This is a genomic window from Streptomyces avicenniae (assembly GCF_000719135.1).
In the GTDB taxonomy this organism is placed as follows: Bacteria; Actinomycetota; Actinomycetes; order Streptomycetales; family Streptomycetaceae; genus Streptomyces; species Streptomyces avicenniae.
The window spans coordinates 112,943-170,613 of the sequence record NZ_JOEK01000014.1 but is presented as its reverse complement, the minus strand read 5'-3'; the positions used below and the strand labels follow the sequence as shown (position 1 = coordinate 170,613).

45 protein-coding genes, 1 tRNA gene, 1 pseudogene and 2 CRISPR repeat arrays (1 of these 49 cut by a window edge) are annotated in these 57,671 nt (G+C 72.2%); of the genes and pseudogenes, 29 read left to right on the top strand and 18 right to left on the bottom strand.

What is annotated here, in order from left to right:
• Positions 1-139: 139 nt before the first annotated feature.
• Positions 140-4,696, top strand: a complete 4,557-nt coding sequence (gltB, locus tag IF27_RS23705) for a glutamate synthase large subunit (protein WP_110946190.1) — start codon at positions 140-142, stop codon at positions 4,694-4,696.
• Positions 4,689-6,149, top strand: a complete 1,461-nt coding sequence (locus IF27_RS23700) for a glutamate synthase subunit beta (RefSeq protein ID WP_052851766.1) — start codon at positions 4,689-4,691, stop codon at positions 6,147-6,149. The genes gltB and IF27_RS23700 overlap by 8 nt, the downstream gene beginning before the upstream one ends.
• Positions 6,150-6,284: 135 nt before the next feature.
• On the opposite strand, the gene IF27_RS23695 is transcribed toward IF27_RS23700, so the two are convergent.
• A complete protein-coding gene (locus IF27_RS23695) occupies positions 6,285-7,085 on the bottom strand; it encodes an AraC family transcriptional regulator (protein WP_052851765.1) in 801 nt (266 codons plus the stop codon).
• 162 nt (positions 7,086-7,247) lie between these two features.
• Here IF27_RS23695 and IF27_RS23690 point away from each other — a divergent pair, with 162 nt between their 5' ends.
• A complete protein-coding gene (locus tag IF27_RS23690; RefSeq protein WP_052851764.1) occupies positions 7,248-8,723 on the top strand; it encodes a DHA2 family efflux MFS transporter permease subunit in 1,476 nt (491 codons plus the stop codon).
• Positions 8,724-8,919: 196 nt separating this feature from the next.
• The gene (locus IF27_RS23685; protein ID WP_052851763.1) at positions 8,920-9,258 is read left to right on the top strand and encodes a chorismate mutase; all 339 of its coding nucleotides are present in this window, start codon (positions 8,920-8,922) and stop codon (positions 9,256-9,258) included.
• 28 nt (positions 9,259-9,286) lie between these two features.
• Here IF27_RS23685 and IF27_RS23680 read toward each other — a convergent pair whose 3' ends face one another.
• The 5 genes and pseudogenes from IF27_RS23680 to IF27_RS31655 form a co-directional block, all read right to left on the bottom strand.
• Complete coding sequence (locus IF27_RS23680; protein ID WP_223291187.1) at positions 9,287-9,559, bottom strand: hypothetical protein; 273 nt, start codon at positions 9,557-9,559, stop codon at positions 9,287-9,289.
• Between the two features lie 100 nt (positions 9,560-9,659).
• Complete coding sequence (locus IF27_RS23675; RefSeq protein WP_052851761.1) at positions 9,660-10,136, bottom strand: hypothetical protein; 477 nt, start codon at positions 10,134-10,136, stop codon at positions 9,660-9,662.
• A 310-nt stretch (positions 10,137-10,446) separates the two neighbouring features.
• Positions 10,447-10,808: direct repeats of the CRISPR family, unit length 30 nt; unit sequence GTTGCGAACCCACCGTGGGGTGATGAGGAC.
• A 139-nt stretch (positions 10,809-10,947) separates the two neighbouring features.
• A complete protein-coding gene (locus IF27_RS23670) occupies positions 10,948-11,436 on the bottom strand; it encodes a hypothetical protein (protein ID WP_052851760.1) in 489 nt (162 codons plus the stop codon).
• Positions 11,437-11,627: 191 nt separating this feature from the next.
• Positions 11,628-12,818 carry a helix-turn-helix domain-containing protein gene (locus IF27_RS23665; RefSeq protein WP_110946189.1) on the bottom strand — a complete coding sequence of 397 codons (1,191 nt, stop codon included), beginning with the start codon at positions 12,816-12,818 and terminating at the stop codon, positions 11,628-11,630.
• A 278-nt stretch (positions 12,819-13,096) separates the two neighbouring features.
• Positions 13,097-13,394: direct repeats of the CRISPR family, unit length 31 nt; unit sequence CGTTGAGAACCCACCTTGGGGTGATGAGGAC.
• A gap of 289 nt (positions 13,395-13,683) precedes the next feature.
• Positions 13,684-13,946, bottom strand: a pseudogene (locus tag IF27_RS31655) (NUDIX hydrolase); the annotation flags it as partial.
• Between the two features lie 421 nt (positions 13,947-14,367).
• Between IF27_RS31655 and IF27_RS23660 the strand changes: the two are divergent.
• Complete coding sequence (locus tag IF27_RS23660) at positions 14,368-14,754, top strand: hypothetical protein (RefSeq protein WP_052851758.1); 387 nt, start codon at positions 14,368-14,370, stop codon at positions 14,752-14,754.
• Positions 14,755-14,857: 103 nt separating this feature from the next.
• Here the strand turns inward: IF27_RS23660 and IF27_RS23655 are convergent, their stop codons facing one another.
• Together IF27_RS23655 and IF27_RS23650 are read right to left on the bottom strand one after the other, a co-directional pair.
• Positions 14,858-17,080 (bottom strand): RICIN domain-containing protein, encoded by a 2,223-nt coding sequence (locus IF27_RS23655; RefSeq protein ID WP_223291186.1) that lies wholly within the window; start codon positions 17,078-17,080, stop codon positions 14,858-14,860.
• 18 nt (positions 17,081-17,098) lie between these two features.
• The gene (locus IF27_RS23650; RefSeq protein ID WP_052851757.1) at positions 17,099-18,484 is read right to left on the bottom strand and encodes a chitinase; all 1,386 of its coding nucleotides are present in this window, start codon (positions 18,482-18,484) and stop codon (positions 17,099-17,101) included.
• A gap of 336 nt (positions 18,485-18,820) precedes the next feature.
• Here IF27_RS23650 and pepN point away from each other — a divergent pair, with 336 nt between their 5' ends.
• A complete protein-coding gene (gene pepN, locus IF27_RS23645; RefSeq protein ID WP_052851867.1) occupies positions 18,821-21,325 on the top strand; it encodes an aminopeptidase N in 2,505 nt (834 codons plus the stop codon).
• On the opposite strand, the gene IF27_RS23640 is transcribed toward pepN, so the two are convergent.
• Positions 21,315-21,989: an NAD(P)-dependent oxidoreductase gene (locus IF27_RS23640; protein WP_052851756.1), complete on the bottom strand. Its 675-nt coding sequence runs from the start codon at positions 21,987-21,989 to the stop codon at positions 21,315-21,317. The genes pepN and IF27_RS23640 overlap by 11 nt on opposite strands.
• Positions 21,990-22,080: 91 nt before the next feature.
• Between IF27_RS23640 and IF27_RS23635 the strand changes: the two genes are divergently transcribed.
• The 4 genes from IF27_RS23635 to pyk all read left to right on the top strand — a co-directional run bounded on the left by IF27_RS23635 (position 22,081) and on the right by pyk (position 27,242).
• Positions 22,081-22,464: a winged helix-turn-helix transcriptional regulator gene (locus IF27_RS23635; RefSeq protein WP_052851755.1), complete on the top strand. Its 384-nt coding sequence runs from the start codon at positions 22,081-22,083 to the stop codon at positions 22,462-22,464.
• A gap of 243 nt (positions 22,465-22,707) precedes the next feature.
• Positions 22,708-24,255: a pyridoxal phosphate-dependent decarboxylase family protein gene (locus IF27_RS23630; RefSeq protein WP_052851754.1), complete on the top strand. Its 1,548-nt coding sequence runs from the start codon at positions 22,708-22,710 to the stop codon at positions 24,253-24,255.
• A complete protein-coding gene (locus IF27_RS23625; RefSeq protein WP_110946188.1) occupies positions 24,252-25,718 on the top strand; it encodes a lysine N(6)-hydroxylase/L-ornithine N(5)-oxygenase family protein in 1,467 nt (488 codons plus the stop codon). The genes IF27_RS23630 and IF27_RS23625 overlap by 4 nt, the downstream gene beginning before the upstream one ends.
• A 90-nt stretch (positions 25,719-25,808) precedes the next feature.
• Positions 25,809-27,242 (top strand): pyruvate kinase, encoded by a 1,434-nt coding sequence (pyk, locus tag IF27_RS23620; protein ID WP_052851753.1) that lies wholly within the window; start codon positions 25,809-25,811, stop codon positions 27,240-27,242.
• A 266-nt stretch (positions 27,243-27,508) separates the two neighbouring features.
• Here pyk and IF27_RS23615 read toward each other — a convergent pair whose 3' ends face one another.
• On the bottom strand, positions 27,509-28,033 hold the full coding sequence (locus tag IF27_RS23615) for a P-loop nucleotide/nucleoside kinase family protein (RefSeq protein WP_052851866.1): 525 nt from the start codon (positions 28,031-28,033) through the stop codon (positions 27,509-27,511).
• A 732-nt stretch (positions 28,034-28,765) separates the two neighbouring features.
• Positions 28,766-28,848 (bottom strand) — tRNA-Leu (locus tag IF27_RS23610).
• Between the two features lie 95 nt (positions 28,849-28,943).
• On the opposite strand from IF27_RS23610, the gene IF27_RS23605 reads away from it, so the two are divergent.
• The 6 genes from IF27_RS23605 to IF27_RS23580 all read left to right on the top strand — a co-directional run bounded on the left by IF27_RS23605 (position 28,944) and on the right by IF27_RS23580 (position 35,514).
• The gene (locus tag IF27_RS23605) at positions 28,944-29,648 is read left to right on the top strand and encodes an ANTAR domain-containing response regulator (protein WP_052851752.1); all 705 of its coding nucleotides are present in this window, start codon (positions 28,944-28,946) and stop codon (positions 29,646-29,648) included.
• A 420-nt stretch (positions 29,649-30,068) separates the two neighbouring features.
• Positions 30,069-31,289, top strand: a complete 1,221-nt coding sequence (locus IF27_RS23600) for a branched-chain amino acid ABC transporter substrate-binding protein (RefSeq protein ID WP_338058222.1) — start codon at positions 30,069-30,071, stop codon at positions 31,287-31,289.
• Positions 31,290-31,392: 103 nt separating this feature from the next.
• Entirely contained in the window at positions 31,393-32,316 is a 924-nt protein-coding gene (locus IF27_RS23595; protein WP_052851750.1) for a branched-chain amino acid ABC transporter permease, read from the top strand.
• A complete protein-coding gene (locus IF27_RS23590) occupies positions 32,313-33,770 on the top strand; it encodes a branched-chain amino acid ABC transporter permease (protein ID WP_052851749.1) in 1,458 nt (485 codons plus the stop codon). Before IF27_RS23595 ends, IF27_RS23590 begins: the two co-directional genes overlap by 4 nt.
• Entirely contained in the window at positions 33,767-34,750 is a 984-nt protein-coding gene (locus IF27_RS23585) for an ABC transporter ATP-binding protein (RefSeq protein ID WP_052851748.1), read from the top strand. Before IF27_RS23590 ends, IF27_RS23585 begins: the two co-directional genes overlap by 4 nt.
• Positions 34,747-35,514, top strand: coding sequence for an ABC transporter ATP-binding protein (locus tag IF27_RS23580; protein WP_052851747.1), 768 nt, complete (start codon positions 34,747-34,749; stop codon positions 35,512-35,514). Before IF27_RS23585 ends, IF27_RS23580 begins: the two co-directional genes overlap by 4 nt.
• 17 nt (positions 35,515-35,531) lie before the next feature.
• On the opposite strand, the gene IF27_RS23575 is transcribed toward IF27_RS23580, so the two are convergent.
• Together IF27_RS23575 and IF27_RS23570 are read right to left on the bottom strand one after the other, a co-directional pair.
• On the bottom strand, positions 35,532-36,038 hold the full coding sequence (locus tag IF27_RS23575) for a PaaI family thioesterase (RefSeq protein WP_052851746.1): 507 nt from the start codon (positions 36,036-36,038) through the stop codon (positions 35,532-35,534).
• 22 nt (positions 36,039-36,060) lie between these two features.
• Positions 36,061-38,343: an FdhF/YdeP family oxidoreductase gene (locus tag IF27_RS23570; protein ID WP_052851745.1), complete on the bottom strand. Its 2,283-nt coding sequence runs from the start codon at positions 38,341-38,343 to the stop codon at positions 36,061-36,063.
• Between the two features lie 99 nt (positions 38,344-38,442).
• On the opposite strand from IF27_RS23570, the gene polA reads away from it, so the two are divergent.
• The 6 genes from polA to IF27_RS23540 all read left to right on the top strand — a co-directional run bounded on the left by polA (position 38,443) and on the right by IF27_RS23540 (position 46,961).
• On the top strand, positions 38,443-41,145 hold the full coding sequence (polA, locus tag IF27_RS23565) for a DNA polymerase I (protein WP_052851744.1): 2,703 nt from the start codon (positions 38,443-38,445) through the stop codon (positions 41,143-41,145).
• A gap of 203 nt (positions 41,146-41,348) precedes the next feature.
• Positions 41,349-42,884, top strand: coding sequence for a lytic transglycosylase domain-containing protein (locus IF27_RS31650; RefSeq protein ID WP_223291185.1), 1,536 nt, complete (start codon positions 41,349-41,351; stop codon positions 42,882-42,884).
• Between the two features lie 407 nt (positions 42,885-43,291).
• Positions 43,292-44,797 carry a 30S ribosomal protein S1 gene (gene rpsA / locus IF27_RS23555; RefSeq protein WP_052851743.1) on the top strand — a complete coding sequence of 502 codons (1,506 nt, stop codon included), beginning with the start codon at positions 43,292-43,294 and terminating at the stop codon, positions 44,795-44,797.
• Between the two features lie 156 nt (positions 44,798-44,953).
• Positions 44,954-45,904, top strand: a complete 951-nt coding sequence (locus tag IF27_RS23550; protein WP_052851865.1) for a proteasome assembly chaperone family protein — start codon at positions 44,954-44,956, stop codon at positions 45,902-45,904.
• A gap of 9 nt (positions 45,905-45,913) precedes the next feature.
• Positions 45,914-46,534, top strand: a complete 621-nt coding sequence (gene coaE, locus IF27_RS23545) for a dephospho-CoA kinase (protein ID WP_052851742.1) — start codon at positions 45,914-45,916, stop codon at positions 46,532-46,534.
• Positions 46,535-46,580: 46 nt separating this feature from the next.
• Positions 46,581-46,961, top strand: a complete 381-nt coding sequence (locus IF27_RS23540; RefSeq protein ID WP_052851741.1) for a hypothetical protein — start codon at positions 46,581-46,583, stop codon at positions 46,959-46,961.
• Here the strand turns inward: IF27_RS23540 and IF27_RS23535 are convergent.
• Together IF27_RS23535 and IF27_RS23530 are read right to left on the bottom strand one after the other, a co-directional pair.
• Positions 46,939-48,138 (bottom strand): aromatic acid exporter family protein, encoded by a 1,200-nt coding sequence (locus IF27_RS23535; protein ID WP_052851864.1) that lies wholly within the window; start codon positions 48,136-48,138, stop codon positions 46,939-46,941. The genes IF27_RS23540 and IF27_RS23535 overlap by 23 nt on opposite strands.
• A 98-nt stretch (positions 48,139-48,236) precedes the next feature.
• Positions 48,237-48,521, bottom strand: a complete 285-nt coding sequence (locus tag IF27_RS23530) for a hypothetical protein (RefSeq protein WP_052851740.1) — start codon at positions 48,519-48,521, stop codon at positions 48,237-48,239.
• An 89-nt stretch (positions 48,522-48,610) separates the two neighbouring features.
• Here IF27_RS23530 and IF27_RS23525 point away from each other — a divergent pair, with 89 nt between their 5' ends.
• Together IF27_RS23525 and IF27_RS23520 are read left to right on the top strand one after the other, a co-directional pair.
• Positions 48,611-49,267, top strand: coding sequence for a nucleoside/nucleotide kinase family protein (locus IF27_RS23525; protein ID WP_052851739.1), 657 nt, complete (start codon positions 48,611-48,613; stop codon positions 49,265-49,267).
• 123 nt (positions 49,268-49,390) lie between these two features.
• On the top strand, positions 49,391-49,819 hold the full coding sequence (locus IF27_RS23520) for a DUF6224 family protein (RefSeq protein ID WP_190233082.1): 429 nt from the start codon (positions 49,391-49,393) through the stop codon (positions 49,817-49,819).
• A gap of 7 nt (positions 49,820-49,826) precedes the next feature.
• On the opposite strand, the gene IF27_RS23515 is transcribed toward IF27_RS23520, so the two are convergent.
• On the bottom strand, positions 49,827-50,825 hold the full coding sequence (locus IF27_RS23515) for a zinc-dependent alcohol dehydrogenase family protein (RefSeq protein ID WP_052851863.1): 999 nt from the start codon (positions 50,823-50,825) through the stop codon (positions 49,827-49,829).
• Positions 50,826-50,938: 113 nt separating this feature from the next.
• On the opposite strand from IF27_RS23515, the gene IF27_RS23510 reads away from it, so the two are divergent.
• Together IF27_RS23510 and IF27_RS23505 are read left to right on the top strand one after the other, a co-directional pair.
• Positions 50,939-52,243 (top strand): VWA domain-containing protein, encoded by a 1,305-nt coding sequence (locus IF27_RS23510; protein ID WP_052851737.1) that lies wholly within the window; start codon positions 50,939-50,941, stop codon positions 52,241-52,243.
• The gene (locus IF27_RS23505) at positions 52,240-53,100 is read left to right on the top strand and encodes a hypothetical protein (protein ID WP_052851736.1); all 861 of its coding nucleotides are present in this window, start codon (positions 52,240-52,242) and stop codon (positions 53,098-53,100) included. The genes IF27_RS23510 and IF27_RS23505 overlap by 4 nt, the downstream gene beginning before the upstream one ends.
• A 20-nt stretch (positions 53,101-53,120) precedes the next feature.
• Here IF27_RS23505 and IF27_RS23500 read toward each other — a convergent pair whose 3' ends face one another.
• Entirely contained in the window at positions 53,121-54,569 is a 1,449-nt protein-coding gene (locus IF27_RS23500; protein WP_052851735.1) for a WGR domain-containing protein, read from the bottom strand.
• Between the two features lie 121 nt (positions 54,570-54,690).
• Here IF27_RS23500 and IF27_RS23495 point away from each other — a divergent pair, with 121 nt between their 5' ends.
• From IF27_RS23495 to IF27_RS23485, 3 genes are all read left to right on the top strand, one after another.
• Positions 54,691-55,149: a type II toxin-antitoxin system PemK/MazF family toxin gene (locus IF27_RS23495; RefSeq protein ID WP_052851734.1), complete on the top strand. Its 459-nt coding sequence runs from the start codon at positions 54,691-54,693 to the stop codon at positions 55,147-55,149.
• A 48-nt stretch (positions 55,150-55,197) separates the two neighbouring features.
• On the top strand, positions 55,198-55,941 hold the full coding sequence (locus tag IF27_RS23490; RefSeq protein WP_052851733.1) for a PIG-L deacetylase family protein: 744 nt from the start codon (positions 55,198-55,200) through the stop codon (positions 55,939-55,941).
• A gap of 375 nt (positions 55,942-56,316) precedes the next feature.
• Positions 56,317-56,976 carry a M23 family metallopeptidase gene (locus tag IF27_RS23485; protein ID WP_052851732.1) on the top strand — a complete coding sequence of 220 codons (660 nt, stop codon included), beginning with the start codon at positions 56,317-56,319 and terminating at the stop codon, positions 56,974-56,976.
• Positions 56,977-57,049: 73 nt separating this feature from the next.
• On the opposite strand, the gene IF27_RS23480 is transcribed toward IF27_RS23485, so the two are convergent.
• Positions 57,050-57,671, bottom strand: the 3' portion of a protein-coding gene (locus tag IF27_RS23480) for a glycerophosphodiester phosphodiesterase (RefSeq protein WP_052851731.1). 353 nt of this gene lie beyond the right edge of the window; only the last 622 of its 975 coding nucleotides appear in the window; its start codon lies beyond the right edge, outside the window; it ends in the stop codon at positions 57,050-57,052.

Below are 57,671 nucleotides of genomic sequence, written 5' to 3'. Positions count from 1 at the left end.
AAGTCCGCATCGTGGACCTCTGTATCCGCTTCCCGGGAACCGGGTCATCGTGTAACCTGCACGAAAATTTAACGAACGCCAGGGCCAACGTCGTCCCTCGGAAGCCAGCACCAGCCACAAGACGACGACGGGAGAGCCGATGCGTTCCGCGTCCCACCCGGTTCGACAGGGCCTGTACGACCCGCGCGACGAGCACGACGCGTGCGGCGTCGGCTTTGTCGCCACGCTCACCGGTGAGGCCAGCCACGAACTGGTCGATCAGGCGCTGACCGTGCTGCGGAATCTCGAACACCGCGGTGCCACCGGTTCCGACCCGGACACCGGCGACGGAGCCGGCATCCTGCTCCAGATCCCCGACGCCTTCCTCCGCGAGGCCGTCCCCTTCACCCTTCCGGCCGCCGGCGCGTACGCGGTCGGCACCGCGTTCCTCCCGGCCGACCCCGCCGAGGCCGACGCCGCCGCCGCCCGGATCGACGCCCTCGCCGCCGAGCAGGCCCTCACCGTCCTCGGCTGGCGCGAGGTACCCGTCGCCCCCCAGCTCCTCGGCGCCGCCGCGCGGGCGACCATGCCGTCGTTCCGCCAGCTGTTCGTCGCCGACACCGAGGGCGGACGCACCGGCCTGGAGCTCGACCGGCTCGCCTTCGTGCTGCGCAAGCGCGCCGAGCGCGAGGCCGGTGTCTACCTACCGTCGTTCTCCGCGCGCACGCTCGTCTACAAGGGCATGCTCACCACGGGGCAGCTGGAGCCGTTCTTCCCCGACCTGTCGGACAGGCGGCTGACCAGCGCCATCGCGCTCGTGCACTCCCGCTTCTCGACCAACACGTTCCCCAGCTGGCCGCTGGCACACCCCTACCGTTTCGTCGCCCACAACGGCGAGATCAACACGGTCCGCGGCAACCGCAACTGGATGCGCGCCCGCGAGTCCCAGCTCGCCAGCGGCCTCTTCGGCGGCCAGGAGCAGCTGGAGAAGGTCTTCCCCGTCTGCACCCCGGACGCGTCCGACTCGGCGAGCTTCGACGAGGTCCTGGAGCTGCTGCACCTCGGTGGGCGCTCGCTGCCGCACGCCGTGCTGATGATGGTCCCGGAGGCGTGGGAGAACCACGAGTCCATGGACCCGGCCCGCCGCGCCTTCTACCGGTACCACTCCACGATCATGGAGCCCTGGGACGGCCCGGCCTGCGTCACGTTCACCGACGGCGTCCAGGTCGGCGCGGTCCTCGACCGCAACGGTCTGCGCCCCGGCCGCTACTGGGTCACCGACGACGGCTTCGTCGTGCTGTCCTCCGAGGTCGGCGTCCTCGACATCGACCCGGCGCGCGTCGTGCGCAAGGGGCGGCTCCAGCCCGGCCGCATGTTCCTGGTGGACACCGCCGAGCACCGCATCATCGAGGACGACGAGATCAAGGAGCGGCTGGCCGCCGAGCACCCGTACGCCGAGTGGCTGGACGCGGGCGTCATCGAGCTGGCCGACCTGCCCGAGCGCGAGCACGTCGTCCACACCCACGCCTCCGTCACCCGCCGCCAGCAGACCTTCGGCTACACCGAGGAGGAGCTACGCGTCCTGCTGACGCCGATGGCGAGGACCGGCGCCGAGCCGATCGGCTCGATGGGCACCGACAGCCCCATCGCGGCGCTCTCCGAGCGCCCCCGGCTGATCTTCGACTACTTCACGCAGCTGTTCGCGCAGGTCACGAACCCGCCGCTGGACGCCATCCGCGAGGAGCTGGTCACCTCGCTCAACTCGGCGCTCGGCCCGCAGGGCAACCTGCTGGAGGCCACCCCGGCGTCCTGTCGCACCGTGACGCTGCCCTTCCCGGTGATCGACAACGACGAGCTGGCCAAGCTCATCCACATCAACGCCGACGGCGACCTGCCCGGCTTCGGCGCCGCCACGATCTCCGGCCTCTACCGCGTCGGCGGCGGCGGCACGGCGCTCGCCGAGCGGCTGACCGCCATCGAGGGCGAGGTGGACGCGGCCCTCGCCGACGGCGCCCGCATCATCGTGCTCTCCGACCGCCACTCGGACGCCGAGCACGCCCCCATCCCGTCGCTGCTGCTCACCTCGGCCGTGCACCACCACCTCATCCGCACGAAGCAGCGCACCCAGGTGGGCCTGCTCGTCGAGGCGGGCGACGTCCGCGAGGTGCACCACGTCGCGCTGCTCATCGGCTACGGCGCCGCCGCCGTCAACCCCTACCTGGCCATGGAGTCGGTCGAGGACCTGGTGGCCCGCGGCACGTACCTGCCGGGTGTCGAGGCGGACGAGGCCCTCCGCAACCTCATCAAGGCGCTCGGCAAGGGCGTCCTGAAGGTCATGTCCAAGATGGGCATCTCCACCGTCGCCTCCTACCGGGGCGCGCAGGTCTTCGAGGCCGTCGGCCTGGACGAGGGCTTCGTGGACACCTACTTCCACGGCACCACGACCAAGATCGGCGGCGCCGGGCTCGACGTGGTCGCCCGCGAGGTCGCGGCCCGTCACGCCAAGGCGTACCCCGCCTCCGGTGTCGCCCCCGCGCACCGTGACCTGGAGATCGGCGGCGAGTACCAGTGGCGCCGCGAGGGCGAGCCGCACCTGTTCGACCCGGACACGGTCTTCCGGCTCCAGCACTCGACGCGTGAGCGTCGCTACGACATCTTCCGCCAGTACACCTCGCGCGTGAACGAGCAGTCCGAGCGGCTGATGACGCTGCGCGGCCTGTTCCGGCTGCGCGAGGGCGAGCGCGCCCCCCTGCCGCTGGACGAGGTCGAGCCGGTCGCCGAGATCGTCAAGCGCTTCTCCACCGGCGCGATGAGCTACGGCTCCATCTCGCAGGAGGCGCACGAGACGCTGGCCGTCGCCATGAACCGCCTCGGCGCCAAGTCGAACACCGGCGAGGGCGGCGAGGACTCCGACCGCCTCCACGACCCGCTGCGCCGCAGCGCGATCAAGCAGGTCGCGTCCGGCCGGTTCGGCGTCACCAGCGAGTACCTGGTCAACGCCGACGACATCCAGATCAAGATGGCCCAGGGCGCCAAGCCGGGCGAGGGCGGCCAGCTGCCGGGCCACAAGGTCTACCCGTGGGTTGCCAAGACGCGGCACTCGACGCCGGGCGTCGGCCTGATCTCGCCGCCGCCGCACCACGACATCTACTCGATCGAGGACCTGGCGCAGCTGATCCACGACCTGAAGAACGCCAACCCGGCGGCCCGCGTCCACGTGAAGCTGGTCTCCGAGGTCGGCGTCGGCACCGTCGCCGCGGGCGTCTCCAAGGCGCACGCCGACGTCGTGCTGATCTCCGGCCACGACGGCGGCACCGGCGCCTCGCCGCTCACCTCGCTCAAGCACGCGGGCGGCCCCTGGGAGCTGGGCCTCGCCGAGACGCAGCAGACGCTGCTGCTCAACGGGCTGCGCGACCGTATCGTCGTCCAGACCGACGGCCAGCTGAAGACCGGCCGCGACGTCGTGATCGCCGCCCTGCTGGGCGCCGAGGAGTTCGGTTTCGCGACCGCGCCGCTCGTCGTCTCCGGCTGCATCCTGATGCGCGTGTGTCACCTGGACACCTGTCCGGTCGGCATCGCCACCCAGAACCCGGTGCTGCGCGAGCGGTTCACCGGCAAGCCCGAGTTCGTCGTCAACTTCTTCGAGTTCATCGCCGAGGAGGTCCGCGAGCTGCTGGCCGAGCTGGGCTTCCGCACGCTGGAGGAGGCCGTCGGCCGCGCCGAGCTGCTCGACGTCTCCCGCGCCGTGGACCACTGGAAGGCGCAGGACCTCGACCTCGCCCCGCTGCTGTACGTGCCCGAGCTGCCCGAGGGCACCGCGCGGCACCGCGTCACCGACCAGGACCACGGGCTGGCGAAGGCGCTGGACAACGAGCTGATCCGCCTCGCGGCCGACGCCCTGTCCGCCGCGACCGCGGAGGAGGCGCACCCGGTGCGCGCCCAGGTCGCCGTCCGCAACATCAACCGCACGGTCGGCACGATGCTGGGCCACGAGGTGACGAAGCGGTTCGGCGGCGCCGGGCTGCCCGACGACACCATCGACATCACCTTCACCGGCTCGGCCGGGCAGTCGTTCGGCGCGTTCGTGCCGCGCGGCGTGACCCTGCGCCTTGAGGGCGACGGGAACGACTACGTCGGCAAGGGCCTGTCGGGCGGCCGTCTGGTCGTCCGCCCCGACCGCGCCGCCGACCACCTGCCCGAGTTCTCCACCATCGCGGGCAACACCATCGCCTACGGCGCGACCGGCGGGGAGATCTTCCTGCGCGGCCGGGTCGGCGAGCGGTTCTGCGTCCGCAACTCGGGCGCCCTCGTGGTCGCCGAGGGCGTCGGGGACCACGGCTGCGAGTACATGACCGGCGGCCGGGCCGTCGTGCTCGGCGCGACCGGGCGCAACTTCGCGGCCGGTATGTCGGGCGGCGAGGCGTACGTGATCGACCTCGACCTGAAGAACGTCAACACCGGCATGGTCGCCGTGGAGGAGCTGGACGACTCCGCCCGCGCCTGGCTGCACGAGGTGGTGCGCCGCCACGCGGACGAGACGGGCTCCACGGTCGCCGCCGGGCTCCTGAAGGACTGGGACGCCGCGGCTGCCCGCTTCCGCAGGATCATCCCCACCACCTACAAGGCCGTGCTCGCCGCCAAGGACGCCGCCGAGCGGGCCGGGCTCTCCGAGTCCGAGACCCACGAGAAGATGATGGAGGCGGCGTCCCATGGCTGACCCGAAGGGCTTTCTCACCACCGGCCGCGAGGTCGCGACGTCCCGCCCCGTCGAGGAGCGCGTCCGCGACTGGAACGAGGTCTACGTCCCCGGTTCGCTGCTGCCCGTCATCAGCAAGCAGGCCGGGCGCTGCATGGACTGCGGCATCCCGTTCTGCCACCAGGGCTGTCCGCTCGGGAACCTCATCCCCGAGTGGAACGACTACGCGTACCGCGGCGACTGGGCCGCGGCCAGCGAGCGGCTGCACGCGACGAACAACTTCCCCGAGTTCACCGGGCGGCTGTGCCCCGCGCCGTGCGAGTCGGCCTGTGTGCTGGGCATCAACCAGCCGCCGGTGACCATCAAGAACGTCGAGGTCACCATCATCGACAAGGCGTGGGATGCGGGCGCGGTCACGCCGCAGCCGCCGCAGCGCCTGTCGGGCAAGACCGTCGCCGTGATCGGCTCGGGCCCCGCCGGGCTCGCCGCCGCCCAGCAGCTGACCCGCGCGGGCCACACCGTCGCCGTGTTCGAGCGGGCCGACCGCATCGGCGGCCTGCTGCGCTACGGCATCCCGGCGTTCAAGATGGAGAAGCGTCACCTCAACCGCCGCGTCGAGCAGATGCGCGCCGAGGGCACCAAGTTCCGCACCGGCGTGGAGGTCGGCCGTGACGTGGACGCCGCCCGGCTGCGCAAGCGGTACGACGCGGTCGTCATCGCCGCCGGGGCCACCACCGCGCGTGACCTGCCCGTGCCGGGGCGGGAGCTGAAGGGCGTGCACCAAGCGATGGAGTACCTGCCGCTGGCCAACAAGGTGCAGGAGGGCGACCTCGTCACCTCGCCGATCACGGCCGAGGGCAAGCACGTCGTCGTCATCGGCGGCGGCGACACCGGCGCCGACTGCGTCGGCACCGCCCACCGGCAGGGCGCCGCGTCCGTCACGCAGCTGGAGATCATGCCGCGCCCGGGCGACGACCGGCCCGGCCACCAGCCGTGGCCGACGTTCCCCATGACCTACAAGGTCACCTCCGCGCACGAGGAGGGCGGCGAGCGCGTCTACGCGGTCTCGACCACCCACTTCGAGGGCGACGAGGACGGCAACGTGCAGTTCCTCCACCTGGTCGAGGTCGAGTTCGTGGAGGGCAGGCTCACCCCGCTGCCCGGCACCGAGCGGAAGATCCCGGCCCAGCTCGTCACCCTGGCCATGGGCTTCACCGGCACCGACCAGGAGAACGGGCTCGTCCAGCAGTTCGGCCTTGAGCTGGACGCGCGGGGCAACGTCACGCGCGACGCCTCGTACGCCACCTCGGTGGACGGCGTGTTCGTCGCCGGGGACGCCGGGCGCGGCCAGTCGCTGATCGTCTGGGCCATCGCCGAGGGCCGCGCGGCGGCCCGTGGTGTGGACCGCTTCCTGACCGGCGAGTCCACGCTGCCCTACCCGGTGCGGCCCACGGACCGGTCGCTGACCGTCTGACCCCGCCCGCCCCACCCGTGCCGTACAGAGCCGTACGGACAGCTCGACGCCCGCCCCTCCCCGACCGAGGGGGCGGGCGTCGTCGCGCCCCCGGCCGCGACCGTCCGGCGCGTCGAACTCCGCATCCCGCAGCGGTCATTCATCGGCGGCGCTCGCAGCAGATGCCTCGAACGAGGCGTCGCCACGAAGGTAGCGTCCCGGGGACGTGCCGACGGTGCGCCGGAACGCCGCGAGGAAGGCGCTCGCTGTCGCGTACCCCACGGTGCGTGCGACGCGGGAGACGGGCTGGCCCTCGGCGAGCAGGGGGAGGGCGGCACGCAGCCGCAGATGGGTGCGCCAGCGGTCGAAGTTCATCCCGGTGTCATGGACGAACAGCCGGGTCAGGGTGCGTCGGCTCACGCCCACGGCCCGTGCGTGCGCCTCAAGGCTCCGTGGGTCCGCCGGGTCGGCGAGCAGCGCGTCGGCCACGGCGCGTACGCGGTCGTCGGCGGGGTCCGGCACCCTGATGGGCGTGGCGGGCAACGGGCGCAGCAGGTCCAGTACGACCGCCTCCGCCCGTAGCCGCGCGTCGTCGGGGAGGTCTTCGCGGCCGAGGTGGGGGATCAGGTGGGCCAGCAGCCCGTCGATGCCGACGGGCGTGGGTTCTGCCCAGCTCAGGCCGCATCTGTCGGGCTCGAAGTAGAGGCTGCACAGCACCGCGTCGCGGGTCGCGCCGGTCCGGTGGACGACCCCCGCGGGCAGCCACAGCGCACGTGTGGGTGGCAGGACCCAGTAGGCGTCCTCGACGGCCACGCCGAGCACACCGTGCCGCGCCCAGGCCAACTGGTGCTGCGGGTGACTGTGCGGGACGAACCACTGCCCGTACGCCAACGGGAAGTTCCCGACGACGATCGCGCCCACCCCGCGCGGGGCGGCTCCCACGACGGTCCTGGTCATGGCTCCCAGCCTATGTCCTCAATGCGACACGGCGTGGCCCTGTAGCGCATAGCGGCTGGCGCGGCCGGTGCATAACGTCGTTCACATGCCGATCACCCACCCACCGCGCCATGGGCGCCACCGCAGTTCGCACCGGCCGTTCACGAAGACAGGGCGGTCGGCATGACGTCGGTGTCAACCATGGCCACGGCCAACGCCCTCGGGCGCCGCGGACCTGCCCTGGTGGTGCTGTGCTTCGTGCAGTTCATGCTCATCCTGGACGACAACGTCGTGAGCGTGGCGCTCCCCAGCATGCGCGACGACCTCGGCTTCAGCGCCGCGGGCCTGGCCTGGGTCGTCAACGCCTACTTCCTCGCCTTCGGCGGGCTGCTGTTGCTGTTCGGCCGCATGGCCGACCTGCTGGGCCGCAGACGCGTCTTCCTGACCGGTGTCGCGCTGTTCGGCGCGGCGAGCCTGCTCTGCGGGCTCGCCCAGGAGCCCTGGCACCTCGTGGCCGGACGGTTCGTCCAGGGAGCGGGAGCGGCCATGGCCAGCCCGGCCGCGCTGGCACTGATCACACTGCTGTTCCCCGGTACCGAGGAGCGCGCCAAGGCGTTCGGCATCTGGGGCGGCATCGCGGCTCTGGGCGGCACGACGGGCCTGGTGATCTCCGGCGCGCTGACCGGCCTGGCGTCCTGGCGCTGGATCTTCCTGATCAACCTGCCGGTGGCCCTGGCCGCCGTCGCGCTGCTCCCGCGCCTGGTCGCCGAGAGTCGGCACGAACGCGCGGTGCGTCTCGACGTACCCGGTGCGGTACTCGGCACCGGTGCCGTGGTGTCGCTCGTCTACGGGCTGCTCCGGATCGGGGAGTCGGGCTGGGGAGACCCGGCCGTTGTCGTCTTCCTGGTCCTTGCCGTGGTCCTGGCCGTCGCGTTCGTCGCGGTCGAGGCACGCACCGCCGAACCGCTGCTGCCGCTGTCGTTCCTGTCGTCCCGGACGCGCGCCGTCGCCAATGGGGCGACCCTGCTGTTCTCCGCCGCCATGTACGCGATGGCCTTCCTGCTGATGGTGCACCTCCAGGCCGTGCTGGGCTACCGCCCGCTCACGGCCGGTGTCGCCTACCTGCCCTACTGCGCCGGAATCCTCGTGGGCATGTGGCTCTCCTCCCGAGCGGTGGCCAGGCTCGGCGCGCGCCCGGCCCTCGTCCTCTCGTTCCTGATCACCGCGGCAGGACTGCTGCTGCTGTCCGGCGTGGCACCGAGCGACGGCTATGTCTCCGGAGTGCTGCCCGGCATGCTCGTCACCAGCCTCGGATGCGGGCTGAGTCTGCCAGCCCTGACCGTCGCCGCTCTCACAGGCACCACCGAGGAGAACGCCGGGCTCGGCTCGGCCCTCCTCAGCTCCGTCCAACAGGTCGGCGGCGCCGTGGGGGTGGCGGTGCTCGTCGCTCTGGCCGCGCGCCGCAGCGACGCGCACGGCGTACAGGACCACCCCGCGCACGCCGCGACGGAAGGCTTCTCGCTCGCGCTCACCGTCGCTGCCGCCCTCGTCGTGCTCGGTGCTGCCCTCATAGGCGCCTTGCCGGAGAAGAAGCACCGTCCGGAAGACGCGCCGCTCGACACCGGAGAAGCCCCGGCCAGCCACGCGAACCCTACGTAGTCACCACTTCGGTCGCGCCCTGTCGGCAGGTGCCGGCCTCGCACGTGGCAGCCGCCGGGCGTCCGCCGACGTGCGAGGCCGGATTCCGCTGATCACGCTGCCGGTGCTCGTCTTCTTCGTCCTCGCGCAGCGGCGTCTTTCGGGCGGTCCGGCGGCCGGCGCGATCCGCTGAGGGGGGCGTCATAGGGTGGCCCCTATGAAGAGCCGCACCGACCTCGACGAGTCCGTCCGCACGGAGCTGACCGCGCTGCGCGACAGCATCGACAACATCGACGCCGCCGTCGTCCACATGCTCGCCGAACGGTTCAAGTGCACGCAGCGGGTGGGCCGTCTCAAGGCGGAGCACGACCTCCCGGCCGCCGACCCGGCGCGTGAGGCCCGTCAGATCGCCAGGCTGCGCGGGCTGGCGGAGGACGCGAAGCTGGACCCGGCGTTCGCCGAGAAGCTGCTGAACTTCATCATCGCCGAGGTCATCCGCCACCACGAGACGATCGCGGGCCGCGCCCTCGACGAGGACGACGTGCGGGGGGAGTGAGCCGCGGTCCGCCCGGCCGGGCCGACCGTCACTGGGTCCGCTTCGGGTGGCCGACCGCGACGAGTTTCAGCCAGCAGACGCGCCTGGGCTCGTCCCACAGGTACCAGATGCGCCCGCCGCCGGTCACCTCTATCTGCCACTGCGGGAGCAGGCCACCGGCGTGCGGCGCGGTGGCCAGGTCGAACCTCAGCTGGTGATGGCGCTCCGTCGGGGGACGCGGGGCCGGGTTGACGCGCATCTCCTGCCACGCCCTGCGTGCGTTCCCCGGGGCCTGGTTGCACAGCTCCCGCCATCCGGCCACCGCATCCTTCGACGCGTACCGGATGTCGCATTCGCCGCCCGTGGGCGGTGGTGCGACGGAGTCCCCCCTGCTCGGTGGCACAGGCCCCAACCCTCCGAGATCAACCCGCCATGTCCACCGGCCCCAGGTCGTCGTCGGTCGATCGACGGAGCTGCGCGGCCAGTTCAGGGTCAGCGTAGACCTCTGCGGTGGACTTCCAGGACGCGATCAGTGGGACGAGAGGGGCGATCGAGCCGAGGTCGGAGGCGGCGCGGGCGGTGTCCATGAACTCCACGAGGAACGTGCGCACCGCTTCCTCGGGCAGGAAGCGCACCCACGGGAACGCCTCGGGGAACACGTCGGTCAGTATCGTGACGGCGGCGGGACTGCTCTTCAGCAGGGCGACGAACATGCGGGTGGTGGAGTCGAGCACCTGGGCGGCCTCGTCGGCCTTGCTGGCGGTGGTGAGGTAGAGGTCCTCCTCGCCACGCCGATGCAGCCGGATGCCCTTGCGCGTACTGCCCTGCATGCGGGCGACGGTGTCCTTCGGCCGCTGGATCAGCTCGGAGAAGTTCGCCTCGGCATGGGTGACGGTCATAGCTGGAAGGTACTTCAAAAGTCGGGCCGCGTCCACGGACGCAGCCCGATCGGCTGGGGAAGTCTGTGCCGGGCGCGACGCCGTGACCAGCGATGTATCGCAAGGAGTGCCCTGCCTGTCACACATTCCTGTGGACGAGGTGTCCACGGCGATGCCTCCGACGCGACGCGCGAGGAGAAGCCGCCCGGCGCGCCGCGATCCGAGGCGCCGACCGCCCTACCCCACCGTCCGCCGCCCAGCACTGCCATCAACCCGCCTCGGGCTGATGAGGATGGAGAGGTGGGAGAAGCCTCGGCCTCGCACGACTGATATTGCGAACCCACCTTGGGGTGATGAGGACCGGGCTGCTCCACGCCGACGCATCCGCCCTGCGGCCGTTGCGAACCCACCGTGGGGTGATGAGGACCCGGACCGCGCCGTCCCGGCTGGTGTGCTCGGTCTGTTGCGAACCCACCGTGGGGTGATGAGGACGGCAGCCGACGGCCCACCCATCCCCATCCCAGACGTTGCGAACCCACCGTGGGGTGATGAGGACGCGCGGCCGGTATGTGATGCTCTGGCCGCTGTGGACGTTGCGAACCCACCGTGGGGTGATGAGGACCGGCAGGGCCGGGACCTCCCCGGCCTCCATGACGTCCTCACGTTGCGAACCCACCGTGGGGTGATGAGGACCCGAGGGTAAAGCCGCTGGTGAGGCGGTGCCTAGCGGGCTCGTGAGAGGCGGAAAGTGCAGCGATCCGCCGGTAGTGCATCTGTGCTGGTCAGACGTGTGCTGGAGCACCGGCCCATTGTGTCAGGCGAGTTGGCCGTCTCAGCCTCGTTCGGCGCCCTCGGGCCAGATGACGTCCACCTCAAGTCCCGCGTCGCGGGCCTCGGTCACCGTGGCGGCTGTGCCGCCGTGGCCGCCGGGTTGCATGGGCACGCCGTCCCAGACTGCCACGAACCGGTCCGCCCGGCGTAGCAGTTCCTTCCCGGCCGCCTCGTACGCCTCCCGGCTCGCCGTGTCGAACGGCATGACGACCACCTCGGACGCTGCCTCGACCAGCCGGTCGTACAGCTCCGCGTGCTGGAGCTTCACCTTCCGAGCCCGGTAATCCCGAGCCGGAGTGACCACCACCAGCCGACCACCCCGCTCCAACACCGCCTCAGCGAACAGGCTGTCCGTACCCGCAGCGATGCAGGAGACACCGACAAGCGCGCCCGGCTCGTACCCCTTCAGCAACTCCTCCAGCGCAGCACGGACAAGGGAAACCGTCCCGTTCGTCAGGTCCATATGTCCGGTGACAGCGAGAGTCGTCACGGCATCACCCTTTCGGCGTCGGAGAGCCAGCGGCTCACACATTCTCAACGAGTGCGAAGCTCGGTCGGATCGGAGGGGCATGCCTTGTGCGCCTGGGCAATTGCGTCGATTCGGGTGGGGAGGCAGGCCATCGTGACTGGCGGATTCTGAAAGTGTGCGTGATCTCGCCTGATGAGGTCATCAGCGTCGCCTCACTTCGTCTCGATGAGTCCCGCCCATTTGGCCAGAAGCGTCAGCTCCGGCTTCGACCTGCGGTGCAGTGAGACGAGTACGCGCAGCACTTCCCGCGCCATGGGGTGGATGCGGGCCATCTGTGGCGCGGCTTCCCTGGCGCGCATCAGGGAGGTGAGTGCGGCGTCCCTGTCACCGGAGGCGAGGTGCGCGCGTGCCGCGTCGATGTGGAGATGGCCGATGCGCGTGGCGGGCAGCCCGGGGAGATCGGTGCCGACGAGTTGGTCCGCCATCGCCACGGCCTTACGGGGACGTTCCAGCTCGATGTGGGTGGCGAGTTCGTGCAGGACGAGGTTGCCCCGCCCGAAGGTGAGGTTGTGTCGGTACTGGTCTGCGGGAGGGAGTCGTTCGGCGAGCTGGCGGGCGTGGCGCAGGTGGTGCTGCGTGGTGGCGTCGTCGCGTGCGCGGGAGGCGAGGGTGACCGCGCGCAGGTGGAGTGATCCGGCGGCCACCAGTCCGGCCGTGCTCTGCGAACCGACGCTGCCCAGCGTGGTCAGCGCGCGGTCGGTCACCGCGAGCCCTTCGAGGTAGTCACCGGCGGACTGGTAGGTGCCTGCGGCGGACCAGGCGGCGGCCATCTGGGCCACGGGTGTCCAGGTCTGTGTGGCCGCCCATTCCTGTCGGGCGGCGATGACGTCCGCCAGGTCGGGATAGCCGAGGCGGTGGGCGAGGGTGAATGCGCAGCTGTAGGCGTCCACGAGCATCTGCCACGCCTCGGGTTCACCGGTGTCGTGGGCGTGGGCGACCGCGCGGCCGATCAGCTCCGGCAACGCCGGTAGCAGATCGGCGTAGTTGGTGGACGCCCGGAGAGCTGACGCGGTGGTGATGTCCTCGGCGAGCGTTTCCGGGCGGACGTCGGCGATCTGCGGGTGACGGTGGCGGCGGACCGCCGAACGGAGCGCATCGATCAGCTGGGGCGCGGGCGACTCGTCGTACGGCTGGCCGTAGAGGACCGACAGCGGGATGCCGAGGGCTCCCGCGATCGCCGCGGCGACCGCAGGGCGGCATGCCCGGTCGCCGATCTCGATCTTGGTCAGAAGGGACTTGGAGATCATCGCGCGGTCGGCCAGCTTCTGCTGACCCCATCCCCGCGCCTTCCGTTGGGTGGCGATGTTCCCGCCAACCGCTGTGGGTGCGTCGGCAGCGTCCATGCTCGTAGCCTTCCCACCGGGCTGATGAGGCACTGATCCACGGCCGATTCCGTCACCGAGTTGCTGCCCGCCCTCGAACGAGAAGACATACGCGGCCTTTTGGCGATGCCGCTCTCATCCTCCCCGTCGTCGCGTGCAGCAGGTCGCGAACCCACCTTGGGGTGATGAGGACCACCGGCACCGGGACGGGGGCGGCGGCGTGAGCACCGGTTGAGAACCCACCTTGGGTGATGAGGACCGGTCCGTAAGGCTGTCACGTACACGCCGTGAAGTGTCGTCGTTGAGAACCCACCTTGGGGTGATGAGGACCAGCCGTAGTACTGCGCGGCCAGGTCCCACGCCTCGGCGTTGAGAACCCACCTTGGGGTGATGAGGACTCGTCGTCGTACCCCCGCAGCACCCCGAGGTGTTGAGAACCCACTTTGGGGTGATGAGGACGTGATGGACCACGTGGGGCAGGGCTACGCCGGGATGACGTTGAGAACCCACCTTGGGGTGATGAGGACTCGACCACGCCCGCGCCCCGTACATGCGGCTCCTCTCCCCGTTGAGAACCCACCTTGGGGTGATGAGGACTACCCGAGGGTAAAGCCGCTGGTGAGGTGGTGTCTTCCGGGCTCGTGAGAGGCGGAAAGTACAGCGATCCGCTGGTAGTGCGTTTGCGCTGGTCAGAGATGTGCTGAAGCACCCTCCCACTGGTTCAGGTGAGTTGGCGGTCTCGGCTCCGTTCGGCCCTCTTCGGGCCGGACGGCATCCACCCTAAGTCCGCCTCGCGGGAGCGCCCGTCGTGGCGGATGTTCCGTTGTCGCGGCCGGTGTGGTCGGACGCGCCAGCGAGCGGTGTACCGGGGGCCAGCAGCGAATGTTCAGGCGTGCAGGTGGTGCAGAGGCAAGAGAGCGGCTGCCGTGTTGGCCGCTGGCACCTCGCCTCTGGTGATGAGGTCGGGAACCGTCTTGAGCGGTACCCAGTCACGACGGCTGGACTCGAAGACGTCCTGCGGATGGCCGACGTGTTCGGCCTCTGCGACCAGTAGACGTGGTGCCGCGCGTCGCTCAGCCCGTTGGACGGTTCGACGGTGACGAGGTGGCGCAGTGGGGCGGCCGGACGCCACCTGGTCTCCTCCAGCATCCGCCACAGATCGTCTCGCCCCGCATGTCTCGTCGATCAGTGCGATGCATCGGCACATCCACGAGTCTGTCGCGCAGCCGGCGTGACCCCCTCCCCTTCGCCGTCCGCACCATCTCGATCGCCGAGACACCCCCTCGTTCCGTCCCGGGAGACGGCGGGTACGCCCCGGCTGCCCGAGCCGGTCCCGGGAGACGAACACCTGACCTGGACGTATGGGCCAGCGTCGAGAGCGGTCGTACGGCCTGACCTCCCCGCGTGAGGCGCGCACGTGACGACGCGCCCGGCCCGTGCGCCCTCTTCCGCCCGCCACGCCGACACAGCCCCCCGGCCGACCGGCGGGCGACGTGCCGAACAGCTTCGCCCTGTGTGATCGATCCGTCACAATGGCCTCCTGAGCCCGCTCCGAGCGAGGGAGGACGCGATGCCCAGGACCGAGAGGGAACGGCGCCGCCGGATCGCCGACGCCGCGACCGACCTGCGCCTGCACCCCGCCGCCGTCCTCTACCTCTGCGCGCCCGAGGTGGCCCCCGAGTGGCTGATCGCCCGCCTCCAGGCGCACGCGGGCGCACGGTCCCTGGCCGTCGCCGACACGGTGATGGACCTCATGGACCCCGCCTCGCCCATGGACGACCGCCCCGGCTGGCAGCACGTACGGGAGCTGGTGCTCGCCCGCGAGGTCACGGCGGTCGTCACGGCGGACGGCGGCATGTGCGGCGGCACGCCGGGGGAGCGCGCGGCCGTCCACGCCTGGCTCGCCGACCACGCCTCCGAGCTGACGGCCGCCCCCGTCCCCGTCGCCCGCGTGTGACAGGGCCCGAGCACGCGAGAGCCCGCCGCCGGGCCCGGGGGACCGGCGGCGGGCTGTGGGGGGTGGGGACGGGGCCTCGCTCCCGCCGCGCAGACCGTGAGGCCTACGGATAGGCGGTCAGATAGCGCACCTGGTTGGCCTGGTTCACCGGGCCGCCCGTGTTGTTGATGATGTTGGCGATCGTGCCGTAGCCGCCGCCGAGCGAGACGGCGACCATGTTGTCGAACCGCACACCCGGCGTGTTCGGCACCTGGAAGGCCCGGTCCGCCACGACGTTGCGGTTGACGTTGAAGAAGCAGTAGCTGCCCAGGCCGTACGCCTCATGGCTCGTCACCGAGTTCGCCACCTGGTAGGCGGCGTAGCCACGGGTGGAGCCGTTCATCCAGGCGGCCTGGTTGGGCGGGTCGTAGGGCATCTCGTTCTGGTAGAAGTACGTCCGCCCGCCGTTGCCGTTCCAGATCGTCTGCGTCTTCTGGTAGTGCTCGACGAACAGGCCGTACATCGTGACGCTGTCGCCGTTCACGATCAGCCCGGTGTCGGCCGTGTTGGTGTTCCAGCCGATGCCGGAGCCGTGGTCGCCGCGCCACAGCCACAGGTGGTCGCCGATGACGTCGTCGCTGTTGACGACCAGGCTGGTCGTCGCCTTTCCGGCGTGCGCCCCGCCGATGCGGAAGAACACGTCGTGCAGCGACGTCGGGTTGGCCGAGTGGTCGGTGGACGACCCGGCCGGGCCGACCTCCATGAGCAGCTGCGAGTTGGTCGTGCCCGCGTCGATGAGGATGCCCGCGAGCTTCACGCCGTCCACGTCGGCGACCGTCATGGCCGTCACGCCGTTGTCCGGGATGAAGGTGGCCAGGCCGAGGCCGAGGACCACCGTGTTCGGGTTGGTCACGCGCAGCGTCTGGTTCAGGTGGTAGATGCCCGGGGTGACGAGCAGGTGCTTGCCCTGGGCCAGTGCCGCGTTCATCCCGGCGGCCGTCTCACCGGGCCGGACGATGTAGAAGTCGTCGTCCAGCGAGAGCGAGCTGCCCGCCTGCGTGGTGCCCCGCCAGCTCGTGCCCAGGGTGTTCGAGCGCAGCGCGGGCACGAAGACGCGGTACTCGCCCGCGTCGTCGATGTAGAGGAACGGCTTCTCGCGGTTCACCGGCGTGCGGTCCACGACGGTGTACGGCGGGCTCGGGAACGTGCCGGCGGGCGGGTTCTGCGCGCCGACGAAGACCATGTTCCAGTTGGAGCCGGTCCACTGCGACCACTCCGTGTTCCGCGACAGCCACTGCTGCTGCGACCCGGAGATGACGCGCCCCGAGACGACCGTGTCCGCCATGAAGCCGCCGCTCGACCAACCACCGTCGTCCAGCTGGAGGTTGCCGTTGACGTGCATACGGCGGTACGGGGCGGCCTGCGAGACGGCCCAGCGCTCGGTGCCCGAGTCGGGCGTCACCGACAGGTTCTCGGCGGCGCGCCAGAAGTTGTGCGTGGCGTTGCCCTGGAACCAGTCGGCCTCGGTGTGCACCGATCCGGCGATGTGCGTGTCGTCGGGCGAGAGGCCGAGGCCCGAGACCTGCGTGTAGTAGCCGACGTTCACGTCCACGTCGTACTCGCCCGGCTTGAAGAGGAACGCGGCCCGGCCGTTGCCGAACTGCGCCGTCTCCTGCTGGTTGAACACGCCGTTCACCGTGGACTGGATCGCCGAGTCCGCCATCGACGGGTCGAAGACATGGACGTTGGGGCCCAGGTCGGGCGTGCCGGGCGGGTTGGAGATGTCAGCGGGGTTCACGTGGAACGATTGTGCCGCCGATCCGTTGCACGCGTACTGCTGGAGCTGCACGCTGTCGGCCGTGGACGCGGCGGGCACGTCCAGGCACTTGCCGCTGTTGCGGTTGACGAAGCGGTACGTGCCGTTCGCCTGCTCGACCGGCTGCCACTGCTGGTTGTTGCCGCCGCTGTAGTTCCACAGCTGGACGGTGCCGCCGTCGGCCGTGGAGACGTTGGTGACGTCCCAGACCTGCGTGGCCGCGTTGCGGTTGCCGATCTGGTAGTAGCCGCCGCTGGTCGGGGTGAGGCGCCACTGCTGCGCGGTCGAGCCGTTGCAGGTGTACTGCTGCACGACCGTGCCGTTGCCGGTCGCGGCGGCGCGGGCGTCCACGCACTTGCCGCTGCCCGCGCCGACCACCGTCGCCCAGCCCGAGGGCAGGGCGGCGGCGGACGGTGGCGCGGCCTGGGCGGCCGGTGCGGTCGTCACCAGGCCGGTGACCAGCGCGGCCAGGGCGAGGCCGAGCCGCAGCGGGGTGCGCCGGGTGGCGCGCCGTCGTCGGAGGGTTCTCACGGTGCCAGGACCTCCCGATCAGCCGGTGTACTGGGCGAAGACGCTGGTGAACTGCCAGTTGGACTGCCCGACGCCCGAGCACGAGTCGGCGGGGCCGCCGGTGCAGGGCCGGTCGCGGTTGACGGACCAGAAGGTCAGGCGCGCCAGGCGGTTCTGCTGGGCGTAGTCCCGCATCGTCTGGAAGTCGGCCACGGTGATGACCTCGCCGACGTCGGTGATGCCGTTCATGGACGAGATGCCCATGCGGCTGTACGCCTGCGCGTCGGTGTAGCCGTACGCGTTGCGCAGCGAGGTCTTCAGGCCCTCGGCGGCGCGCACGGAGAGCTGGCCCATGTTCTGGCCGTTGCCGCCGAAGTTGAACGGCATGATCGTCCAGGCGTCCACGGTGAGGCCCGCGGCGGCGGCGCGGTTGATGAGGCTGGTGTCCGGGCCGTTCTGGCCGGTGCCGAAGGTGACGTAGACGCGCAGGCCGGGGTTGTTGGCCTTGACGGTGCGCAGCGCCTCGACCGTCCGCTGCTGGACGGTGGGGGAGTCGTACGCGGCGGCCTCGATGTCGATGTCGATGGCGCGCAGGTTGTAGGCGTTGATGACGCGCTGGTACGCGGCGGCCAGCTCACCGGCCGAACCGCACGAGCTCTCCAGCTTGTTGCCGCTCCAGCCGCCGAAGGACGGGACGACGTCGCCGCCCGCCGCGCGGATGGTGTTGATGGTCTGCTGGTCCACGCCGCCGGTCAGCGGACGGCCGCCGTCCCACATGGGGTTGCAGTAGCCGTTGCTGAGGACGAAGGCGAGGGTGAACCAGCGCACGCCCGTCGCGTTCATGACGGTCTGGGGGTTCGGCGGGTTGCCCCAGCCGTTGTAGATGTAGGGGGCGACGGCCATCGCGCCGGGGCCGGGGCCCGGGCCCGGGTCGCCGCCGCCGGTGGGGACGTTCCACTTCTGGTTGGCGGTGCCGGTGCAGGTCCACAGCTGGAGGCGCGTGCCGTTCGCGGAGGACTGGCCGGTCGCGTCCACGCACTTGTTGGCCTGCGGGTTCACGATGTCGCGGCCCGCGCTGACGGTCCAGCGCTGGTTGGCGGCGCCGGTACACGTCCACAGCTGGAGCTGCGCGCCGTTGGCGGTGCTGTTGCCGGTGACGTCGATGCACTTGCCGAGGGCACGGATCGTGCCGTCGTCGGCGACCGTCCAGTTCTGGGCGCCCGTGCCGTTGCAGTCGTAGAGCTGGACGGCCGCGCCGTTGGCCGTGCTCGCGCCCGCGACGTCGATGCACTTGCCTGCCAGGCCGGTGATCGGGCCGGTGGCGGCGGCCGAGGCGGGGGTGGCGCCGACGGCCAGGAGGCCGAGGAGCAGGGAGAGGATGGCGAGCGCGCCGGCCCAGGGCCGGGGGCGCAAGGAGGATCGCATGACGCATCACATCCGATACGTGGCGGTGGGGGTGCTCTATGGCATGACTATGACAATCCCGGCGGGCCCGCCGCGTTCCGTTCAGGGCTTGATTTAAGGAGTGGCGGCACAGACCGTCAAGGCTTTGGACTGGACCAATCCTGTTCCGGTCGTCGCGCCGCCCGCCGCCGTCGGCACATGCAGCCGACCGCACGAACTTCCCGAGCCGCGTGTCACGTACCGCGCCCCCTGTGATCCGTGCGACCCGTGCGGCACCCCCGGCCCCCTGCCGACCCGCCGGTGGCCACGGGCCAACTCACGTGCGCCCCCGGACACCCGTACGGCAGCATGATCCCCATGCCTTCACTGACCCGCGTCGAAGCGGAAGCCCGCGCACAGCTCCTCGACGTCCACCGGTACGCGATCGACCTCGACTTCACGCGCGGTCCCGACACCTTCGCCTCCGAGACCGTCATCCGCTTCACCGCGCTCCGGGCGGGCGACACGTTCGTCGAACTGGTCCCCGAGACGCTCCACGGCATCACGCTCGACGGCCGCACGCTCGACCCGGCGGCGCTCGCGGACGGGCGCTACCCGCTGGCCGGACTGACCGAGGGGGAGCACGAGCTGCGCATCGCCGCGGACATGCGCTACTCCACGACGGGTGAGGGCATGCACCGCTTCACCGACCCCGCCGACGGGCTCACCTACCTCTACTCCATGTGTTGTATGACCGAGGGGCCGAAGGTCTTCCCCTCCTTCGACCAGCCCGACCTCAAGGCCGTCCTCGACGTGACGGTCACCGCGCCCGCCGACTGGACGGTGCTGGGCAACGGGGTGGCCACCCCCGTCGAGGGCGAGCCGGGCCGCTGGCGCTGCGCCACCACGCCGCGCGTCAGCACGTACCTGATGGCCGTCGCCGCCGGTCCATACCACTCCGTGCGCACCGAGCACGCCGGACTGCCCTTCGGTATCCACGCGCGCCGCTCGCTGGCCCCTTACCTCGACAAGGAGGCCGACGAGATCCTCGACATCACGCGGCGCTGCTTCGACCGGTACCACGAACTCTTCGACGAGCCCTACCCGTTCGACTCCTACGACCAGGCGTTCGTGCCCGAGTTCAACGCCGGGGCGATGGAGAACCCGGGGCTCGTCACCTTCCGGGACGAGTTCGTCTTCCGCTCCGCCGTCACCGACACGGAGCGCGAGGTGCGCGGCGTCGTCATCGCGCACGAGATGGCGCACATGTGGTTCGGCGACCTCGTGACGCTGCGCTGGTGGGACGACGTGTGGCTGAACGAGTCCTTCGCCGAGTACATGGGCTACCAGGTCCTGTCCGAGGCCACGGCGTACCGGCCGTGGGCCGAGTTCGCCACCGTGCGCAAGCCCTGGGGCTACGAGGTGGACCAGCGGCCCTCCACCCACCCCGTCGCCCCGCGCGCCGAGGACGTGCCCGACACCGCGTCCGCCTGGAACAACTTCGACGGCATCTCGTACGCCAAGGGCGCCTCGGCGCTGCGGCAGCTCGTCACCTGGCTCGGCGAGGACCGCTTCCTCGCGGGCATCAACGACCACATCACCCGCAACCGCTTCGGCAACGCGACGCTCGCCGACTTCATCGACGCGATGGCGCGCGCCTCGGGCCGCCCCGTCGCCGACTGGGCCGACGCGTGGCTGCGCACCAGCGGCCCCGACACGCTCGACCCGGCCGTCACCGTCGAACCGGTGGCCTGGCACCTCGACGTCACGCACACCGGCGGGCGCCCGCACCGCCTGCGCGTCGGCCTCTACGACACCGAGCCCGCCAACCCGCAGGCCAGTGTCGCGCGCGCGGTCACCGACATCGAGCTGACCGCCGAGGACGGCACGACGCGGCACACCTTCACCGGGCCGCGGCCCGACCTCGTCGTCCTCAACGAGGGCGACCTCACCTACGCCAAGGTCCGCCTCGACCCCGAGTCGTGGGACACCGCGCAGCGCGTCCTGTCCACCCTCGGCGACCCGCTGACGCGCGCCGTCGTGTGGAACGCGGCGCGCGAGATGGTCCGCGACGGCCTGCTGTCACCGTTCGCCTTCCTCGCCGCCGCGCGCGGCAACCTGCCAGGCGAGCCGTCCAGCGCCGTCCTGTCGAGCGTGCTGCGGTTCGCCCGCACGCAGCTCGCCGACCGGTACGTGCCGCTCGCCGACCGCCCGCAGGCCCTCGCCGTCCTGACGGCCGTCACCGACGACATCCTGGAGCGCACCGCCGACGGCTCCGACCCGGCCCGCCGCCTCGTCGCGGTCCGCGCCGCCGTCACGGCCGCCACCGAGCCCGGCACGATCCGCCGCTGGTGGGACGCGGGGACCGTGCCTGGCGGGCCCGCGCTCGACCCGGAACTGCGCTGGATCCTGCTCCAGCGGCTCGCCGTACTCGGGGCCACCGACGCCGCCGAGATCGACGCCGAGGTCGCGCGTGACCCCGGCGCCTCGGGGCAGGAGGGCGCGGCGCGCTGCCGCGCCTCCCTGCCCGACGCGGAGGCCAAGGCCGCCGCCTGGGACGACCTGTTCGACCCGGCCGACCGGCTGTCGAACTACCTGTTCGCCGCGACCACCGAGGGCTTCTGGCAGCCGGAGCAGCGCGACCTGCTCGCCCCGTACGTCGAGCGGTACTTCCCGGCTGCCGTCGCCGTCGCCGGGCGGCGCGGCCACTCGCTGGCCACCACCGTCGCCCGCTCCGGGTACCCGCGCGGCTTCACGGACGAGGGGACGGTCGCGCTGGCCGAGCGCTGCCTCGCCGGGGACGACCTGCACCCGGCCCTGCGGCGCTGGCTCGCCGACCAGGTGGACGACGAGCGGCGGGCGCTGCGGAGCCTCAGCCGGTGACGGCCAGGTGGGTGTGCCGGTGCCGCGGCCTCTCCGCCTCGTCCAGCAGGGCGACGGCGAAGTCCTGGTAGGAGATCCGGTCCGCGGGATCGCCGTGCGCGGCGATCCCGTACCGGCCGGTGCGCACGCCGTCGTGGTCGAAGTCCCCGGCGGGGCTGGCGTACAGCCAGTCCACGTCGGCGCCCTCCTGCCGCAGGACGTCCAGGCCCTTCCGGTGCGCCAGCACGAACGGCATGAACTCCTGCGGCAGTCCCATGGTCTCCAGCAGCGGCCTGCCCTCCGGGCCGGGCAGCAGCGACGCGAGGCCGACGACCAGCAGCCGCCGTACGCCGCCCGCCCGTACGCCCGCGAGCAGCGCCCGGGACGACGCGGTGAAGAACGCGTCCGGGTCCGTCCCCGGGCCGTACACCGCCGCCGCGCTGATCACCACGTCGGCCCCGGCCGTCAGTTCGGCCACGCGGGCGGCGTCGGTGGCGTCGCCCGCGACGAGCCGTACGCTCCCGGCCCGCCCGCCGCCGTCACCCGGCGCGTCGTCGGCGAACGCGTCGGCGTGCGCCGCCGGGTCCCGTACCACCGCCGTCACCTCGTGCCCCCTGGCACGCGCCTCCGCCACCGCGCGCCGCCCGGCCCTGCCCCCGGCGCCCCACACCACGAACCCGCTCATCCGTTACCTCCGACAGTCGTTCCTGCCGCCGGACCGTAGCCCCACCCCCGGTACCCCAGGGGATACCGGCGTACGGGCTACCGTGGAGCGCATGAGCGAACCGCTGCGGCGCGACATGTTCGAGGAACTGTGCCCGTCCGTTCTGCTGCCTCTGCGGTTCACGGACAAGTGGGCACCGCTCGTCCTCGTCTGCCTCGCGGACGGCCCGCGCCGCTTCTCCGAACTGCGGGTGCCGCTGCACCGCACCACGGCGAAGGTCCTCACGCACACGCTGCGCGCGCTCCAGCGCGACGGGCTGATCACCAGGACCGAGCGCCCCGGGCCCACGCCCCACGTCGAGTACGCCCTGACGCCGCTGGGGCGCGGGCTCCTCGAACCGCTCGCCGTCGTCTGCGCCTGGACCGAGAAGCACTGGGAAGAGCTGATGGCCGCCCGTGAGGCGTACGCGGAGACGACCGCCGCCGCGCGCCCCTGACGCCCCGCCACCGCCTTCCCCTTCGGACCCGCCGGTCCCACCCGTCCCACGGCTCACCGCCGTGTCTCCCGCCGTTCCTCAGACATCTGTTCGCGCTTCCCTCCTTCGGGGGAACGGCCGCGCAACGGGCGCCCCTCTCCCGCCCGCGCGGCATACGTTGTGCGCGCCGTCAGCCGTTCGGCCCAGGCACGGCCCGCACCGCGCACCGTCCCCGACCGCCCAGATCCCGGAGAGTGACCCGCCATGTCCGCGCCCGCCCCGCCCGACCCCGCCGCGCTCGCGGGCGGCACCGCCGGGTCCCGCGCCCTGCGGCCGTTGGTGGACACGGTGCTCACCGCCCTCGCCGACGGCGCCGCCACCCGCTGCGGCCCCCTCCCGGAGGGCGGGCCTGGCGCCGTCTCCCGACGCCTCGCGGAACGCTGCGGGCCCGCCCTGCCCGAGCACGGGCTCGGCACCGACGAGGCACTGCGCACCCTCGTCCTCGCCCTCACCGAAGGCGCCGCCGACCCGGCGGACCCCCACTGCGCGGCCCACCTCCACTGCCCGCCACTCGCCGTCGCCACCGCCGCCGACCTGGCCGCCTCCGCCCTCAACCCCTCACTCGACTCCTGGGACCAGGCCCCGGCCGCCTCCGCCCTCGAAACCCAGGTCACCGCCGAACTCGCCCGCCTGGTCCACCCCTCCGGCCGCGCCCCCGACGCCCTGATCACGACCGGAGGCACGGAGTCCAACCTCCTGGCCGTCCTGCTCGCCCGCGAACGCTTCCCCCACCTCCCGCCCCTGACCGTCCTGTGCGGGGCGAACGCCCACCACAGCGTCCACCGCGCCACCTGGATCCTCGGCCTGCCCGCCCCCCACGTGCTCCCGACGCCGCGCGGCGTCCTCGATCCCGTCACCGTGCACCAGGCGCTCGACCGCCTCGACACCCTGCGCTGCGACCCCGGCCCGCCCACCCCCGCGCTCGTCGTCGGCACGGCGGGCACCACCGACTCCGGCGTGATCGATCCGCTGCCCGCACTCGCCGACACCGTCGCCGCGCACCGCGACCGCCGCCCCACCCTCCTCCACATCGACGCCGCGTACGGCGGCCCCCTCCTGCTCAGCCCTCTGCACGCCCCACGCGTCGCCGGGATCGAACGCGCCGACAGCGTCACCCTCGACCTGCACAAACTCGGCTGGCAACCCGTCGCCGCCGGGCTGCTCACCGTCCCCGACACCGCCGCGCTCGCCCCCCTCGGCCACCGCGCCGACTACCTCAACGCGGACGACGACACCGCCGCGGGACTGCCCGACCTCCTCGGCCGCTCCCTCCGCACGACCCGCCGCCCCGACGTCCTCAAGACGGCCGTCACCTTCCGCGCCCTCGGCCGCGCCGGACTCGCCCGCCTCATCGACGCCGTCTGCGCCGCCGCCCGTGACCTCGCCGCGCTGATCGACGCCCACCCCGCCCTCACGCTCCAGGCCGAGCCGACGATCAGCACCGTCCTCTTCCGCCCCGCGGGCGCGACCGACGGACAGGTGGCCGACCTCCGCCGCGACCTCCTCACGGACGGCCGCGCCGTCCTCGGCAGGGCCCAGGCACCCGACGCCGACGGACGCCCTGTCCTGTGGCTCAAGGCGACCCTGCTCAACCCGCATGTCCAGGGCGGTGACCTCGCCGCGCTGCTCAAACTCGTGCTCGACCGCCACACCCACCGCACCTCACACCCCGCCAGCACCCCCAGCGCCTCCCCACCCTCCGCCCGCCCGCGCCCGCAGGCGGACAGCGCCCAAGGACCCGGCTCCCCATGACCCCCACCGACCCGACCCGCCCCCTCGACCTGGCCGGAATCGGCATCGGCCCGGCCAACCTCTCCCTGGCCGCCCTCGCCCAGCCGACCGGACTGCGCGCCGCCTGGTTCGAACGCGAACCCGCCTTCCGCTGGCACCCCGGCCTCCTCATCGAGGACGCCACCCTCCAGGTCCCCTTCCTCGCCGACCTCGTCACGCTGGCCGACCCCACCAGCCGCTGGAGCTTCCTCAACTACCTGCGGCACACCGAGCGCCTCTACCCCTTCTACTTCTCCGAGCGCTTCCACAGCCCGCGCGCGGAGTACGACGCCTACTGCCGCTGGGTCGCGGACGGCGTGCCAGGGCTCCACTTCGGCCACCGGATCGACGGCGTCCGCTGGGACAGCGGCCACGCCGTCTTCGAACTGGCCGTCACCCGCCTCACGGACACCGGGGAGACCCACCACGTCACCCACGCCCGGCACCTGGCCATCGGCATCGGCACCGCGCCCCACATCCCCGGACCGCTGCGCCACCTCACCACCCAGGGCCCCGGCCCCGTGCTCCACTCCGCCGACTACCTGGGCCGACGCGACGCGCTCCTCGCGGCAGGCCACGTCACGGTCGTCGGCTCCGGCCAGTCCGGCGCCGAGGTCTTCCTCGACCTCCTCCGCCGCAGGCCCGAGGGCCTCGACGGCCTGCACTGGCTCAGCCGCAGCCGGGCCTTCGCGCCCATGGAGTACAGCAAGCTGGGCCTCGAACACTTCACGCCCGACTACACCCGCTACTTCCACGGGCTGCCGGAACCGGTGCGCGACCGACTGGTGACCGAGCAGTGGCAGCTGCACAAGGCCATCGACCACGACACCCTGGCCGCCATCCACGACGAGCTGTACCGGCGCACGGTGGGCGGTGGCTGGCCCGACGCCGTCCTCCTCCCCGGCGTCAGCGTCTCCGGCGGCCGGTGGACCGGCGGCCGACTGCACCTCGACCTCCACCACTGCGAACAGGACCAGGAGTCCCGCCTCGCCACGGACGCCCTCGTCCTGGCCACCGGCTATCGGGAACGGCCGCTCGACCCGCTGCTCGGCGCCCTCGCGGACGCCGCGCCGCGCGACACCGCGGGGCGCCTGCTGGTGGACGACCGGTACCGGCTGACGCTCGCCCCCGACGTCTCCGGCAGCGTGCACGTGCTCGGCGCCGAGCGCCACACGCACGGTGTCGGCACCCCCGATCTCGGACTGGTCGCCCACCGGGCGGCCGTGATCCTCAACACACTGACCGGCGGCGCGCGCTATCCGCTGCCGGTCAGGACCGCTTTCACCGCATTCGGGCTGCGCGGGGCGCACGCGGGCGGCGGACGGCGGCGTGAGGCGGAGTTTGCCGTTCCGCCCGAAGGGCAGGCTCTCCCTCGCCAATACCGGAACACCGGCTTTCCCGGCCTCGCCGATAAAGCTCAAAAGAGCGAGGGTCCGCTCATTTAGCGAATTTGTCGGCCTCTCGTTAAAAGGAAGCCGCCTAGTGGTCACTTCCGGATAGCTCCCTACTGGCTGGTAACTCCTACAGTTGGCCGTATGCGCCGAGCAAAAATCGTCTGCACACTGGGGCCGGCCACCGACTCGTACGAGCGCATCGCCGCGCTGGTCGAGGCTGGTATGGACGTGGCCAGGCTGAACCTGAGCCATGGTGCCCACCGCGAGCACGAGCTGCGTTACCAGCGGGTACGCCGGGCCGCCGCGGAAAAGGACCGCAGTGTCGGAATTCTGGCGGATCTCCAGGGCCCGAAGATCCGGCTCGGCAGCTTCCGTGAAGGCCCCGTGCTTCTCGAATCGGGCGACGAATTCACCATCACGACGGACGACGTCCCCGGTGACCACACCCGCTGCGGCACCACCTACGCCGGTCTCACCGGCGACGTCTCGCCGGGCGAGCGGATTCTCGTGGACGACGGCCGGGTCGCCCTTCAGGTGACCGCGGTCGAGGGCGCCGACGTCCGTACCACCGTGGTCGAGGGCGGCCTCGTCTCCGACCACAAGGGGCTCAACCTCCCGGGCGTCGCCGTGTCCGTGCCCGCGATGTCCCCCAAGGACATCGACGACCTGCGCTGGGCACTGCGCGTCGGCGTGGACATCATCGCCCTGTCGTTCGTCCGCAGCGGCGACGACATCAAGGACGTGCACCGGGTCATGGCCGAGGAAGGGCGCTTCCTCCCTGTCATCGCGAAGATCGAGAAGCCCCAGGCGGACGAGAACCTCGCGGACATCGTCGGCGCCTTCGACGGCATCATGGTCGCCCGCGGCGACCTCGGCGTCGAGGTTCCGCTCGAAGCCGTCCCGCTGGTGCAGAAGCGTGCCGTCGCCCTCGCCCGCCGCAACGCGAAGCCCGTCATCGTCGCCACGCAGATGCTGGAGTCGATGATCGAGAACTCCCGGCCCACCCGCGCCGAGGCCTCTGACGTGGCCAACGCCGTCATGGACGGCACCGACGCGGTCATGCTCTCCGGCGAGACCAGTGTCGGACGCCACCCGATCGAGACGGTCGCCACCATGGCCAGGATCGTCACGGCGGCCGAGGAGGTCATGCTCGCGCGCGGCCTCGCGCCGCTGACCGAGGAGAACAAGCCGCGTACCCAGGGCGGCGCCGTCGCGCGGGCGGCGGCCGAGATCGGCGACTTCCTCGACGCGGCACTCCTGGTCGCCTTCACCCAGAGCGGCGACACCGCGCGCAGGCTCTCCCGCTACCGCTCCCCGATCCCCGTGGTCGCCTTCACACCTGACCCGGCCACCCACGCGCAGCTCACGCTGACCTGGGGCGTCGAGACCTATCTCGTCCCGACGGTGCGGACCACCGACGAGATGGTGACGCAGATGGACGAGCAACTGCTCCGCCTCGGCCGCTGCCGCCAGGGCGAGATCGTCGTCATGACCGCCGGATCGCCTCCCTCCACCCCCGGGACCACCAACCTCGTGCGCGTCCACCACGTCGGCGAGGACGACTCGCCGCGCTGACGGCCCCGCGCGCGTACCTGGGGCGCCCCGGCCGCCATGCGCGACCGGTCGGCGCCCCTCGTCATACCGGGGCGCGGCGCGGGTCTCCCCGCGCCCTCCACAGTCGCCACCGGACGACCGGGGGAGCGCCCTTCCCGCCACGGCCGCCGCCAGCGCGGCGCCGATCCGTCCGTCGGCCCTGGCGTGTCGCCGAAGGGCCCGCCCCCGCCCCGCCGACATCTCCGACGCCCGACCCCGCCGGGGCTCGTGCGGCCAGGGACGACCGGTCACCGGAACGACGGCCACCGATCGGCGGCCCACTCCGGCCAGCCGGGCCACCCAGGCGGCGGGCTGTCCACCTCCTGGCCGTCGAGTTCGGCGGCGTCGGGCTCCTGGAACAGCGCCCGCCAGCGCACGAGGTCCGCCTCGCTCATCGGGAAGGTCCCCTCCGGAGCGGTGGACCGACGGTGGGCGATTCTCGCCCGCTGGGTGTCCAGGTCCACCGGCACGTACACGAGCCGGGCGGACGCACCCGTGGACGCCGCCAGCCAGCGGATCGCGGACCTCTCGTCGCGGGACCAGCACCCGTAGTCCAGGACCACTCTGGTTCCCAGGCGCAGCACCTCCAGGGCGAGCCAGAGCAACCGTCCTTCCAGCACATCGCGCTTCCCGTCCGCCTCCGGCTCGCCGAACAGGGGGATCATCCACTCGTCCGGTGTCAGCCGCAGCGCGCCGTGCTCGGCGGCCAGCTCTCGGGCCCTCGTCGTCTTCCCGGCCCCGGGCAGGCCGACCATCAGGAACAATGTCGTCACGCCCATATCGTGCTCCCCGGGAAACGCCGCAGCACCACCCGGGCTCCGGCGGCGGGAGGCCGCCCCTCGGCGACCGCAGGACCGGTGCACCCCGCGTTCCCGGCATGCGCTCCGCCGGGGCGGTCGAGGGCGCCCGGACGTCGGCGTGTGTCCTCGACCTCGCCAACATCCTTGTCCGGTGGGGGTACTTCGACAGATCGGTCAGGACCGTCAGGTCCGCCCCGTCCACGGGGCCCTGCGGCCCGATGGACGTGTGATCCCGGGCCCGGTGCGTGCCGCTTCCCGGCCATGACGCCCCGGACGGCGACGGGGGACGGCCGTCCGCCTCGCCCGCCGGTCGGCCTGGCAGCCCGTCAGGGCTCCGCGCCTTGACCCGACTTCCGCCGATCGGGACTGGCGGTGGCCCCGGCGAGCGCGCCGTCCGGCTCCCGTATCCGTGGACGGCGCAGCGGTGTCCTCCTGCCGCGCGCACTCCCCATTCCTTGGCGGCTGCAAAGACGCCGCCGCCACCGCAGGAGCGAGGCCGGTCGTGAGGACGTCGGCAGGGCCGACGCACGCGCGGCATATCGGCCGCCGACCGGAGGGGCCGAGAGGGACGGTGGATCCGAGCGAACCACTCCGGTGGGTGAAGCTTTCCCGTAGTCATGCACTCAACGTAGCCAATGAACACGGAGAGTGACGGGATTCGCCTGGATGTTCACCCGTACGAGTGGGGTGGGGGGCCGTCCACAGTGCCGGGTGCGGGATTCGAACCCGCAAGCCCTTTCGGGCAGAGGTGTTTGAGACCTCCGTGTATGCCATTCCACCAACCCGGCCGGACAAGTGGCCCCCGGAGTCTACCGGCTCAGCCCGAACAGCGGCGAGTGGGTACTCTCGTGGGTGCCCCATCTGGCAGGAAACGAGGAGCAACGTGAGCACCCCCGACGCCCCCGACGAGCCCACCACCGCCCCCGATGCCGCCGCCCCCGCGGAAGAGGGCACCCCGGCCGCGCAGGCCGACTCCGCGCACGTCCCGCCGCTCACCACCCGTGTCGTCATCGCCGAGGACGAGGCCCTCATCCGCCTCGACCTGAAGGAGATGCTGGAGGAGGAGGGCTACACCGTCGTCGGCGAGGCGGGGGACGGCGAGCGCGCCGTGGAGCTGGCGCGAGAGCTGACCCCCGACCTCGTCATCCTCGACGTGAAGATGCCGGTCATGGACGGCATCTCCGCCGCCGAGAAGATCGCGGGCGAGGGCATCGCGCCCGTCCTCATGCTCACCGCCTTCTCCCAGCGCGACCTGGTGGAGCGCGCCCGCGACGCCGGGGCGATGGCCTACCTCGTCAAGCCGTTCAGCAAGAGCGACGTCGTCCCGGCCATCGAGATCGCCGTCTCCCGCTTCACCGAGCTGAAGTCGCTCACCGAAGAGGTCGCCGACCTCTCCCAGCGCCTGGAGACCCGCAAGCTGGTGGACCGCGCCAAGAGCGTCCTCCAGACGCAGTACGGGCTCAGCGAACCGGCGGCGTTCCGCTGGATCCAGAAGACCTCCATGGACCGCCGCCTGTCGATGCGTCAGGTCGCCGAGGCCGTCATCCAGGACGCCGAGGAGAAGCGCCAGAAGCAGCAGCAGAAGTGACCGCGGGGCGGCCGGGAGGCCGGGGGAGGGCAGGCCGGGCGGACGCCGCCCACCCCCGCGATCCGGTCGCTCTCCGTCACGGATTCCGGCCGGACGTGCCGCCGGACGCCACAGCCGTCCTCCGATGTCGTGGGGCAGTTCATCCGGAGATGCCATCCCCTGGCCGCTGATGTCACGGAATTCCGCAACAGATCACCCTTCTTCCCGCCGAAGCGCGCCCGGGTCCCGCGACCCGGGCGCGCTCCTCCGTTTGCGTACAGTCGCTGGTCCGGGATGAGTCGATCTTGGCCGGAACGTCCGTTGACCGGTCAGTCATGTTCTGTTTCCGGCATGTGGCAGAGGTCACGAGGCGATCACATCTGTCCCTTCGGAGTGTTCGCGCCGCGTGAAGGGCAATAGATTCCGCTGCACGCCGCACCGGTGTGCCTGCGCGCATGGGAGCTGTGCGGTGACGACACGTCTGGCTCGCTCCAGGGGGTTTTTGAAGTGCTCAGCAAAACCATCGTGAGGCTGGCGATACCCGTCGCGGCCGGCGCGCTCGTACTCACCGGATGCGGTGGCGACGAGGGTGGGGGCGGGACGACGTACAAGATCGCCTACCAAGGCCCCTTGTCCGGACAGAACGTCGGTCTCGGCGAGAATATGCAGAACGGTATTCAGCTCGCCATCAACGAGGCGAACGACTCGGGCGACTACGACTTCGAGATCGAGTACGTCCCCGCCGACGACCAGGGTTCCGAGACCCAGGCGACCACCGCCGCGCAGAGCGCGATCGACGACCAGGACGTCATGGCCGTCGTCGGCCCCGCCTTCTCCGGCCCGGCCAACATCTCCGCGCCCCTCTACGGCGAGGCGGGTCTCGCCGCGGTCTCCACCTCGGCCACCAACCCGACCCTGACCGAACAGGGCTTCCCGACCTTCCTGCGGGCCGTCCCGAACGACAGCGCCCAGGGCGCCGGGATGGCTGAGTTCCTCGCGGCCGAGGGCGTGGGGTCGGTCGTCGTCGTGGACGACGTCAGCCCGTACGGCGAGGGTCTCGCCGACGTCGCCGAGGCCGGGCTCTCCGAGGCCGGTGTCACGGTGGAGCGCCAGAGCATCCCCGCCGACACGGTGGACTACAGCAACGCGGCGCGCAACATCGTCGAGTCCGGTGCCGAGGCCTTGATCTACGCGGGTTACTACGAGGCACTCGCCCCGTTCGCCACGCGGCTGAGCGAGGCCGGTTTCGAGGGCATCGGCGTCTCGGGCGACGGCTCCAACGACGACGAGCTGATCAACCTGGCGAGCGACGCGGTGGAGGGCTGGTACCTGACCTGCCCGTGCACCGACGCCACCCAGGAGGAGAGCACCCAGGCGTTCGCCGAGCGCTACGAGGAGGAGTTCGGCATCCCGCCGGGCACCTACTCCGCCGAGTCGTACGACGTCACCAACATGATCATCGAGCAGATCGCCGGCCTCAACGGCGACGTGAGCCGCGAGTCGGTCCACGAAGCCCTCGCCGGCGCTGAGTACGAGGGTCTGACCAAGACCTTCTCCTTCGACGAGCAGGGTGAGTTCACCCAGCAGGCGATCTTCATGTACCAGATCGAGGGCGGCGAGATCGGCTACGTCGGCGCCATCGAGGAACTGGTCGGCGGCTGACAGGCACCGCAAGGACCCGGCCGGTGGGGCGGCGTGCGACCCCCTCCGCCCCACCAGGCCCGTCTTCCCCGGCAGCCGCTCGTTCCCACAAGGAAGTCAGCCCATGTCCCTTTCCGACATCTGGGACGTCCTCGTCCTCGGGGTGGTGCTCGGCTCGCTCTACGCCGTCATCGCCATCGGTTACACGCTTGTCTACGGTGTGCTCCAGCTGCTGAACTTCGCGCACAGCGAGGTCTTCATGGCAGGCGGATTCGGCGGCGTCATCGCGCTCACGATCTTCGAGCCGACCGCCGACCCTTCCGGAATCCAGTCCGTCGTCTACATCCTGCTCGGTATCACCGCCGGTGCGGCGCTGGGCGGATTCGTCGCGTTCGGTCTGGAAAAGGCCGCATATCTGCCGCTGCGCCGCCGTAATGCCCCCCGTCTTGTCTTCTTGATCACCGCCATCGGCGCCTCGTTCTTTCTGTACAACCTCGCAGGCAAGCTTTTCGGGCGTTATCCGATACCGATGCCGTCGATGTACGAGAACCGGCGGCTGTTCACCGTCTTCGGCGCCCCGGTCAGCGTCACCCAGTTCCTGATCGTCGTCGTCGGTGTCCTCATGCTGGTCACCGTCGATTTCGTCGTGAACCGGACGAAGCTCGGCTCGGGCATCCGCGCCGTCGCCCAGGACCCGGAAGTCGCCTCGCTGATGGGCGTGAACATCGACCGTGTCGTCTCGCGCACCTTCGTCCTCGGCGGTCTCATGGGCGGCGCGGCCGGGTTCCTGTTCGGCACGAACCTCCAGGTCGATTACACGATGGGCTTCCTCCCCGGGATCACCGCCTTCTCCGCGGCCGTCCTCGGCGGCATCGGCAACGTCCGCGGCGCCATGCTCGGCGGCCTCACCCTCGGCATCGTCGAGTCGTTCACCGTCGAGATCTGGGGCGACGCCTGGCGCTACGTCGGCGGCTTCGCCGCGCTCGTGCTCGTGCTGATGCTCCGGCCCACCGGCATCCTCGGCGAGCGGGTCGGGAGGGCCGCATGACCACCGACACCTCCGTACGCGCCCCGCTCAGCGCCGCGGCCCGCCTGCGCCACCGCAAGTGGTACCAGCAGCCCCGCTGGAAGCGCCTGTTCGCCATGGTCGCCCTGGCCGTCGTGCTGACCCAGGCGATCGGCGTCCAGGGCGTCCGCGGCGACATCTTCTTCGCGCTCCAGGAGAACTTCACGGGCGTGCGCCTGTGGGTCTGCCTGGCCATCGCCGTCACGATCTGGGCGGTCCGCGAGTTCGGCGCCGACGTCATGGCCCGCTACTCCGCCGCCCTCCGCGTGGAGACGGACCGTCCCGTCGAACGCCCCGCGGACGTCCCGCCCGCCGAAGGACTCTCGCCCAGGACCGCGCACGTCTGGCTCCCCGCCACCGTCGCCCGCTCCGTCAAGCTCGCCACGGCCCGGTTCCGCCAGAACGCCACCTACCGCTGGACGGCGCTGGGCGCGCTGCTCGCCTTCCTGGTCCTCCTGCCCCTGATGGTCAGCACCCTGTGGCAGCAGGTCCTGGTGGACCAGATCGGGATGTACGTCCTGGTCGCCATCGGCCTGAACGTCGTCATCGGCTGGGCGGGCATGCTCGACCTCGGCTTCATCGCGTTCTTCGCCATCGGCGCCTACAGCGCGGCCTTCTGGACCGGCGGCCTGCCCGTCGAACCGCCCGTCGAGCTGAACAACTTCCTCGTCATCCCCGTCGCCGTCGTCACCTGCCTCATCGCCGGTGTCCTCCTCGGCGCGCCGACCCTCCGGCTGCGCGGCGACTACCTGGCCATCGTCACCCTCGGGTTCCACGAGATCGTCTACCTCGTCGCCAGGAACTGGTCGGACTTCACCGGTGGCACGCGCGGCGCCCCCAACCTGGACCGCTTCTCCATCGACCTGGGCTTCTGGTCCTATCAGTGGAGACTCGACCCGGCCCCCTACTACTGGCTCCAACTCGTCTTCATCGTCGTCATCGTCGTCCTCTTCCTGCGGCTGGAGCACTCGCGCGTCGGCCGCGCCTGGACCGCGATCCGCGAGGACGAGGTCGCCGCGGCGGCGACCGGCGTCAACACCGTCAGGTTCAAGCTGCTCGCCTTCGCCATCGGCGCCTCCACCTCGGGCGTCGCCGGAGTCGTCTACGCGGGCAAGCAGGGCTTCATCAACCCCGAGCAGTTCATGGTGATGATGTCCGTGCTCGCCCTGTCCTACGTGGTCTTCGGCGGTATGGGCTCCCTCGCGGGCGTCATCCTCGGCACGGCGATCCTCGTCTGGCTGCCCGAGTTCCTCCGGGACATCGTGGCGCCCGAGGACCGCTTCCTGTACCTCGGCGGCCTGCTGGTCGTCATGATGATCTACCGCCCGCAGGGCCTGCTGCCCTCCCGCCGACGCCAGCGCGAACTGCGCATGGCAGAAGAGGGCTCGGGCGGGGCCGACGCGCTGGGCGCGCAGCCGGGAGGAGTGCGGGGATGACCACCGAGATGCGCGACGCCGCACAGGCGGCCGACACCGCCGAAGGGGACCTCGTCCTCGACACGTCGAACGTCACCCTGCGTTTCGGCGGCCTGACCAGCCTGGACTCCGTCGCGCTGCGCATGCGGCGCGGCGAGATCCTCGCCGTCATCGGGCCGAACGGGGCGGGCAAGACGTCGCTGTTCAACTCGCTGACCGGCGCCTACGTGCCGCAGGAAGGCACCATCACCTACCGGCCGAAGGCGGGCGGCGGCCACGAGCTGCGCGGCCAGAAGCCGCACCGCGTCAGCCGCCTCGGCGTCGCCAGGACGTTCCAGAACATCCGGCTGTTCGGCGCCCTGACCGTGCTGGAGAACGTCAAGATCGCCGTCGAGACACGGCAGCGCACCGACGCCCTCTCCATCATGCTCGGCCTGCCGGGCGCGCGCCGCGACGAGCGTGAGAGCGACCGCAAGGCGCACGAGGTGCTGGCGTACGTCGGCCTGGAGAACCGGATCAACGAGCTGGCCTCCTCGCTCAGCTACGGCGAGCAGCGCCGCCTGGAGATCGCCCGCGCCCTCGCGACCGCGCCCGAGGTGCTGCTCCTGGACGAGCCCGCCGCGGGCACCAACCCCACCGAGAAGCGCGATCTGGAACTCCTGATCCGCCGCATCAACAGCGAGCTGTCCGTCAGCGTCCTGCTCATCGAGCACGACATGCGGCTCGTCATGGCGGTCGCCGACCGCGTGGTGGTGCTCAACTTCGGCAAGAAGATCGCCGAGGGCACGCCCGCCGAGGTGCAGCGTGACCCCGCCGTCATCGAGGCGTACCTCGGTGCCTCCGCCGAGGAGGACGCCGCGGCCGTCAGCGAGATGGTGGACGCGCAGGCCGCGGCCGACCTGCCCGCGCCCCGCACCCCCGAGGACCCGGGCCCCGCCCCGGAAACGACGGGGACGGACGGCACGGGAGAGACCGACGGCAGCAAGGAGGACGGGTCGTGAGCACCCGACTGGAGAAGGAGCCGGGCCAGGCCACCGCCGCCGAGGCGGGCCCGCCCCTGCTCGAACTGCGCGACCTGCACGTCTACTACGGCGCCATCGAGGCGCTGAAGGGCGTCAGCCTCAGCGTCGGGCAGGGCGAGGTCGTCGCCCTCCTCGGCGCCAACGGCGCGGGCAAGTCCACCACGCTGAAGGCCGCGTCCGGCATGATCGGGCCCCGCTCGGGCCAGGTCCTGCTGCACGGCGAACGCGTGGACGGCATCGCCTCGCACGAACTGGTGCAGTTCGGCATCGGCCACGTCCCGGAGGGCCGCCGCGTCTTCGCGCGCATGACCGTCCTGGAGAACCTCAAGATCGGCGCCTACCGGCTGCGCCGCCCCGACCCGGCCGACCTCGACCGCGTCTTCACGCTCTTCCCCCGCCTCGCCGACCGCCGCAAGCAGGTCAGCGGCACGCTCTCCGGCGGCGAGCAGCAGATGCTGGCCATCGGCCGCGCCCTCATGGGCAAGCCGGAACTGCTGCTGCTCGACGAGCCGTCCATGGGGCTCGCCCCGCTGATCGTCCAGCAGATCTTCGAGATCCTGCGCGAGATCAACTCCCAGGGGACGACGCTGCTGCTCGTGGAGCAGAACGCGTCGCAGGCGCTCCAGCTCGCCCACCGCGGGTACGTGCTGGAGACCGGCAGCGTCGTCATGTCCGACGCCGCCGACACCCTCCTGTCCGACCCGCGCGTGCGGGCCGCCTACCTGGGCGAGGCCATCGAGTGACGTGACGGGGCGGCACGTCAGACGACGGGCGGGGCACCGGCTTCCGGTGTCCCGCCCGCCGACGTCTGCTGCGTCGCGGGACGCAGCGCGCAGGTCAGCCGCGCCGTGCACACGCGCTTCCCGCGCTCGTCGGTGAGGACGATCTCGTACGTCGCCGACGTCCGGCCGGTGTGCGCGGGCGTCGCCACTCCCGTCACCAGCCCCGACCGCACCGGGCGGTGGTGCGTGCAGTTCAGGTCCACGCCGACCGCGACCTTGTTGGGCCCCGCGTGCAGCATCGCGCCCACGGAGCCCAGCGTCTCCGCCAGTACGGCGGACGCGCCGCCGTGCAGCAGCCCGTACGGCTGCGTGTTGCCCTCGACCGGGATCGTGCCGACGACCCGCTCCGCCGACGCCTCCGAGACCCGCAGCCCCATCCGGTCGCCGAGCGCCCCGGCGGAGAACAGCGCGTGGAGATCGACGCCGAGGGCGGCCCACTGGTCGAGGGTGGCGGGCGGGAACCTGGTGGCGGACGGTTCAGTCATGCCAGCGTTCTACCAGGTCCGCTCAGCGGTCCGCCGCCGGGGTGAGCCGGACGACCACGGACTTGCTCGCCGGGGTGTTGCTGACGTCGGCCGTCGAGTCGAGCGGCACCAGCACGTTCGTCTCCGGGTAGTAGGCCGCCGCGCAGCCGCGCGCCGTCGGGTAGTGGACGACGCGGAAGCCGGGCGCCGTCCGCTCGCTGCCGTCGGTCCACTCGCTGGTCAGGTCGGCCAGGTCGCCGTCCGCGAGGCCGAGTCGCGCCGCGTCCTCCGGGTGCACCATGACGACGCGCCGCCCGCCCGTCACCCCGCGGTAGCGGTCGTCGAGGCCGTAGATCGTGGTGTTGTACTGGTCGTGCGAGCGCAGGGTCTGGAGCAGCAGCCGCCCCGGCGGCACCCGCGGATATTCGACGGGGGACGCCGTGAAGTTGGCCTTGCCGGTGGCCGTGGGGAACGTACGGCTGTCGCGCGGGCCGTGCGGCAACGTGAACCCGCCGGGCGCCGCGACCCGTTCCTCGAAGTCCTCGAAGCCGGGGATCACCCGCGCGATCCGCTCACGGACGCGCCGGTAGTCCGCCGCGAACTCCTCCCAGGGCGTCGCGCTGTCCGCGCCCAGCACCCGCCGCGCCAGGCGGCTGACGATGGCGGGCTCGGACAGCAGCCCGGGGCCGGCGGGCCGCAGCCGTCCGCGTGACGCGTGGACCTTGCCCATGGAGTCCTCGACCGTCACGAACTGGTCGCCCGACGCCTGCGTGTCCCGCTCGGTGCGCCCCAGCGTCGGCAGGATCAGCGCCCGGGTGCCGGTCACGCAGTGCGAACGGTTCAGCTTCGTCGAGACGTGCACCGTGAGGCGCGCGCGGCGCATCGCGTTCTCCGTCACCTCCGTGTCGGGGCTGGCCGCCACGAAGTTGCCGCCCATGGCGAAGAACACCTTCACCCGGCCGTCCCGCAGCGCGCGGATGGAGTCCACCACGTCGAGACCGTGCCGCCGGGGCGGCGCGAAGCCGAACTCGCGCTCCAGCGCGTCGAGGAACGCGGCGCCCGGCTTCTCGTAGATGCCCATCGTGCGGTCGCCCTGCACGTTGCTGTGCCCGCGCACCGGGCACACACCCGCGCCGGGCCGCCCGATGTTGCCGCGCAGCAGGAGGAAGTTCACGACCTCCTTGATCGTCGGCACCGCGTGCTTGTGCTGGGTGAGCCCCATCGCCCAGCAGACGACGACGCTGCGCGACGCCAGCACCATGTCCAGCGCCTGTTCGATCTCCGCGCGCGTCAGGCCCGTCGCCGCCAGCGTCTCGTCCCAGTCGGCCGCCCGCGCCGCCGCCGCGAACTCCTCGAAGCCGTGGCAGTGCTCGCCGACGAACGCCGTGTCCACCGCCCCCTCGCGCTCCAGCAGCAGCCGGTTCAGCAGCCGGAACAGCGCCTGGTCGCCGCCGATCCTGATCTGGAGGAAGAGGTCGGCCAGCGCCGTGCCGCGCCCCGTGAGGCCGCGCGCGGTCTGCGGGTTCCTGAACCGTTCTAGCCCCGCTTCCGGCAGCGGGTTCACCGAGATGACGCGGGCGCCGTGCCGCTTCGCCTCCTCAAGTGCGGAGAGCATGCGCGGATGGTTCGTGCCCGGGTTCTGCCCCGCCACGATGATCAGCTCGGCCTGGTGCAGGTCCTCCAACTGCACGCTGCCCTTGCCGATGCCGATCGTCTCCACCAGCGCGGACCCCGACGACTCGTGGCACAGGTTGGAACAGTCGGGGAGATTGTTCGTGCCGAACTCGCGCGCGAAGAGCTGGTAGAGGAACGCCGCCTCGTTGCTCGTACGGCCCGACGTGTAGAAGACGGCCTCGTCCGGCGAGTCCAGCGCCCGTAGCTCCTGCGCGACCAGCTCGAACGCCTCGTCCCAGCCCACCGGCTCGTAGCGCTCCGCGCCCTCCGGCAGGTACATGGGCGTCGTCAGCCGCCCCTGCTGCCCCAGCCAGTAACCGGAACGGCCCGCCAGGTCACCGACCGTGTGCTCGGCGAAGAAGGCGGGCGTCACGCGCCGCAGCGTCGCCTCCTCGGCGACGGCCTTCGCGCCGTTCTCGCAGAACTCCGCCGCGTGCGGCTTGCCCGGCTCGGGCCAGGCGCAGCCCGGACAGTCGAAACCGTCCGGCTGGTTCACCCGCAGCAGCGTCAACGCGGTGCGCCTGACGCCCATCTGCCGCTGCGCCGCCCGCAGCGCGTGCCCGACGGCGGGCAGCCCGGCCGCGGAGTGCCGCGGCTCGCCGACCTCCGGGTCGTCCTGCGCCGGGTCGGTCGAGGGGGGCCTGGCCGCCATCGGTGTTCTCCTCGCATGGGGCGACGTCGCATGAGGGAATCCCCCGATCCTGCCACGGGCTGGACGGGAGTGTCAGTGGCCCGTGGGAGGATCGGAAACGTGGCTGAGAACGCATCGAAGACGACCGCCCCGCCCCGCCTGCTCCTGCTGGACGGGCACTCGCTGGCGTACCGCGCCTTCTTCGCGCTGCCCGCGGAGAACTTCACGACCGCCGTCGGCCAGCCGACGAACGCGATCTACGGGTTCGCCTCGATGCTCGCGAACACCCTGCGTGACGAGGCGCCCACCCATCTCGCGGTCGCCTTCGACGTCTCCCGCAAGACCTGGCGTTCCGACCGGTACCCGGAGTACAAGGCCACCAGGTCCGCGACGCCCGACGAGTTCAAGGGCCAGGTCGAACTGATCGGTGAGCTGCTGGACACGATGCGTGTGCCGCGCTTCGCCCTCGACGGGTACGAGGCGGACGACGTCATCGCCACGCTCGCCACCACGGCCGCGGGCGAGGGCTTCCACGTGTCGATCGTCACCGGCGACCGGGACGCGTTCCAACTGGTCGGCGACAGCGTCACCGTCCTGTACCCCACCAAGGGCGTCTCCGAGCTGACCCGCTTCACCCCGGACAAGGTCCTGGAGAAGTACGGCCTGACGCCCGCCCGCTACCCGGACTTCGCCGCGCTGCGCGGCGACCCCTCGGACAACCTCCCCGGTATCCCCGGGGTCGGCGAGAAGACCGCCGCCAAGTGGATCAACCAGTTCGGCTCCCTCGACGACCTGCTGGAGCGCGCCGACGAGGTGAAGGGGAAGGCCGGGCAGAACCTCCGCGACCACCTCGAATCCGTCCGCCTCAACCGCGTCCTCACCGAGCTGGTGCGCGACATCGACCTCGGCTGCGGTCCTGCCGACCTGGCGCGCGAGCCGTACGACCGTGACGCCCTCACGGTCCTGCTGGACGCGCTGGAGTTCCGCAACCCGAGCCTGCGCGACCGGCTGTTCGCCGTCGATCCGGCCGCCCAGGAGGACGAGAAGGAGGTCGCGGCCGGTGTCGAGGTGGAGGGCACCGTCCTGACGGCCGGCGGCCTCGCCCCCTGGCTCGCGGAGTACGCGGCCGAACCCCTCGGCATGGCCACCGCCGACGCCTGGAAACTCGGCGCGGGCACCGTCCACGCCGTCGCGCTCGCCACCGCGACCGGCCCCGCCGCCTGGTTCGACCCGACGCAGCTCGACGAGACGGACGAGCGCGCCTTCGCCGCCTGGGCCGCCGACGCCGGGCGCCCCAAGAGCCTCCACAACGCCAAGGCCGTGCAGCGCGTCTTCGCCGAGCACGGCTGGCAGGTCGCGGGCATCACCATGGACACCGCGCTCGCCGCCTACCTCGTCCAGCCGGGCCGCCGCGCCTTCGGCCTCGACGCGCTGAGCGTCGAGTTCCTCGGCCGTGAACTGGCCGCGCCGCCCGAGGAGCACGGGCAGCTCGCCCTCGGCGCCGACGAGGCCGCCGAGGCGGACGTCCTCATGCGGCACGCCCGCACCGTCCTCGACCTCGGCGACACGTTCCTCGGCCGGCTGACCGAGGTCGGCGCGGCCGGGCTGCTGACCGACCTCGAACTGCCCACCTCCGACCTCCTCGCACGGATGGAACGGGCCGGTATCGCCGCCGACCGCGCCTGGCTGGAGCGGATGGAGCAGCAGTTCGCCGTGGCCGTGCAGCAGGCGGTGGCCGAGGCCCACGCCTCGGTGGGCCACGAGTTCAACCTCGGCTCGCCCAAGCAGCTCCAGGAGGTGCTGTTCGGCGAACTCGGCCTGCCCAGGACGAAGAAGACCAAGACCGGCTACACCACCGACGCGGACGCCCTCGCCTGGCTCGCCGCCCAGACCGAGCACGAGCTGCCGGTCATCATGCTCCGCCACCGCGAGCAGGCCAGGCTCCGCAGCACGGTGGAGGGCCTGATCAAGACGATCGCCTCCGACGGCCGCATCCACACCACCTTCCAGCAGACCGTGGCGGCGACCGGCCGCCTGTCCTCCACGGACCCCAACCTCCAGAACATCCCGGTCCGCACCGACGAGGGCCGCGCCATCCGCCGCGGCTTCACCGTGGGAGAAGGCTTCGAGTGCCTGCTCACCGCGGACTACAGCCAGATCGAACTGCGGGTCATGGCCCACCTGTCGGAGGACGCCGGGCTGATCGAGGCGTTCACCTCGGGCGAGGACCTGCACACCACGGTCGGCTCCCAGGTCTTCTCGGTCCCCAAGGACCAGGTGGACGCCGAGATGCGCCGCCGCATCAAGGCGATGAGCTACGGCCTCGCCTACGGCCTGTCCGCCTTCGGCCTCTCGCAGCAGCTGTCCATCTCGCCCGACGAGGCACGCGGCCTCATGGACACCTACTTCGAACGCTTCGGCGGCGTCCGCGACTACCTCCAGCACGTCGTGGACGAGGCCAGGGCCACCGGCTACACCGAGACCGTCCTCGGCCGCCGCCGCTACCTGCCCGACCTCACCAGCTCCAACCGGCAGCGCCGCGAGATGGCGGAGCGCATGGCGCTCAACGCGCCCATCCAGGGCACCGCGGCCGACATCGTGAAGATCGCCATGCTCCGGGTGGACACGGCGCTGCGCGGCGAGGGGCTCGCCACCCGCATGCTGCTCCAGGTCCACGACGAGATCGTCCTCGAAGTGGCGCCCGGCGAACGCGAGCGCGTCACCGAGCTGGTGCGCCGCGAGATGGCCGACGCGGCGCATCTGCGGGCCCCGCTCGACGTGTCGATCGGCGCCGGGACGACCTGGGAGGCCGCCGCGCACTGACAGCCCCGGTTTCCCCTACCGCCACTCCGGATACGCCTCCGGGTTCTGGCCGGGGGAGTACCTCCTGTCGTACTGTCATCCGTCAACGGGCAAGAGCCGCACGTGAGTCGCAGGCAGTGACCAGACGAAAGGGACGGCGAGTGGGGTTGCGCATCGGCAGGATCCGGCGGGGGATCTCTGGTTCCGCGGTCGCCGCGGCGGCGATGGCCGCGCTGACCGCCTCCCAGGCTTCCGACGTACTGAGCACGGATTCCACAGGCCCGCAGGAGACCCCGTCCGGCACCCTCGCCGCGGAGCCCGACGCGCCGGGCACTCCTGGGACCGGCGAGGCGGGGGCGGGTGACCTGCCCTATCACACCGACCTGCCGCCGCTGGACACGGTGGAGCCGGGCACCCCTGACGGGCGCCAGGGCGGCGGAGGCCCGCTCGGCGGCGGTGAGTCGGGCATACCCGCCACGGTGCTGGACGCCTACCGTTCGGCGGCCACCACCGTCGGCGGGACGACCCCCGGGTGCGGTCTCACCTGGGAACTGCTCGCCGCCATCGGCAAGGTGGAGTCGGGTCACGCGCGCGGGGGCGACGTGACGGCCGACGGCACCACCAGCTCTCCCATCCTCGGCCCGGTGCTCAACGGCCAGGGCTTCGCCCAGATCCACGACACGGACGGCGGCGCCTGGGACAGCGACACCGTCTACGACCGTGCGGTCGGTCCGATGCAGTTCATCCCCTCCACCTGGGCGAGCTGGGGCGCGGACGGCAACGGCGACGGGGTCTCGAACCCCAACAACGTCTACGACGCGGCGCTCGCGGCCGGTGACTACCTCTGCGCCTCGGGCCGCAGCCTCGCCGTGTCCGCGGACCTCGACCGCGCGATCCTCAGCTACAACCACTCGTGGGACTACGTCCGCACGGTCCGTTCCTGGCTGGAGTACTACCAGCGGGGTGTCCACGAGGTGCCGGACGGCGAGGGCGGTCTGCCCCACAGCCCCGGTGCGGGCAACCCGGCCGGTGACGGCAGGCCCGCCGGTCCGCAGCGCCCGGCCGGGCCGCCCGCCCCCGGCGGCGACGGTGGCGAGCGCCCCGGCGGCCCCGACCGGCCGCGTCCCCCGGCCGAGCCGGAGGAGCCCGAGGAGCCGCAGGGCCCCGGACAGCCCGGCGGACCTGGCAAGCCGCAGAACCCGGACACCGGGAACCCCGGCCCCGGCAGCCCGACGGACCCCACGGACCCCACGGACCCCACGGACCCCACGGACCCCACGGACCCCACGGATCCCACTGATCCCACGGATCCGACCGACCCGACGGATCCCACTGATCCGACAGATCCCACGGATCCGACCGACCCGACGGATCCCACTGATCCGACGGACCCGACAGATCCCACGGACCCCGAGTGCCCGATCGATCCGACGGACCCGACGGACCCGACCGATCCGACGGACCCGACCGATCCGACCGACCCCACCGATCCGACCGACCCGACGGATCCCACTGATCCGACGGACCCGACGGACCCGACCGATCCCACTGATCCGACGGACCCGACCGATCCCACGGACCCGACCGACCCGGGTGAGGGCGAGGGGGAGGACGACTGCGGTGACCCCGAGGACCCGACCGACCCTGACGAGGACGGGGAGGACGGGGAGGAAGAGCCGGGTGACCCGGCCGACGAGGACGAGGACGGGCAGCCCGGGACGGTGACCGCTCTCGCGGCGCTCTCCCGACGCGCCGTCTGACCGTGGTCGGCCCGGCTCGCCGGGCCGACGCGGCGGTGGCACGAATCCCCCGGAACCGGGCGTTCCGGGGGATCGGGCCCCTGGGAAGCGCCACCCGTGCCACTCCGGACGGACGACACATGCCGGATTTGGCCCGATAGCGCCCCTCGTGGGGCGAACCGCGCATTGACCCCGCTCCGCTGCGCCCGTATGCTATAAGGCGCGCCGCGGGCCTGCGCGCCTCAGACGGAGCAGGACGCGCTCGCAATTGCTGTAGTCCCCTCGGTTGTCGAGGTGCTACCGGCTCCTGGACCCTCACGGGTCCCGGTGCGGAAGCCCTCGGCCGTCCGGTCGGCCTCAGTGCTGCGACATGGGCTTTCGGCGTAGCAGTGCCTACGAAACATGTCCGTACCGGAGCCCTTTACCACATGACGAGCAGCACCGAGACCACCGCGACCACGCCGCAGGTTGCGGTAAACGACATCGGTTCCGAGGAAGCCTTCCTCGCCGCGATCGACGAGACGATCAAGTACTTCAACGACGGCGACATCGTCGACGGCGTCATCGTGAAGGTCGATCGGGACGAGGTCCTGCTCGACATCGGTTACAAGACCGAGGGGGTCATCCCCTCGCGCGAGCTGTCGATCAAGCACGACGTCGATCCCAACGAGGTCGTCGCCGTCGGTGACGAGATCGAGGCCCTTGTCCTCCAGAAGGAGGACAAGGAGGGTCGCCTGATCCTGTCGAAGAAGCGCGCGCAGTACGAGCGTGCCTGGGGCACCATCGAGAAGATCAAGGACGAGGACGGCATCGTCACCGGTACGGTGATCGAGGTCGTCAAGGGCGGTCTGATCCTCGACATCGGCCTGCGAGGCTTCCTGCCCGCGTCCCTCGTCGAGATGCGCCGCGTCCGCGACCTCCAGCCGTACGTCGGCAAGGAGCTCGAAGCCAAGATCATCGAGCTGGACAAGAACCGCAACAACGTGGTCCTGTCCCGCCGCGCCTGGCTGGAGCAGACCCAGAGCGAGGTCCGCCAGACCTTCCTCACCACCCTCCAGAAGGGTCAGGTCCGCTCCGGCGTCGTCTCCTCCATCGTCAACTTCGGTGCCTTCGTGGACCTGGGTGGCGTGGACGGCCTCGTGCACGTGTCCGAGCTGTCCTGGAAGCACATCGACCACCCCTCCGAGGTCGTCGAGGTCGGCCAGGAGGTCACGGTCGAGGTCCTGGACGTGGACATGGACCGCGAGCGTGTCTCGCTGTCCCTCAAGGCCACGCAGGAAGACCCGTGGCAGCAGTTCGCCAGGACGCACCAGATCGGGCAGGTCGTGCCCGGCAAGGTCACCAAGCTGGTGCCGTTCGGTGCCTTCGTCCGGGTGGACGAGGGGATCGAGGGTCTGGTCCACATCTCCGAGCTGGCCGAGCGCCACGTGGAGATCCCGGAGCAGGTCGTCCAGGTCAACGACGAGATCTTCGTCAAGGTCATCGACATCGACCTGGAGCGCCGCCGGATCAGCCTCTCGCTGAAGCAGGCGAACGAGAACTTCGGCGCCGACCCGCTGGCCGTCGAGTTCGACCCGACCCTGTACGGCATGGCCGCGTCCTACGACGACCAGGGCAACTACATCTACCCCGAGGGCTTCGACCCGGAGGCGAACGACTGGCTGCCCGGGTACGACAAGCAGCGCGAGGAGTGGGAGCGCCAGTACGCCGAGGCGCAGCAGCGCTTCGAGCAGCACCAGGCGCAGGTCATCAAGTCCCGCGAGGCCGATGCGCAGGCCGAGGCCGAGGCGGCGGGCTCCGGCGGCGGCCAGGCGGCCGGTGGCTCGGGCGGCGGCGGCTCGTACTCCTCGCCGCAGACCGAGGACGCGGGCGCCCTGGCGTCCGACGAGGCGCTGGCGGCCCTCCGCGAGAAGCTCGCGGGCGGTCAGAGCTGATCACGCCACGCGGCTGATCGCACCGATCACGCACGGCGGCCGGGGCCCGTCTCCCTTGGGGAGGCGGGCCCCGGCCGTTCGCGCACCCGGGGAATGCGGGCGCGGCGCGGCGCGTTGACCGGTCCGTACGCGAGCGACGGGAAGGAAGCGGTGGCGGTGCGCGATCCGCAGGAGTTGTACGCATGGGAGCCGCAGGGCCTGGCCCTGTTCGACGAGGCGACCGGCGGTCCGGACAGCGCGGGCCCCGTCCTCGTCTACCACTTCGAGGGCTTCATGGACGCGGGGGAGACCGGCGCCCAGCTGATCGAGCAGCTGCTCGACGGCCGCCCGTCCGTCACGGTCGCCCGCTTCGACCACGACCGTCTGGTGGACTACCGGGCGCGCCGTCCCGTCATGACCTTCCGGCGTGACCGGTGGACGGCGTACGAGGCGCCCGCCCTGGAGCTGCGCCTCGTGCGGGACGCGACGCATCAGCCGTTCCTCGTCCTGTCGGGGCCCGAGCCCGACGTCGAGTGGGAGAGCTTCGCCGCCGCCGTGCGGCAGATCGTGGAGCGCCTGCGGGTGCGGATGGCCGTCACGTCCCACGGCATTCCGATGGGTGTCCCGCACACCCGCCCGGTCGGTCTGACGCCGCACGGGAACCGGTCCGACCTGGTGCCGGGGCACCACGGCATGTTCGACGAGGCGCAGGTGCCCGGCAGCGCGGCGGCCCTGGTGGAGCTGCGGCTCACCGAGGCGGGGCACGACGTGCTCGGTGTCGCCGCTCACGTGCCGCACTACATCGCGCGCTCCCGCTACCCGGACGCCACGCTCGTCGTGCTGGAGGCCCTCACCGCGGCGACCGGTCTCGTGCTCCCCGAGGCCGCGCACGCCCTGCGCAGCCGCGCGTTGCGGACGCAGGACGAGATCGAACGTGAGCTGGCGGAGGGGGACTCGGAACTGGTCGCGGTGGTGCGCGGTCTTGAGCAGCAGTACGACGCGATCGCCGGGGCCGCCTCCCGGGGCAGCCTGGTGGCCGAGCCTGCCGAGCTGCCGTCGGCGGACGAGTTGGGTGAGGTCTTCGAGCGGTTCCTCGCGGAGCGTGAGGACGGCGACGGCGGCAGGTAGCGTGCGGGCATGCTCAGTGTGGGACTGACCGGTGGTATCGGCGCGGGGAAGAGCGCGGCCGTGCGTCTGCTCGCGGCGCGCGGGGCGGTCGTGGTGGACGCGGACCTGATCGCCCGTGAGGTCGTGGAGCCGGGGACGCCCGGCCTGGCGGCGGTGGTCGCCGAGTTCGGCCCCGAGGTGCTGGCGCCGGACGGGAGCCTCGACCGGGCGCGGCTGGGGCGGCTGGTCTTCGCCGACGAGGAGCGCCGCCGCGCGTTGAACGCGCTCGTGCATCCGTTGGTGGCGCGGCGTTCCGCCCAGCTCCAGGAGGCGGCGCCGCCGGACGCCGTGGTCGTCCACGACGTGCCGCTGTTGACGGAGAACGGTCTCGCGGACCGGTACGACACGGTGGTCGTGGTGGACGCGTCGGACGCGACGCGGCGTGCCCGTCTGGTCGGGGCGCGCGGCATGGCCGAGGCGGACGCGGACGCGCGCATGGCCGCCCAGGCGACCCGCGCGGAGCGGCTCGCGATCGCCGACCACGTCCTCGCCAACGACGGGACCCTGGCCGATCTCGACCGCCAGGTGGCGGCGCTGTGGCGGACGCTGACGGAGATGCGGGTGGCGCGGGATGGACCTGGCCCTGGCTGACGGGCGGTCTGGTGCCCCGCGGCGGTCGGGCCGTACGGTGGTCGGCATGGACATCGACGCCGCGCTCGCCCTCGTCTCCACCGCCGCGGGCAGTGTGGCGACGGCCGCCGGGCAGCATGCCTGGGACGCCCTGCTGTCCGTGGTCCGCCGTGTGACCGGGCGGGGTGCCGGGTCCCTCGACGACGGCCCGGTGGACCCGGCCGACGAGGGGCAGGTCCAGGCGCTGACCGGCCGGATCGCGGAGCGGGCGCGTACGGACGCGGTGTTCGCCGACGCGCTGCTCGGCTGGGCGGCGGATCACCGGCGCGCGCTCACCGCCGTCACGGGCGACACGCACAACTCGATCGCGGGCGGCGCCGTCACGAACGGTCCGGTCGTCCAGCTGCGGGACGTCCACGGCGACGTCACCTTCGGGCAAGCGCCGTGAGTTTGCGCAGCCTCGGGTGCTTCTCGCGGCTGTCTGCCGCGACCTGGTCCAGCTGCTCGGCCAGGTGCATGGAGCGCTTCTCGATGTTCAGCTCGTTGAGCATGCGGTCCACCTCGGCCAGCAGCGCCCCGTGCAGCTGCCACTGCTTCGGATGCTGCTGAATCCGTGACAGCAGGAGGTCGGCGACGTGCTGCCTGCTGATGCGCGCGGCGTCGAGCTCGATGGCGAGGAACGACTCGGCCTCGTCGGCGGCCGTGCTCACCTGGCTGGTGATGAGTGTCGCGTAGCTGTCCACGGCGCCCGCGAGGTTGGTGAGCAGTTCGCGCATCGCGGGGGCCACCTCGGCGGGGAAGAGCGGTTCGCCCTCGCGCCGGTTGGCCAGGTCGAGGAACGTCCGGGACATGGTGCGCAGGATGACGACGCAGATCTCCAGCGTGTCGAGGCCGGTGCGCAGCACGATGCGGGTCAGCACCGGCTCCTTGACCCTCGGGTTGAGGCGCACGCTCTCCTCGGCCTGGGTGATGGAGGCGTCCACGCGGGCGACGTCCTGGTCGAGCTGCCGGGCGCGCGCCACCTCGTCGGCGAGCGCGGGGACCGGGGCCTGGTCCTGGGAGATCTCCTCGCTCAGCCGGACCAGCAGGTCGCGCATCCGGCGGGCCTGTTCCTCGATGTCCTCGCTCGCCGACCGGATCCACAGCGGCGGTACGAAGATCAGGTTGAACAGGAGGCCGACGACGGCGCCGATGACCGTCTCGACGACCCGGTCGAGCGCGGTGTCGGTGTGCTGCGTCACGCCGAGCACCAGCATCGCGCTGATCGCGACCTCGGGCACGAACTCGTCCACCTTGGCCAGGTGGCCGACCGTCAGGGCCGTGGCCAGGAGCAGCCCGAGGCTCCACCAGCTGAGGCCGACGACGGCGCTGAAGCCGGTCGCCACCAGCACGCCGACCACGACGGCGTTGACCCGGCGCACGCCCGTGGTCAGCGTGGCGTAGAGCGTCACCTGGACGACGAGCAGGGCGGTCAGCGGCGCGAGCAGCGGGGCCGCGACGTCGGTGAGCCAGACGGCCGCCAGGTAGGCGAGGGTCGCGGCGGCCGACGAGCGGAGCAGCTGGGCGACGATCGGCTCGTTCGTCCGTCTGGCCAGATCGACGATCTGCTCCTGCACCTCATGCATGCTCAGCCCCATTCGCTCCGTTTGCACCGGTCCACGTTGAAAGATGCCATTCCCGTGGCCGATAGCGAACGAGGCTGAGCGGCTGACGTCGCGTCGGGTCAGACGTGGCCCAGGTCCGTCACGAGTCCCTCGGGGGCGGGGGTACGGGGGGCGGGCGGCGCCGCCGGGGCGTGGGCCGACGTGAGCCGCATCAGCGCCAGCATCTCCGACTGCGCCTCGGGGGTCAGCGGCGCGCCCGCGTCGGCGGCGGGCGCCGCGGCGTGGGGGGCGCCGCGCCATGCGTGGAAGGCGCTCATCAGGCCGATGAACTCGGCCGCGGGCATGCGTGCGCGCAGCGTCTCCACATACAGGTCGAGCCTGCCCCGTCCGTTCTCCTCGTCCATGGTCCTATCGTGCGGGCGGGGAGGCGCGCGGGGAAGAAGGCGTCGGTGGCCCGTGCGGTGGGGGAGGCCGGTTGAGGAGGATGGGGCGTATGCGACTTGAGCCGATCAGCACGGAACGCCTCACCGACGCGCTCGCCGGGCATCTCGTCACCCTGCCGGGCGGTGACGGCGGTCCGTGGACGCGGGTGCTGATCGACGGCGCGCCCGCCGCGGAGCCCGGGGCGCTGGCGGAGGGGCTGGCGCGGGCGCTGAGGGAGCGCGGACGTGCCGCGCTCGTCGTCGCGGCCGGTGGCTTCCTGCGGGCGGCGTCCGTCAGGTTCGAGTACGGCAAGGAGGATCCCGACGCCTACCTCGACCTCTGGCTGGACACCGGCGCGCTGTGGCGTGAGGTCCTCACCCCGCTGGACGCCGACGGCAGCGGCCGTGTGCTGCCCGACCTGTGGGACCCGGAACGGGACCGGGCCACGCGCAGCCCGTACGTCACCCTCCCGGCGGGCGGTGTCCTGCTCCTGCACGGCGCCTTCCTGCTCGGGAAGTGGTTCCCCGCCGACCTGGCCGTGCACCTCAGCCTCTCCCCGGGGGCTCTCGCGCGGCGCACCGGCGCCGCGGAGCGGTGGACCCTGCCCGCGTTCGAGCGGTACGCGGCCGAGGTCGCCCCGCAGGAGGCGGCCGACGTCGTGGTCAGGCTGGACGACCCGCGGCGCCCGGCGTGGAGCGGACCGCCCGGCGCGCCGCGTCAGTCCTGACCCGGGCGTCACCCGTACGGGCGCGGTCGTCCGGGATCGGGCCACGCGGGGGCGGGGCGCTGACACACTGGGTGCACAGGTGGTCGCCGGAGAGTGAGCGGAGGGGTGGTGTGTATGGGGGGCGTGGCCAAGCCGTACACCGACGAGGAGGTGCTGCACGCCGTCGCGCTCATCAAGGCGTACCTGGCCGACGACCTGGAGGGGGTGCGGGCGCTCCAGGACGAGTCGGCCGAGAGCGCCAGGCAGTGCGCGCGGGCCATGTTCGCGCTCGCGCACCTCATCCTCTTCGGGCAGGTCATCCCGGACATGTGGGTGATCAGGGAGAACCTGGAGTTCGGCCACACCCGGCGCGTGCCGGAGCTGAACCTGGCGATCCACGTGCTCAAGCGGATGGAGGAGCGTGTCGCGCTCGCGCACGTCCATCCCGTCGTGGGCGCGCTGTCGGCCGGGGACGTGATGGACCTGATCGTGCAGTGCACGGGGACGGCGATGGAGGAGGTGCCCGCGTTCCTCGACGTGGTGCGGGAGCGGGTGCTGCTGGCCGGGGGGTGACGCGGGCTCAGCCGCGGGTGGGGGGCATGGTGAGGACGGCCGCGCCGTTGACGCGGTCGGCCGCGAGGTCGTCCAGCGCCCGGTCTGCCTCCTCGAACGGATAGGGCGTCACCGTGCTGCGGATGTGGTGGGCCGCGGCCTCGGCGAGGAACTCCCGGCCGTCGTCGCGGGTGTTCGCCGTGACGCTGCGGAGGGTGCGCTCGCGGAAGAGGTGCCGCTCGTAGTCGAGCGGGGGGATGGGGGACAGGTAGATGCCCGCGATGCTGAGCGTGCCGCCGCTGTCCAGTGCTTCGAGGGCCACCGGCACGAGGTCGCCGACCGGGGCGAACAGGAGGGCGGCGTCCAAGGGTTCCGGTGGGGTGCCGTCCGAGCCGACGGCGGACGCGGCGCCGAGGTCCCTGGCCAGCTGCCGGGCGGCGGGGGAGCGCGTGACGACGTGGACGGTCGCGCCCTGGCCGGTGGCCACCTGCGCCGTGAGGTGGGCCGATCCGCCGAAGCCGTAGATGCCGAGCCGCCCGCCGGGCGGCAGGTCGGCGCGGCGCAGTGCGCGGTAGCCGATGATCCCGGCGCACAGCAGCGGCGCCAGCTCCGTGTCGCCGTAGCCGGTGGGGAGGGTGTAAGCGTAGGCGGCGGGCACGGTGACGTACTCGGCGTAGCCGCCGTCGGCGTCCCAGCCGGTGTACTTCGAGTGCGGGCACAGGTTCTCCTGGTGCCGCGCGCAGTACCGGCAGGTGCCGCAGGTGTGCCGCAGCCAGGGCACGCCGACGCGGGCGCCCACGGGATGGCCCTGCGCCCGCTCGCCGATGGCGACCACGTCGCCGACCACCTCGTGGCCCGGCACCACGGGTGACTTGTGCGGCGGCAGGTCGCCGTCCCTGACGTGCAGATCGGTGCGGCAGACGCCGCAGGTGCGGACGCGGACGAGGAGTTCGTCCGGCGCGGGCTCGGGCACGGGCAGTTCGGTGAACTCGATGCGGCCTGGCGTGCGGACCACCCAGGCACGCATCGTCCCCGGGATGACCTGCGGCTTCGATGCTGCGTCCATGGCCGCCACGGTACGCGCGGGCGCTCGTGGAGGGCGGTGTACGGCCCGCCGCCACTGATCAATAGGATCCGCAGATGATCTTAAGGAAATGGACGGCGGTTGGCCTGTCCGGGCTGTTCGTCGCCCTGGCGGCAGGTCTGCTGACGACGAGCGCCGTCGCGGACGAGCCCGCGCAGGACGCGCCCCCGCCACGAGTGGACCTCGTGCTCGACGTCAGCGGCTCCATGGCGGAGCGGGACATGCGGGACGGCCGCTCCCGCATGGCCGCCGCCCAGCAGGCGTTCGAGGAGGTGATCGACGCCGTGCCCGACGAGGTGCACCTCGGCATCAGGACCCTCGGCGCCACCTACCCGGGCGACGACATCGAGATCGGCTGCCAGGACAGCGAACAGCTGTACCCGGTGGGGCCGGTGGACCGCACCGAGGCCAAGACGGCGGTCGCGACACTGCGGCCGACCGGCTGGACGCCCATCGGCCTCGCGCTGCGCGGCGCCGACCAGGACCTCGGCGACGGGGACGGCACCCGCCGGATCGTGCTCATCACCGACGGCGAGGACTCCTGCGGCCAACCCGACCCCTGCGACGTCGCCCGCGAACTGGCCGCGAGCGGGACGCACCTCGTCGTGGACACCCTCGGCCTGACGCTGGACGACGCGGTGCGCGAACAGCTCAGCTGCATCGCCGAGGCGACCGGCGGCACGTACACGGCCGTGCAGGACACCGACCAGCTCTCCGACCGGCTGAAACAGCTGGTACGGCGCGCCGACCAGCCCGTCGAGAACCCGACTGCGGTGCAGGGCGCGCCCGGGTGCCAGGACGCGCCGAGCCTCGGCGTCGGGGTGTACACGGACCGTCAGGAGTTCGGTGAGCACCGCTGGTACCGCGTCCCGGTCGCGCCGGGGCAGGAGCTGCGCGCCACGGTCAGCGTGGCGGCCGACCGCGCCGTCAACCCGGACCACGGCGTGCTGCTGCGTGCGGTGGACGAGGGGGGCCAGGAACTCGTCCGGGGCACCGGCGCGGGCACCGGACGCACCGACGTCGTCTCGACCGGCCTGCGCCTCCCGGTGCCTGAGGACGAGGACGACACCGGTGATGGGGATACAGGGGACGCGGGCGACGCGGGCGACGAGGTCAGGATCATCTGCCTCGACGTCGGCAGCTCCTTCTCCGCGCCCGACGCGGTCCAGCGGACCCCGGGTCTGCCGGTCGAGCTGACCGTGGACGTGGTGGGCGGTCCCGACGACCCGTCCGACGTCGCCGCGTTCGGCCTGGCCAGGGGCTGGGTGCCGCTCGTCCTGCTGACGGGGACGGGGCTGCTCGCCGGTCTGCTCCTCGGCCTGTTCGTCCGTCTCGGCGTCGTCATGGGGAGGTCGTCATGAGCCGTGCACGAGGTGTCCGGCCGTTCACCGCGCTGCTGTTGGCGGGCGGCGCCCTGCTCGCCGGTGGGGTCCCCGCGGCGGCCGACGCCGGGGAAGGCGACGGTACCGGGGACGCCCCCACCGAGGCGGGCACGACCTTCCGCACCGCGACGGTGATCGGGCAAGGCACGTCCGCCACGGCCAGCGCCTCCACCGGCGACTACCTGTACTGGACGTTCCCGGTGGCGGCCGGGCAGACGGCGACGGCCGAGGCGACCGTGACGCTGCCCGACACCGCCCCCCGCAGCGGCCCCGCCACCTGGCAGCTGGACGTCTACGACGGCCTGCGCCGCCGCCAGCCGTGCACGGAGGGCCCGCAGACGGTCCGCGCGGAGCAGGACGCGGCGTCCGTCAGCCTGTCCTGCACCCTGCCCACGGTGCGGCCCTGGGCCGAGCCCTGGTCGGACGCCCCGCTGCCCGGCGGGTACTACCTGCGGCTCACCGTGACGGAGCTGCCCGAGCGTGACCTCGGGCTGCCGGTCACGGTCGAGGCGCGGGCCACCGCGGAGGAGGCGGGCGGCTCCGCGGCCTACGGCGGCGCACTGGCCGATCCGCTGCTCCCCGTGGGCGCGGCGGGCGTCCTCGCCGGGGACACCGCGGACACCGGGGACACCGGGGACACCGGGGACACGGCCGAGGACGGCGCGGCCGACACCGATCCGTACCTGGCCGCGCTGCCCGAGCCCGACGGGGGCTGGGGCGGCGGCTGGTGGACCGACCGCTGGCTGTGGACCACGGCGGGCGGCGTCCTCGGCGCGCTCGCCGGGCTCGGCGGCTTCCGCCTCGTCAGGGGCCCGCGCGCCCGGCGCGAGGCCTGACCTGCCGGAGATCCGGCGCCTCACACCAGGCGCCGGATCTCCCCCCGCACCCGGTAGAAGCCGCCCGACGCGGCGTGCACACCGTCCACCACGTACCGCGCCCCGGCCTCGCGTATGTGCCGGGGGAACTGGACGTTCCACCCCTCGTCGTAGCCCTCGGTGAGGATGCGCATCCGCAGCCGCCCCCCTTCCTGCACACACTCGACGAGCACGCCGCCGCCCGACACCACCGAGGCACGCGCCGACGCCGTGACCGTGGCCACCGCGGTCGCCGGGGTGTACGTCGGAAGCGCGGCGGACAGCTTGACGTCCACCGCCGTGGGCACCGAACCCTCCCGCGCCGCCGCGACGGCCGCGTCACTCGCGTCGATGCAGGCCAGCGAGCCGTCCGTCGTCACGATGTACAGCTTCTCGTCCCGGTACTGCATCGACAGGGCCGAGCCACCGCCCGTGTCCAGCTTCCACAGCCGCGTCCCGTCCTCGGCGAAGCAGTACACGGAGGAGTGGGCGTCCCCCGCGAAGACGTACCGGCCGCCCGGCGCGGTCGCGCACGAGTAGACCGCCCCGTCGCACACGTACGACGCCTCGACCCGGCCCGTCGCCTTCGACAGCCGCTGCACGAGCCGCCGCGCCGTCCCCGCGTACACCGCGTCCCGCTCCTGCCAGCCGAAGAGGACCTGCCCCGCGGTCGCCCGCTGCCACAGCACCCGGCCGCCGTCCGTCGCGTACGCCGTCACGCCCTTGCTGTGCCCGTGGTAGACGGCACGGTCGTCGCGGCGCACCATCCAGCCGTGGTCGCCGTCGCTCGACCGTGACCACTGGAACTCGTCCTCGTGGTCGATGACCGTCAGCCCGCCGTCGCGGTCCGAGACGTTCAGCACCCCCTCGTGGATGTCGAGCCAGAAGATGTCCACGTCCTGCGATATCGCGTAGGCGGCGAACGGCAGCTTCGCCGACAGGTCGTACACCGTGCCGTCGTCACAGCCCGCGTAGATCCAGAAGTCGTCCGCCACCAGGCACTTGACGCCGTCGGGCAGCCGGAAACGGGACAGCACCTCACCGGCGTGCGTCACCGTGTAGACGTCGCCGTCCTGGTTGCCGACCCAGCAGCGGTCCGCGTCGATGTGGATGCCGAACGCGGCGGCGCCGGTGCGGAAGCGCCAGAGCACCGGCGCGACCGAACGGGCGGTCGAGGGGGCCGAGGCGATCGCGCGCCGGGTCACCGCCCGCGCCGCCCGCCCGCCGCGCACCGCCGGGGCGTACCCCTTGCGCACCTTCTCCGCTATCTTCCGGTCGGCGGCGGCCCGCGCCTTGTCCGCCGAGGGGAACGCCGAGGTCTTCACCTGGCCGTCCGTGCCGATCCGCCCGTACCGCACCGTCACGGACGTCCCGGCGACCGTCACCTCGTAGAACTTGTGGGCGCCGCCGTCGTCCTCGGACAGCTCCAGATACGTCTCACCTGCGGGCACGTCTGACTCCCTCTCCCCGGCCCCGTCACCGGGACCCCCGGACCGTGTGGAAGATCCACCGGACAGAACGGTAGAGGCGACCACTGACAATCCGCCCGGCGCCCGGCGATAGCGTGGGGCCATGGAGCGCACCGAGGACATCGAGACCCGCCACATACCGGGACGTCAGGGCCCCACCGCGACGGTCGAGGCGGACCCCAGGGCGGTCGGACAGGTGAGGACCGAGTACGCGCCGGAACCCGACGGCGACCCCGACCCCGGCGAGATCGTCTGGACGTGGGTCCCCTACGAGGAGAACGACGGGCGCGGCAAGGACCGCCCGGTGCTGGTCGTCGCCAGGGAGCCCCGGCGCGGCACCCTCCTCGCCGTCCAGCTCACCAGCCGCGACCGCGACCACGACGACGAGTGGCTGCCGCTCGGCTCCGGGCCCTGGGACCGCTCCGGCCGTGACTCCTGGGTCCACCTCGACCGCGTGCTCCGCGTGCACCCGGACGGCATGCGGCGCGAGGCGTGCGCGCTGGACCGGGCCCGCTTCAACCGCGTCGTGCACAATCTGCAACTGCGGCACGGCTGGCGCTGACGCCAGGACCGCGCGCACCCGCCCCGTGAGGACAAGGACCGCGAAGCCATGACGGACACGGACGACCTGACGCCCATGCCCCAGGACTGGCGGCGCGCCCTCGCCGTCGTCGCCCACCCCGACGACCTGGAGTACGGCGCCGCCGGGGCGATCGCCGAGTGGACCGCCGCGGGACGCGAGGTCGCCTACGTCCTCGTCACCCGCGGCGAGGCCGGGATCGACGGGCTGCCGCCCGCCGAGTCCGCGCGCGTCAGGGAGGCGGAGCAGCGGGCCAGTGCCGCCGTCGTCGGCGTGGACACCGTGGAGTTCCTCGACCACCCCGACGGCGTGATCGAGGAGGGCACGGCGCTGCGCCGCGACCTGGCCGCCGCCGTACGGCGCCACCGCCCCGAGCTGCTGATCACGCTCAACCACCACGACACGTGGGGCGGCACCGCCTGGAACACGCCGGACCACCGCGTCGTCGGCCGCGCCGTCCTCGACGCGGCGGGCGACGCGGGGAACCGCTGGATCTTCCCCGAACAGCTCGCCGACGGCGCGCTCGCCCCCTGGGGCGGCACCCGCTGGGTCGCGGTGTCCGGCTCGCCGCACCCGACCCACGCCCAGGAGATCGGCCCCGACTCCCTGGAGCGGGCCATCGCCTCGCTCGCCGAGCACCGGGCGTACATCGAGGCCCTCGACGACCGCTCCCCGGCCGACTACGCACGGGAGCTGCACACGCACGCCACGCAGGCGGGCGCGGCGCGCTTCGGCGGGCGCCGCTGCGTCACGTTCGAGGTCTTCCCGCGCTGATCACGCGCCGGGACGTGGCCATGGTCACAGCCGGGGAGCGGCCTACGACGCTCCTTAGGAGCGGGATGTGACGGAGGTCCGCGACCTGCGTCCCTGCCCGGCCGGGCACTCCGCCCCGGCCGGGGCGGCGAAGGGAGGGGACCGGCCCGTCCCGCGCCCCGCCCGGTCGCCGGACGGCCCGCCCGCCGCCGGGGCGCCCACGACCCGTGCCGAAACGGTTCCCCGGCCTGCCCGCAAGGGGCCTCCTGCCCTTCTTCCGGCTACTACCCGCCCTCGTATCCGGCTCCCTTGGAGCGCCGGGTGGACGGCGGTTATCCATGGGACAGCACGAGTCCGGATGGTCCGGATTTCCCCGAACCCAGAGGTTGTCCCCCCATGCCGAACAGCACCACCCCCCGCTCGTCCGCCCGTAACGCGCCCCGCCGCGTCGCCGCCGCCGTGACGGCGTGCCTCGCCGCCTCGGTGGCCCTGACCGGCGTCGCCGTCGCGTCCGACAGCACCCCCGACCGCCCCGACGTCTTCGCCGCCGACACGGCCGGTCACCTCGCGCAGGCGGCCACGGACCAGGCGCACACCCAGGAGACGGCCGCGAAGAAGGCCGCGGACCTGGCGAAGTCCTGGGTGAAGCCGATCGCCGGGCCCTACACGCTGACCGCGTCCTTCGGGAACAGCGGCGAGCGCTGGGCGGCCAAGCACAGCGGCCAGGACTTCGCCGTCCCCGTCGGCACCGACGTGCGGACCGTGCACACCGGCACGGTCGTCAAGACCGGCGGCAACGGCGCGGGCGACGGCCCCGCCTACGGCAACGCCGTCGTCGTCAAGCACGCGGACGGCACGTTCACGCAGTACGCGCACCTGTCGAAGATCGACGTCGTGCCCGGCCAGAAGGTCACCACCGGCCAGGTCATCGCCCAGTCGGGGAACACCGGGAACTCGTCGGGCCCCCACCTCCACTTCGAGGTCAGGAAGACGGCCTCCTACGGCTCCGCCGTCGATCCGCTGGCCTTCCTGCGCGCGCAGGACGTCACGGTCTGACACGCGGCGGGGCGGGCGCGGGCGGCCCCTCGCCGCTCGCGTCCGCCCCGTACCGGCGCGCCCCGCGCCGCCCTCAGCGGCGCCGCAGGGCGTCCGCGATGACGTCGGGCACGTCGCTGATGATCCCGTCCACGCCGAGGCCCGCCAGCTCCACGGCGCGCGCCCCGTCGTTCACGGTCCAGACGTAGACCTTCACCGGACGGCCGTGCGGCCCGCGCAGCGACTGGATCTCCTCGACGTAGGCGGCCGTGACGTCCGTGTGCCGCGGGTTGATCTGGTCGGCGAACGCGGCGTACGCGGGCAGGTCGGCGACCGCGGGGGTCCCGAGGAAACCGGTCTCCACGCGCGGCGCCAGCTCGTGCACGGTCCGCACGGACGCGGCGTCGAAGCTCTGGAGGACCACCCGGTCGCCCGGCCGCCGCTCGTGGAGCCAGCCGTCGCCGCGCAGCTCGTCCAGGATCTCCTCCTCGATCCCCGGGTACAGCGCGGGCGACTTCAGTTCGAGCAGCAGCCGCTGCCCGTTCGAGGCCAGCTCGCGCGTGAACTCCGCCAGGGTCGGCACCGGCTCCCCGGCGAACTCCTCGCCGTACCAGCTGCCCGCGTCGAGCCGGTCGATCTCGGCGGCCGTGAAGTCCGCGACGTTCCACGGCGCGCGGCCGGGGAAGACCTGCTCGACGTCGGTGGTCCGCGCCAGC

What these genes read in the sequence shown, in the direction of transcription:
- IF27_RS23690 (WP_052851764.1), top strand. Translation starts at nt 7,248, where the DNA reads ATGACGTCGGTGTCAACCATGGCCACGGCCAACGCCCTCGGGCGCCGC.
- coaE (WP_052851742.1), top strand. Translation starts at nt 45,914, where the DNA reads ATGCTCAGTGTGGGACTGACCGGTGGTATCGGCGCGGGGAAGAGCGCG.
- IF27_RS23510 (WP_052851737.1), top strand. Translation starts at nt 50,939, where the DNA reads ATGATCTTAAGGAAATGGACGGCGGTTGGCCTGTCCGGGCTGTTCGTC.
- IF27_RS31650 (WP_223291185.1), top strand. Translation starts at nt 41,349, where the DNA reads ATGGCCGCGCTGACCGCCTCCCAGGCTTCCGACGTACTGAGCACGGAT.
- IF27_RS23665 (WP_110946189.1), bottom strand. Translation starts at nt 12,818, where the DNA reads ATGGACGCTGCCGACGCACCCACAGCGGTTGGCGGGAACATCGCCACC.
- IF27_RS23675 (WP_052851761.1), bottom strand. Translation starts at nt 10,136, where the DNA reads ATGACCGTCACCCATGCCGAGGCGAACTTCTCCGAGCTGATCCAGCGG.
- IF27_RS23490 (WP_052851733.1), top strand. Translation starts at nt 55,198, where the DNA reads ATGACGGACACGGACGACCTGACGCCCATGCCCCAGGACTGGCGGCGC.
- IF27_RS23575 (WP_052851746.1), bottom strand. Translation starts at nt 36,038, where the DNA reads ATGACTGAACCGTCCGCCACCAGGTTCCCGCCCGCCACCCTCGACCAG.
- pepN (WP_052851867.1), top strand. Translation starts at nt 18,821, where the DNA reads ATGCCTTCACTGACCCGCGTCGAAGCGGAAGCCCGCGCACAGCTCCTC.
- IF27_RS23515 (WP_052851863.1), bottom strand. Translation starts at nt 50,825, where the DNA reads ATGCGTGCCTGGGTGGTCCGCACGCCAGGCCGCATCGAGTTCACCGAA.
- IF27_RS23695 (WP_052851765.1), bottom strand. Translation starts at nt 7,085, where the DNA reads ATGACCAGGACCGTCGTGGGAGCCGCCCCGCGCGGGGTGGGCGCGATC.
- IF27_RS23485 (WP_052851732.1), top strand. Translation starts at nt 56,317, where the DNA reads ATGCCGAACAGCACCACCCCCCGCTCGTCCGCCCGTAACGCGCCCCGC.
- IF27_RS23630 (WP_052851754.1), top strand. Translation starts at nt 22,708, where the DNA reads ATGTCCGCGCCCGCCCCGCCCGACCCCGCCGCGCTCGCGGGCGGCACC.
- IF27_RS23540 (WP_052851741.1), top strand. Translation starts at nt 46,581, where the DNA reads ATGGACATCGACGCCGCGCTCGCCCTCGTCTCCACCGCCGCGGGCAGT.
- rpsA (WP_052851743.1), top strand. Translation starts at nt 43,292, where the DNA reads ATGACGAGCAGCACCGAGACCACCGCGACCACGCCGCAGGTTGCGGTA.
- IF27_RS23530 (WP_052851740.1), bottom strand. Translation starts at nt 48,521, where the DNA reads ATGGACGAGGAGAACGGACGGGGCAGGCTCGACCTGTATGTGGAGACG.
- IF27_RS23625 (WP_110946188.1), top strand. Translation starts at nt 24,252, where the DNA reads ATGACCCCCACCGACCCGACCCGCCCCCTCGACCTGGCCGGAATCGGC.
- IF27_RS23570 (WP_052851745.1), bottom strand. Translation starts at nt 38,343, where the DNA reads ATGGCGGCCAGGCCCCCCTCGACCGACCCGGCGCAGGACGACCCGGAG.
- IF27_RS23525 (WP_052851739.1), top strand. Translation starts at nt 48,611, where the DNA reads ATGCGACTTGAGCCGATCAGCACGGAACGCCTCACCGACGCGCTCGCC.
- IF27_RS23635 (WP_052851755.1), top strand. Translation starts at nt 22,081, where the DNA reads ATGAGCGAACCGCTGCGGCGCGACATGTTCGAGGAACTGTGCCCGTCC.
- IF27_RS23700 (WP_052851766.1), top strand. Translation starts at nt 4,689, where the DNA reads ATGGCTGACCCGAAGGGCTTTCTCACCACCGGCCGCGAGGTCGCGACG.
- IF27_RS23495 (WP_052851734.1), top strand. Translation starts at nt 54,691, where the DNA reads ATGGAGCGCACCGAGGACATCGAGACCCGCCACATACCGGGACGTCAG.
- IF27_RS23535 (WP_052851864.1), bottom strand. Translation starts at nt 48,138, where the DNA reads ATGCATGAGGTGCAGGAGCAGATCGTCGATCTGGCCAGACGGACGAAC.
- IF27_RS23590 (WP_052851749.1), top strand. Translation starts at nt 32,313, where the DNA reads ATGACCACCGACACCTCCGTACGCGCCCCGCTCAGCGCCGCGGCCCGC.
- IF27_RS23585 (WP_052851748.1), top strand. Translation starts at nt 33,767, where the DNA reads ATGACCACCGAGATGCGCGACGCCGCACAGGCGGCCGACACCGCCGAA.
- IF27_RS23650 (WP_052851757.1), bottom strand. Translation starts at nt 18,484, where the DNA reads ATGCGATCCTCCTTGCGCCCCCGGCCCTGGGCCGGCGCGCTCGCCATC.
- IF27_RS23685 (WP_052851763.1), top strand. Translation starts at nt 8,920, where the DNA reads ATGAAGAGCCGCACCGACCTCGACGAGTCCGTCCGCACGGAGCTGACC.
- IF27_RS23505 (WP_052851736.1), top strand. Translation starts at nt 52,240, where the DNA reads ATGAGCCGTGCACGAGGTGTCCGGCCGTTCACCGCGCTGCTGTTGGCG.
- pyk (WP_052851753.1), top strand. Translation starts at nt 25,809, where the DNA reads ATGCGCCGAGCAAAAATCGTCTGCACACTGGGGCCGGCCACCGACTCG.
- IF27_RS23640 (WP_052851756.1), bottom strand. Translation starts at nt 21,989, where the DNA reads ATGAGCGGGTTCGTGGTGTGGGGCGCCGGGGGCAGGGCCGGGCGGCGC.
- IF27_RS23595 (WP_052851750.1), top strand. Translation starts at nt 31,393, where the DNA reads ATGTCCCTTTCCGACATCTGGGACGTCCTCGTCCTCGGGGTGGTGCTC.
- IF27_RS23660 (WP_052851758.1), top strand. Translation starts at nt 14,368, where the DNA reads ATGCCCAGGACCGAGAGGGAACGGCGCCGCCGGATCGCCGACGCCGCG.
- gltB (WP_110946190.1), top strand. Translation starts at nt 140, where the DNA reads ATGCGTTCCGCGTCCCACCCGGTTCGACAGGGCCTGTACGACCCGCGC.